The sequence below is a fragment of the Porphyrobacter sp. THAI-01a genome (assembly GCF_056868655.1).
Genome location: NZ_CP180579.1, coordinates 577501 through 633701, shown reverse-complemented (window position 1 = coordinate 633701; position 56201 = coordinate 577501). Strand labels below are relative to the sequence as shown.

General features: G+C 68.1%; 49 protein-coding genes, 2 tRNA genes and 2 rRNA genes (1 of these 53 running past the window's edge). 26 read left to right on the top strand and 27 right to left on the bottom strand.

Annotated features, from left to right (window positions below):
• On the top strand, positions 1-465 hold the final stretch of the coding sequence (locus tag ACMX37_RS03110; protein ID WP_483147492.1) for a M14 family zinc carboxypeptidase. Its footprint begins 2163 nt before the window's first position; only the last 465 of its 2628 coding nucleotides appear in the window; its start codon lies off the left edge, out of view; the stop codon is at positions 463-465.
• Between the two features lie 49 nt (positions 466-514).
• Entirely contained in the window at positions 515-1261 is a 747-nt protein-coding gene (locus tag ACMX37_RS03105; RefSeq protein WP_483147491.1) for a hypothetical protein, read from the top strand.
• On the opposite strand, the gene ACMX37_RS03100 is transcribed toward ACMX37_RS03105, so the two are convergent.
• The 4 genes from ACMX37_RS03100 to ACMX37_RS03085 all read right to left on the bottom strand — a co-directional run bounded on the left by ACMX37_RS03100 (position 1235) and on the right by ACMX37_RS03085 (position 6137).
• Positions 1235-1912, bottom strand: coding sequence for a Fe2+-dependent dioxygenase (locus ACMX37_RS03100; protein WP_483147490.1), 678 nt, complete (start codon positions 1910-1912; stop codon positions 1235-1237). The genes ACMX37_RS03105 and ACMX37_RS03100 overlap by 27 nt on opposite strands.
• 92 nt (positions 1913-2004) lie before the next feature.
• Entirely contained in the window at positions 2005-3009 is a 1005-nt protein-coding gene (locus ACMX37_RS03095) for a DUF6607 family protein (RefSeq protein ID WP_483147489.1), read from the bottom strand.
• Positions 3010-3029: 20 nt separating this feature from the next.
• Entirely contained in the window at positions 3030-5228 is a 2199-nt protein-coding gene (locus ACMX37_RS03090) for a TonB-dependent hemoglobin/transferrin/lactoferrin family receptor (RefSeq protein WP_483147488.1), read from the bottom strand.
• Between the two features lie 255 nt (positions 5229-5483).
• Positions 5484-6137 (bottom strand): TetR/AcrR family transcriptional regulator, encoded by a 654-nt coding sequence (locus tag ACMX37_RS03085; RefSeq protein WP_483147487.1) that lies wholly within the window; start codon positions 6135-6137, stop codon positions 5484-5486.
• Positions 6138-6261: 124 nt separating this feature from the next.
• On the opposite strand from ACMX37_RS03085, the gene ACMX37_RS03080 reads away from it, so the two are divergent.
• Entirely contained in the window at positions 6262-8589 is a 2328-nt protein-coding gene (locus ACMX37_RS03080) for a TonB-dependent receptor (protein WP_483147486.1), read from the top strand.
• Between the two features lie 63 nt (positions 8590-8652).
• On the opposite strand, the gene ACMX37_RS03075 is transcribed toward ACMX37_RS03080, so the two are convergent.
• Complete coding sequence (locus ACMX37_RS03075) at positions 8653-8892, bottom strand: hypothetical protein (protein WP_483147485.1); 240 nt, start codon at positions 8890-8892, stop codon at positions 8653-8655.
• 133 nt (positions 8893-9025) lie between these two features.
• Here ACMX37_RS03075 and serS point away from each other — a divergent pair, with 133 nt between their 5' ends.
• The 3 genes from serS (at position 9026) to ACMX37_RS03060 (ending at position 12265) form a co-directional block, all read left to right on the top strand.
• Positions 9026-10306 carry a serine--tRNA ligase gene (gene serS, locus ACMX37_RS03070; RefSeq protein ID WP_483147484.1) on the top strand — a complete coding sequence of 427 codons (1281 nt, stop codon included), beginning with the start codon at positions 9026-9028 and terminating at the stop codon, positions 10304-10306.
• A 115-nt stretch (positions 10307-10421) separates the two neighbouring features.
• Positions 10422-11186 (top strand): 5'/3'-nucleotidase SurE, encoded by a 765-nt coding sequence (gene surE / locus ACMX37_RS03065; RefSeq protein WP_483147483.1) that lies wholly within the window; start codon positions 10422-10424, stop codon positions 11184-11186.
• Positions 11186-12265: a potassium channel family protein gene (locus ACMX37_RS03060; protein ID WP_483147482.1), complete on the top strand. Its 1080-nt coding sequence runs from the start codon at positions 11186-11188 to the stop codon at positions 12263-12265. The genes surE and ACMX37_RS03060 overlap by 1 nt, the downstream gene beginning before the upstream one ends.
• A gap of 453 nt (positions 12266-12718) precedes the next feature.
• Here ACMX37_RS03060 and ACMX37_RS03055 read toward each other — a convergent pair whose 3' ends face one another.
• The 4 genes from ACMX37_RS03055 to ACMX37_RS03040 form a co-directional block, all read right to left on the bottom strand.
• Complete coding sequence (locus ACMX37_RS03055; RefSeq protein WP_483147481.1) at positions 12719-13030, bottom strand: GIY-YIG nuclease family protein; 312 nt, start codon at positions 13028-13030, stop codon at positions 12719-12721.
• A gap of 378 nt (positions 13031-13408) precedes the next feature.
• A complete protein-coding gene (locus tag ACMX37_RS03050; protein WP_088915199.1) occupies positions 13409-13810 on the bottom strand; it encodes a DUF1761 domain-containing protein in 402 nt (133 codons plus the stop codon).
• Positions 13807-14319 carry a hypothetical protein gene (locus ACMX37_RS03045; RefSeq protein ID WP_483147480.1) on the bottom strand — a complete coding sequence of 171 codons (513 nt, stop codon included), beginning with the start codon at positions 14317-14319 and terminating at the stop codon, positions 13807-13809. Before ACMX37_RS03045 ends, ACMX37_RS03050 begins: the two co-directional genes overlap by 4 nt.
• A gap of 56 nt (positions 14320-14375) precedes the next feature.
• Positions 14376-14627 carry a DUF6356 family protein gene (locus ACMX37_RS03040; RefSeq protein ID WP_483147479.1) on the bottom strand — a complete coding sequence of 84 codons (252 nt, stop codon included), beginning with the start codon at positions 14625-14627 and terminating at the stop codon, positions 14376-14378.
• 67 nt (positions 14628-14694) lie between these two features.
• Here ACMX37_RS03040 and rimO point away from each other — a divergent pair, with 67 nt between their 5' ends.
• Positions 14695-16068: a 30S ribosomal protein S12 methylthiotransferase RimO gene (gene rimO, locus ACMX37_RS03035; RefSeq protein WP_483147478.1), complete on the top strand. Its 1374-nt coding sequence runs from the start codon at positions 14695-14697 to the stop codon at positions 16066-16068.
• A gap of 10 nt (positions 16069-16078) precedes the next feature.
• Here the strand turns inward: rimO and ACMX37_RS03030 are convergent, their stop codons facing one another.
• Positions 16079-17629, bottom strand: coding sequence for a tetratricopeptide repeat protein (locus tag ACMX37_RS03030; RefSeq protein WP_483147477.1), 1551 nt, complete (start codon positions 17627-17629; stop codon positions 16079-16081).
• 181 nt (positions 17630-17810) lie between these two features.
• Here ACMX37_RS03030 and ACMX37_RS03025 point away from each other — a divergent pair, with 181 nt between their 5' ends.
• On the top strand, positions 17811-18623 hold the full coding sequence (locus ACMX37_RS03025; RefSeq protein WP_483147476.1) for a L,D-transpeptidase family protein: 813 nt from the start codon (positions 17811-17813) through the stop codon (positions 18621-18623).
• A gap of 21 nt (positions 18624-18644) precedes the next feature.
• On the opposite strand, the gene tilS is transcribed toward ACMX37_RS03025, so the two are convergent.
• From tilS to ACMX37_RS03000, 5 genes are all read right to left on the bottom strand, one after another.
• On the bottom strand, positions 18645-19637 hold the full coding sequence (tilS, locus tag ACMX37_RS03020) for a tRNA lysidine(34) synthetase TilS (protein ID WP_483147475.1): 993 nt from the start codon (positions 19635-19637) through the stop codon (positions 18645-18647).
• The gene (locus ACMX37_RS03015) at positions 19628-20650 is read right to left on the bottom strand and encodes a tetratricopeptide repeat protein (RefSeq protein ID WP_483147474.1); all 1023 of its coding nucleotides are present in this window, start codon (positions 20648-20650) and stop codon (positions 19628-19630) included. Before ACMX37_RS03015 ends, tilS begins: the two co-directional genes overlap by 10 nt.
• Before the next feature lie 133 nt (positions 20651-20783).
• Positions 20784-21755, bottom strand: a complete 972-nt coding sequence (locus tag ACMX37_RS03010; protein ID WP_483147473.1) for a helix-turn-helix domain-containing protein — start codon at positions 21753-21755, stop codon at positions 20784-20786.
• A gap of 153 nt (positions 21756-21908) precedes the next feature.
• On the bottom strand, positions 21909-24194 hold the full coding sequence (gene ptsP / locus ACMX37_RS03005; protein WP_483147472.1) for a phosphoenolpyruvate--protein phosphotransferase: 2286 nt from the start codon (positions 24192-24194) through the stop codon (positions 21909-21911).
• Positions 24195-24281: 87 nt separating this feature from the next.
• Positions 24282-24449 (bottom strand): YdcH family protein, encoded by a 168-nt coding sequence (locus tag ACMX37_RS03000; RefSeq protein WP_088915209.1) that lies wholly within the window; start codon positions 24447-24449, stop codon positions 24282-24284.
• Between the two features lie 280 nt (positions 24450-24729).
• On the opposite strand from ACMX37_RS03000, the gene ACMX37_RS02995 reads away from it, so the two are divergent.
• Both ACMX37_RS02995 and ACMX37_RS02990 read left to right on the top strand, forming a co-directional pair.
• Positions 24730-24939 (top strand): DUF465 domain-containing protein, encoded by a 210-nt coding sequence (locus ACMX37_RS02995; RefSeq protein WP_017666379.1) that lies wholly within the window; start codon positions 24730-24732, stop codon positions 24937-24939.
• 157 nt (positions 24940-25096) lie between these two features.
• Positions 25097-25558, top strand: coding sequence for a DUF1465 family protein (locus ACMX37_RS02990; protein ID WP_483147471.1), 462 nt, complete (start codon positions 25097-25099; stop codon positions 25556-25558).
• 4 nt (positions 25559-25562) lie between these two features.
• Here the strand turns inward: ACMX37_RS02990 and glpK are convergent, their stop codons facing one another.
• Positions 25563-27035, bottom strand: coding sequence for a glycerol kinase GlpK (glpK, locus tag ACMX37_RS02985; RefSeq protein ID WP_483147470.1), 1473 nt, complete (start codon positions 27033-27035; stop codon positions 25563-25565).
• Between the two features lie 129 nt (positions 27036-27164).
• Between glpK and ACMX37_RS02980 the strand changes: the two genes are divergently transcribed.
• From ACMX37_RS02980 to nadA, 3 genes are all read left to right on the top strand, one after another.
• Entirely contained in the window at positions 27165-28043 is an 879-nt protein-coding gene (locus tag ACMX37_RS02980) for an MBL fold metallo-hydrolase (protein ID WP_483147469.1), read from the top strand.
• Between the two features lie 73 nt (positions 28044-28116).
• On the top strand, positions 28117-28890 hold the full coding sequence (locus ACMX37_RS02975) for a hypothetical protein (RefSeq protein ID WP_483147468.1): 774 nt from the start codon (positions 28117-28119) through the stop codon (positions 28888-28890).
• An 81-nt stretch (positions 28891-28971) separates the two neighbouring features.
• Positions 28972-29973 (top strand): quinolinate synthase NadA, encoded by a 1002-nt coding sequence (nadA, locus tag ACMX37_RS02970; RefSeq protein WP_483147467.1) that lies wholly within the window; start codon positions 28972-28974, stop codon positions 29971-29973.
• On the opposite strand, the gene ACMX37_RS02965 is transcribed toward nadA, so the two are convergent.
• Complete coding sequence (locus tag ACMX37_RS02965) at positions 29970-30884, bottom strand: DMT family transporter (protein WP_483147466.1); 915 nt, start codon at positions 30882-30884, stop codon at positions 29970-29972. The genes nadA and ACMX37_RS02965 overlap by 4 nt on opposite strands.
• A 69-nt stretch (positions 30885-30953) precedes the next feature.
• Here ACMX37_RS02965 and ACMX37_RS02960 point away from each other — a divergent pair, with 69 nt between their 5' ends.
• Positions 30954-32066: an alkene reductase gene (locus tag ACMX37_RS02960; RefSeq protein ID WP_483147465.1), complete on the top strand. Its 1113-nt coding sequence runs from the start codon at positions 30954-30956 to the stop codon at positions 32064-32066.
• A gap of 10 nt (positions 32067-32076) precedes the next feature.
• On the opposite strand, the gene ACMX37_RS02955 is transcribed toward ACMX37_RS02960, so the two are convergent.
• On the bottom strand, positions 32077-32382 hold the full coding sequence (locus ACMX37_RS02955; protein WP_483147464.1) for a hypothetical protein: 306 nt from the start codon (positions 32380-32382) through the stop codon (positions 32077-32079).
• Positions 32379-33068 carry a lipoyl(octanoyl) transferase LipB gene (gene lipB / locus ACMX37_RS02950; protein WP_483147463.1) on the bottom strand — a complete coding sequence of 230 codons (690 nt, stop codon included), beginning with the start codon at positions 33066-33068 and terminating at the stop codon, positions 32379-32381. The genes ACMX37_RS02955 and lipB overlap by 4 nt, the downstream gene beginning before the upstream one ends.
• Positions 33069-33165: 97 nt before the next feature.
• On the opposite strand from lipB, the gene ACMX37_RS02945 reads away from it, so the two are divergent.
• Both ACMX37_RS02945 and ACMX37_RS02940 read left to right on the top strand, forming a co-directional pair.
• Entirely contained in the window at positions 33166-33987 is an 822-nt protein-coding gene (locus ACMX37_RS02945) for a glycerophosphoryl diester phosphodiesterase membrane domain-containing protein (RefSeq protein WP_483147462.1), read from the top strand.
• A 16-nt stretch (positions 33988-34003) separates the two neighbouring features.
• On the top strand, positions 34004-35371 hold the full coding sequence (locus ACMX37_RS02940; protein WP_483147461.1) for an MFS transporter: 1368 nt from the start codon (positions 34004-34006) through the stop codon (positions 35369-35371).
• A 76-nt stretch (positions 35372-35447) separates the two neighbouring features.
• Here ACMX37_RS02940 and ACMX37_RS02935 read toward each other — a convergent pair whose 3' ends face one another.
• Positions 35448-35792, bottom strand: coding sequence for an arsenate reductase family protein (locus ACMX37_RS02935; protein ID WP_483147460.1), 345 nt, complete (start codon positions 35790-35792; stop codon positions 35448-35450).
• A 153-nt stretch (positions 35793-35945) separates the two neighbouring features.
• On the opposite strand from ACMX37_RS02935, the gene ACMX37_RS02930 reads away from it, so the two are divergent.
• Positions 35946-38231: a TonB-dependent receptor family protein gene (locus ACMX37_RS02930; RefSeq protein ID WP_483147459.1), complete on the top strand. Its 2286-nt coding sequence runs from the start codon at positions 35946-35948 to the stop codon at positions 38229-38231.
• A 39-nt stretch (positions 38232-38270) separates the two neighbouring features.
• On the opposite strand, the gene ACMX37_RS02925 is transcribed toward ACMX37_RS02930, so the two are convergent.
• Both ACMX37_RS02925 and ACMX37_RS02920 read right to left on the bottom strand, forming a co-directional pair.
• Positions 38271-38819, bottom strand: a complete 549-nt coding sequence (locus ACMX37_RS02925) for a (2Fe-2S)-binding protein (protein ID WP_483147458.1) — start codon at positions 38817-38819, stop codon at positions 38271-38273.
• Between the two features lie 19 nt (positions 38820-38838).
• Complete coding sequence (locus ACMX37_RS02920) at positions 38839-39603, bottom strand: class II aldolase/adducin family protein (protein WP_088915223.1); 765 nt, start codon at positions 39601-39603, stop codon at positions 38839-38841.
• A gap of 94 nt (positions 39604-39697) precedes the next feature.
• Between ACMX37_RS02920 and ACMX37_RS02915 the strand changes: the two genes are divergently transcribed.
• The 9 genes from ACMX37_RS02915 to ACMX37_RS02875 all read left to right on the top strand — a co-directional run bounded on the left by ACMX37_RS02915 (position 39698) and on the right by ACMX37_RS02875 (position 51922).
• Entirely contained in the window at positions 39698-41071 is a 1374-nt protein-coding gene (locus ACMX37_RS02915) for an MATE family efflux transporter (RefSeq protein WP_483147457.1), read from the top strand.
• Positions 41072-41133: 62 nt separating this feature from the next.
• On the top strand, positions 41134-43575 hold the full coding sequence (locus ACMX37_RS02910; protein WP_483147456.1) for a chemotaxis protein CheA: 2442 nt from the start codon (positions 41134-41136) through the stop codon (positions 43573-43575).
• On the top strand, positions 43572-44030 hold the full coding sequence (locus tag ACMX37_RS02905; RefSeq protein ID WP_088915226.1) for a chemotaxis protein CheW: 459 nt from the start codon (positions 43572-43574) through the stop codon (positions 44028-44030). Before ACMX37_RS02910 ends, ACMX37_RS02905 begins: the two co-directional genes overlap by 4 nt.
• 55 nt (positions 44031-44085) lie before the next feature.
• A complete protein-coding gene (locus ACMX37_RS02900; RefSeq protein WP_088915227.1) occupies positions 44086-44451 on the top strand; it encodes a response regulator in 366 nt (121 codons plus the stop codon).
• Positions 44448-45632: a chemotaxis-specific protein-glutamate methyltransferase CheB gene (gene cheB / locus ACMX37_RS02895; protein WP_483147455.1), complete on the top strand. Its 1185-nt coding sequence runs from the start codon at positions 44448-44450 to the stop codon at positions 45630-45632. The genes ACMX37_RS02900 and cheB overlap by 4 nt, the downstream gene beginning before the upstream one ends.
• A 14-nt stretch (positions 45633-45646) precedes the next feature.
• Positions 45647-46513: a CheR family methyltransferase gene (locus ACMX37_RS02890; RefSeq protein ID WP_483147454.1), complete on the top strand. Its 867-nt coding sequence runs from the start codon at positions 45647-45649 to the stop codon at positions 46511-46513.
• 117 nt (positions 46514-46630) lie between these two features.
• On the top strand, positions 46631-48172 hold the full coding sequence (locus ACMX37_RS02885) for a putative bifunctional diguanylate cyclase/phosphodiesterase (protein WP_483147453.1): 1542 nt from the start codon (positions 46631-46633) through the stop codon (positions 48170-48172).
• Positions 48169-49974 carry a methyl-accepting chemotaxis protein gene (locus ACMX37_RS02880; protein ID WP_483147452.1) on the top strand — a complete coding sequence of 602 codons (1806 nt, stop codon included), beginning with the start codon at positions 48169-48171 and terminating at the stop codon, positions 49972-49974. The genes ACMX37_RS02885 and ACMX37_RS02880 overlap by 4 nt, the downstream gene beginning before the upstream one ends.
• 91 nt (positions 49975-50065) lie before the next feature.
• On the top strand, positions 50066-51922 hold the full coding sequence (locus tag ACMX37_RS02875; RefSeq protein WP_483147451.1) for a methyl-accepting chemotaxis protein: 1857 nt from the start codon (positions 50066-50068) through the stop codon (positions 51920-51922).
• A gap of 10 nt (positions 51923-51932) precedes the next feature.
• Here ACMX37_RS02875 and ACMX37_RS02870 read toward each other — a convergent pair whose 3' ends face one another.
• The 5 genes from ACMX37_RS02870 to ACMX37_RS02850 all read right to left on the bottom strand — a co-directional run bounded on the left by ACMX37_RS02870 (position 51933) and on the right by ACMX37_RS02850 (position 56197).
• A complete protein-coding gene (locus ACMX37_RS02870; protein WP_483147450.1) occupies positions 51933-52529 on the bottom strand; it encodes an HD domain-containing protein in 597 nt (198 codons plus the stop codon).
• Between the two features lie 94 nt (positions 52530-52623).
• Positions 52624-52700, bottom strand: a tRNA-Met gene (locus ACMX37_RS02865).
• Between the two features lie 112 nt (positions 52701-52812).
• Positions 52813-52927: ribosomal RNA gene (rrf, locus tag ACMX37_RS02860) — 5S ribosomal RNA — on the bottom strand.
• A 133-nt stretch (positions 52928-53060) separates the two neighbouring features.
• Positions 53061-55848: ribosomal RNA gene (locus ACMX37_RS02855) — 23S ribosomal RNA — on the bottom strand.
• Between the two features lie 273 nt (positions 55849-56121).
• A tRNA-Ala gene (locus tag ACMX37_RS02850) sits at positions 56122-56197 on the bottom strand.
• Positions 56198-56201: the final 4 nt, after the last annotated feature.

The window sequence follows — 56201 nt, the reverse complement described above, 5'->3', positions numbered from 1 at the left end:
GATCCCGCAGAAGCCGGGGACAAAGAAAAGGGCGCGCTCGCCGAGGCGGTCGAGATCGCCAGCGACGCCGAATACCGTGACGCGATCAAGGACCAGGCCGCTCTTCCCGACACCCTGCCGGGCGCGCTGCTCAACGTGGTGGGCGAACCCGACCACTTCCTGTCGGCAGGTTATGACGACGGTGCGGTGGTGCTGGCGACGGGGACACAGATCTTCACCCCGCTGGGCCGCGACAAGGGCGTCAACGTGCTGCGCTTCGCCGCCCCGGCGGGCCTCATCGCCAGCGGCTATGTGTGGGACGAGAACCGGCGGCAGCTCGCCTACAAGCCCTACCTGATGGCGCAGCCGCAGGGCCGCGGGCTGGTGATCGGCTTCGCCCACGACCCCTCGACCCGCGCCTATCTCGAAGGGCTCGACCTGATGATCGCCAACGCCGTGCTGGTCGCACCCTCGCGGGTGCGCTGACCGGAAACGGCGCGCGATAGTGATCTAGGAAGTTGACACAGGTTGTGTCATGCTCGCGGGCATGGCGCTGTTCGAGGCCCTTGTCGTCGCCCACGTCGCCACCGGTGCGGTGGGGCTGACGGCGTTCTGGGGGCCGATCGCCACGAAGAAGGGCGCCGCCAACCACCGCAAGTGGGGCCGCGCCGCGTGCTACGGCTTTCTCGGGGCGGGCACGCTGGCCATCTGCATGGCGCTGCTCTCGCTCTACGGGCCGGAAGCCCGCCATCCCGAGATCGAGGACCGCACCCTGTTCGAAGGGCTGTTCGGGTGGATGATGCTCTATCTCGGCATCCTCACCATCGGCTTCGTGGACTATGGCCTCGCCGTGGTGAAGCACAGCCGCGACCGGCGCGCCCTGCGGTCCCCGCGCTATCAGGCGGTGATCGCCGCGGTGGTGATCTCGGGCGCGTGGTGCGGCTATTTCGGCTGGCAGGTGGGCCATCCGCTGATGATGCTGGTGGCCTTCATCGGCATCCTGTCGATGGGCATCCAGCAGCTCTACATCTGGCGCACGGTCGATCCACCCCGTCAGACCTATGTGGGCGAGCATTTCCGGGCGCTGATCGGCATGGGCATCTCGGCCTATACCGCGTTCCTCTCGGTGGGCCTGATCCGCTATGTGCCCGAACACGTCTTCAACCCCGCCGTCTGGGCGGGCCCGAGCGTGATCGGGGTGAGCCTGATCATCTGGTTCACCCTCAAGGGCAAGAAGGCCGCAGGCCCGCGCGCGTCAGGGGTGCGCCCACATCCGCAATAGGTTGGCGATGGTCTTGTCGAGCGTGAGCAGCTCGGCCGACTGCGCCGGGAGCTGCCCGCGCAGCGCAGCGCGCAGGTTCTCGAGGTCGAACAGCAGCTCGCGCCGCGCCGCATCGGCGATCATGCTCTCGATCCACCCGACGCAAACGATCCGCGTGCCCCGCGTCACGGGCCGCACCTCGTGGAGCGCGCCCGAGGGATAGAGCACCATGCTCCCCGCCTCGCCCTTGACGGCCTGCGTCATCCCCGCGGCATGGATCACCAGTTCCCCGCCCTCGTAATCGCCGGGCGGGGTGAGGAACAGGGTGAAGGAAAGGTCGGTGCGCAGGCGGGATGCGCCCTTGCCCATCAGCGCATTGTCGACATGGGGCCCATAGTGGCCGCCCTCGCTGGTGCGGCTGATCAGCAGCGGCGAGAGGCGGCGCGGCTGGGCGGCGGCCCTGACGACCGGATGATCGCCGACGATCCGCCCCAGCTCCTCCTTCAGCGCCCGGCCTGCCGGACCGTCGAGCACTGCCTGTTCGTTGCGCTTCACCGCGCGCGCGACCGCGCCCGCCGTCTCGCGCCCGTCGCGCCATTCGAGCAGCGCGATGCGCTCGGCAATGGCGGCGAGGTCGCCTGCGTCGGGGATGGCGTCGATGACTAGGATCATGGGTGCCCAGCTCTAGCGGCGCGGCGGCGGCTATGCAAAGGGGCCGGCGGGAGAGAGGACACATCCCCCGCCGGCAGGAGCAAGGGGGCCGCTTACCCCCCCTTGCGGGAAGTGCCTTCCTCGATCAGCGCCAGCGCCTTCTCGCTGGCAACGGCGGGGTCTTCCTTGCCGTCCTTGATCTTGTCGGCGAGGATCATCAGCTCGTTGGCGATGGAGGTGCCGGCGCTCGCCTCCTGCGCGATGCGGATGCCGCCATTGGCTTCGGCGACCTCGTCCCACTTGCCGCGCACCGCATCCCAGTAGCCTTTGGTCTTCTCCCAATAGGTCTCGGCCGCGGCGACATTGTAGCCGTTGAAGCGCTCGTATGTGTTGAGCACGTATTCCTGCACCACGGGCTTCGCTTCGCCCGCGCCCTGTGCCGGGGACTGCATCTTGGTGTTGTCCTGCCAGTGGATCCACCCGGTCGGGGTCAGCTGGTGACGGTTGATGCCCATGTAGTGATCGTAGACGGGACCCCGGATCGCATCGCGCCGGGCAAGCGGGCGCGCGGTCCAGTTCGAGCGCCAGCGGCGGATGCCCTGCGAGGTCTCCCACTCGCCCCACCCGGCATAGCGCGGGCTGTCGTCGACCTGCCACACGGTCTGCGACCAGCGCCCGGCGCGCATCTTCTCGGGCACTGCCTGCCATTCCCACGTGTCCCCGCCCTTGTAGGCGAGGATCTTCTCCGGCTGGTATTCCCAGTCCTGCCGCCAGTGCTTGACAACATAGGGGTTGGCCTCGTCCCCGGTGACGAGCAGGTGCTGGAGCACGATGCGCGTGCCGGTGTCCTCGATCACCCGCACGCTTTCGTAGCCGCCCGAAATCTTGCGCTCGAGCGGGGTGTAGCCCTCCATCCAGGGGGTCGATTCCTGCATGTCGAAGGTCACCTTGAAGTCGCCCGCCATGGCGAGGATGGTCTTGCGGTCCTCCTCGAAGGCAGCCTTGGCCGCCTCGGCGGACTCGACGATCGGGCCGTCGGCGAGCGCCGGGGCGGGCGCGGCGGCGAATGCGAGGGCGGCGAGGCCGGTCGAAAGGAACAGCTTGGTCAGTCGGGTCATGGGTCGTCCTCCATGGTTGGTCAGAAGCGGTAGCTGGCCGAGACGCTGAGATTGCGGCCCGGGCGAGTGAAGGCGTCGAGAATCCCCGCGTCCGCCACGCGCAGCCCTCGCACGTCGGACCACAGGGCGTAGGTCTCGTTCGTCAGGTTGAAGATGCCGGCGCGCAGCTTGAGCGCGTCGGTGACGGCCACGAACAGCGTGAGATCGAGGATCGTCGAGGCTCCGGGCCGCACGAACAGATCGGTGCCGTCGCCTGCGCGTTCGAGTTCGCCAGCTTCCTTGCGGGCGTTGTGGGTGAGGATCAGCTCGCCCCCGAAGCGGCCTTGCGGGTTGCGATAGCCGATGCTGCCCACGAGGTTGAAGGGATCGATCGTGTCGAGCGGCAGGCGCGTGCCTGCCGCATCGAAGGTGTCGCCATCGGCATAGGCCATCGCGAAGCGCCCGGTGATGCCGCTCGCGAGCCTCATCTCGGCCCGCGCCTCGATCCCCTCGATCCGCGCGCCCGCGAAGTTGACGAACTGGAAGATCGCCGGGTCCTGCGGTGTGAAGGCGCCGCGGATCACCTGCTGGCTGATGAAGTTGTCGTAATCGCCGCGGAAGGCCGTCACCTGCAGCGAGAAGATGTCCCCGACATAGCGCGCCCCGGCCTCGAAGCTCTCGCTGGTCTCGGGGCGCAGGTCGGGGTTGGGGATCGAGGTGTATCCCCCGGCGATGAATTCGAAAAAGTTGTTCACCTGGCTTGGCGTCGGGGCGAGGAAGCCTTGCGCGTAATTGCCGAAAAGGAACACCTCGGGCGCGAGTTTCAGCGTTGCGCCGAACTTGGGGCTGAGGCGGCTGTCGCTCTGGCCTTGCGGCACGAAGGCCGTGAGCAGCGGATGGTCGGTGGGGTTCAGGTCGTAGAAATCGAAGCGCAGCGCCGGAAACAAGGTCAGCGTGCCATCGAAGAGCGTGATCTCGTCCGAGACGAACAGCCCGCCGAGGGTGAAATCGGTGACCGGGAAGGCGCGGGTCGGGAAGCTCTCGCCGCGGCCCGGGAAGGTCCCGTCGCGCAGGCCCTGCTGGCGGGTCCAGCTGATGTCGCCGCCAAGGGCGATGCGGTGCTTGGTGCCGCCGAGTTCGAAGCCCGAGCGCAGCTCGCCCACTGCGCCGTAGACGCGGTTTTCAAAGGTGTTCAGCCGCTCGCGGTCGGGCGCGGGGGTGGCGGTGAGGCTGGTGCGCTCCTCGAAGGCGAACTGGCGGTCATCGGCGTCCTGCCAGTAGGCGGAGAGGAAGGCGTATTCAATCGCGTCCCCGGGGTTGCCGTCATAGGTCCAGTCGAGCGAAGCGCGGGCGCGCGCGGTGGTGTCGCGGGCGTTAAGCGCATCGACATTCCACACCGGACGCGGGCCGAAGGTGAAGGCGGGGCCGAGACCGGTCAGCACCTCGGTCTGGACCGCGCTTTCGAGCCACTCGCCGGTGAGGCGGATGCGGTGCGCGCCCCTCTCCCAGACCAGCTTGCCGAGCACCGCGTTGCTCTCCCCGTCCTGCGGGTTGGGCGCGGTGCGCGAGGGGCCGGTGCCGCTGTTGGTGCCGCGATTTTCCAGTTCGGCGAAGTCGCGCCGGGTGTAGGCGATCATCGCGGAAAGGTCGCCGGTGCGGCCGGCGAGGGTCGCGGTCTGGGCGAATTCGTTGTCGTCCGAGGAGAATTGCGAGGTCACGAAGCCGCCGACGCTCTCGCCCCCGATGAGGTCGACCGGATCGGCGGTGACGAAGCTGACGGCACCGGCCAACCCGTCCGAGCCGTAGAGCGCGCTGGCAGGCCCGCGGAGGATCTCGACCTGCTTGACGAGGCTGACATCGGCGAACCCGCCGCGCCCGGCGTCCTGCGGGCCGAAGCTGAAGCCCTGCGGCGAGCGGATGCCGTCGACCTGGATCAGCACGCGGTTGCCGCCGATCCCGCGGATCGCGATGTCCTCGTTGCGCCCGCGCCCGGTGGAGCCGATCGCCGCGCCGAAGCGCGCAGGCGCACGGCGGACGGTGACGCCCGGCTCGAAGCGCACCAGATCCTTGATGTCGGTGGCGAGCTGGTCGGCGATCTCCTCGTCGGTGATGATGGTGACGGTGGCGGGCGCCTCTTCCTGGAGCACCGGGGTGCGGGTGGAGGTGACGGTGATGCGCCCGGTCTGCTGTTGGGCCTCGGCCTCGGCTTCGGCGGAGGACAGGGCGGCATTTTCGGCCACCGCCGGGGCAGCGGCGAGGACGGCGAGAGGGGAAACACAAAGGCGAAGACGGTTCATCGAATACACGCGGAGGGCATCCTGCTGGAGAGGGAGGAACGCCGCGTGTCTGACCTTATTGCGAATGAGAGTCAATAAGGATTGCGAATAGGAATCGTTCGCAATTTGACAATACGCCCGCGCGGCACCCCGCACGGATGACAGGCAGGTCTCCGCAAGTCTCGGTAATTTCGTAGAAGTCCCGGCGCGCCGGCGCCCTCAGCGCCGCAGCAGCCCCTCGGCCAGCAGGCGGTTGACCCCTGCCGCCACCGCATCCGGGGCGATCTCGCCGCCGCCCCACACGACATAGCGCAGGCCGACGAAGACGTTCATCCCCATCATCGCCCAGGCCTCGAGCTCGCCCAGCCCCTCGCGGAACTCGCCCGCCGCCGCGCCCTTGCGCAGGCGGTCGGCGATGCGCGTGGCGATCGTCTCGTAATGCTGGCGGTAGCTTGCCGGATCGACGAATTCGGCCTCGTCGATGATCCGGTAGATTTCCTTGTGCTCGGCCGCGAAGCGCAGGAAGGCCGCCAGCGCCGCGCGCTCGATTTCGAGCGCGCCCATGTCCTCGGTGAGCGCCGAGCGCGCGCTGGTGCGCACCTTCTCGCTCATGTCGGCGACCAGCGCCCGGAATAGCGCGTCCTTGCTGTCGAAATAGGTGTAGAAGCTGCCGAGCGCCACGCCCGCACGCCGCGTGATCGAGCTGACCGAGGCCTCGTGGAAGCCCTTCTCGCCGAATTCCTCGGCCGCCGCGTCGAGCAACTTGCGCAAGGTCCGCCGCCCGCGCTCGGTGCGCGGCGTCTTGGCGTCGCCGCAAGCGGCGTCTTCGACTCCAGATGCGATCGGCGTCGCGGCGCCCGGACTGTTGCCCATCAGCTACTCCCTCAACGCTTTCGGTAGGCCGCACAAGGGTCAGGCACAAGTCTAAACTTGAAAGGTGGTTCAACTTTCAATACGGTCACCGCCACAACGAGGGCCAGGAGAGGAAACCTTTTCGATGAGAACTACGCTTTGTGCTCGCGCGCTGCTGCTTGCCGGCTGCGCCGGTGTCGCCACCTTCGCCGCACCCACTGTCGCGCAGGACACCTCTGCCGAGGTCGCCAACGAGGCGCAGACCGCAGAGGACGACGGCACGATCTACGTCACCGCGCGCCGCCGCGAGGAACGCCTGATCGACGTGCCGCTGTCCGTCACCGCACTGTCGGGCGATGACCTGATCAAGCAGGGCGTGCAGGACATCGTCGCGGTCGCCCAGCAGGTGCCCAACGTCACGCTCGAAGTGAGCCGCGGCACCAACACCACCCTCACCGCCTTCATCCGCGGCATCGGCCAGCAGGACCCGGTCGGCGGCTTCGAGGCCGGCGTCGGCCTCTATGTCGACGACGTCTATCTCAACCGCCCGCAGGCCGCTGTGCTCGACATCTACGAGGTCGAGCGCATCGAGGTGCTGCGCGGGCCGCAGGGCACGCTCTACGGGCGCAACACCATCGGCGGGGCGATCAAGTATGTCACCGCCAGGCTGCCCGACGAGACCAGCGTCAAGATTCGCGGCACCTACGGCTCCTATGACCAGGCCGACCTGATCGTCAGCGCCGCCACCCCGATCTCCGACAGCTTCAAGATCGGCGTCGCCGGTGCACGCCTGTCGCGCGGCGGCTTCGGCGACAACCTGACGCTCGGCACGGAGAACTACAACCGCGACGCCTGGGCCGCGCGCGGCACGATCGAGTTCGACAGCGGGCCGGTCTTCGTGCGTCTCTCGGGCGACTACATCAAGGACAATTCGGAAGCCCGCCAGGGCCACCGCCTGATCCCCGGACGCCTGACCGGCGCGCCGGTGCTGGACGACGTGTTCGACACCCGCGCCGGGCTCAACATCGTCGACCAGGAGGTCGAGGCCTATGGCGGCGCGCTCAACGTCGCGATCGAGCTGTCGGACACGATCACCCTCAAGTCGATCACCGGCTACCGCGAGGACAGGTCGACCACCCCGATCGACTTCGACAGCCTGCCGTCCGCCGACCTCGACGTGCCGGCGATCTACGAGAACGACCAGTTCAGCCAGGAATTCCAGCTGCTCTACGAGAGCGACAACCTCTCGGGCGTGCTCGGCTTCTACTATCTCGACGCCAACGCCTTCACCGCCTTCGACGTGGCGCTGTTCACCACCGTCGCGGGCCTGACCGCGCAGACCTTGGGCGACGTCAACACCAAGACCTGGTCGGTGTTCGGCGACTTCACCTACGACCTGTCGGACACGATCAGCGTCTCGGTCGGCGGGCGCTACACCCATGACGAGCGCACCAGCCGGGTGCTGCGCACGACCTTTCTGGGCGGGTTCTCGAACCTGTTCGGCGGCTCGGGCGTCGCGGCGGCGGTGACCAGCAACTTCAACGGCAGCGCGACCTTCAAGGACTTCAACCCGCGCGCCTCGATCAGCTGGCAGCCGAACGCGGACCACAACGTCTACTTCACCTATTCGCAGGGCTTCAAGGGCGGCGGCTTCGATCCGCGCGGCCAGACCACCGCGTGCCGCAACCCGCGCGGCGGCGCGTGCACCCCGCAGGAGGTGTTCGACTTCATGGCCTTCGACCCCGAAACGGTCGACAGCTTCGAACTCGGCTGGAAGGCCTCGCTGCTCGACAACCGCCTGAACATCAGCATCGCCGGCTTCCTCGCGCAGTACACCGACGTGCAGATCCCCGGGTCGGTCGGCTTCGACGCCAACGGCGACGGGGTGAACGAGAGCTTCATCGGCATCACCTCGAACGCAGCCGATGCCGACGTCAACGGGATCGAGTTTGAGGGCACTGCGCTCGTCGGCAAGGACTTCGCGGGCGACGGCAGCCGCTTCAGCGTCAACTGGTCGCTGGGCGTGCTCGATGCCAAGTTCAACACCTTCATCGACGCCTTCGGCCGCGACGTGGCCGACCAGCGGGTGTTCCAGAACACGCCCGAGATCACCGCGCACATGGGCTTCAACATGGGCCTGCCGGTGGGCGGGGGCATGATAGACTTCATCGGCCTCGCCTCGCTCCGTTCGGACGCGAGCCAGTTCGAAACGCCCAACCCCTTCCTCGACCAGGACGGCTTCGTGCTGGTGGATGCGAGCATCGTCTACACCGCCGACAGCGGCCTGTGGTCGCTCGGCCTCCACGGCAAGAACCTGTTCGACAAGGAATACATCGTCGCCGGCTATAACTTCGTCGCGGGCGGCACCCCGCCGGGCACGCCTTTCGTCCCGACCCTGGGCCGCGAGGGCACGCTGACCGGCTTCTACGGCGATCCGCGCCGGATCTTCCTGACGGCGCAGATCAACTTCTGACGCGAAACTCCCCGGGGGGCGGCGGCCTCTGGCAAACCACCGCCGCTCCCTTTTCCTTTTCGCTTACGGCTGGACGGGAGCCGACGGCGGGGGCAGCGCAGGCGTCGCCTGCGGCCCCCGTCGTTCCATGTAGCGCTTGGCGGCATAGCCACCCACGCCCAGCGCCACCATCGCCGGCAGGCTGATGCGGGTGAGCACGAAGGGCACCGCGCTCGCCAGCACCGCGCCGGTCACGCCGCCTGCCGCCGGGTGCCGCTTGGCAACGCTCGCGCCGATCGCGGCGCCGATGATCTTCTTCAGCATGGGTCTTTCTCCTTTACCCATCAACCGGCGGGAGGGGCCCGCTGTTCCGCCGCAGGTCGCACCTGCCGCGCGCTCCGGCGCGTTGGCCAAGCCCCCTTCCCTTGCCCCGCCCGAGCGGGCATAGGCGCGAGCCATGCACGATATCCGTCTGATCCGAGAGAACCCGGAAGGTTTCGACGCCGGCCTCGCCCGCCGCGGCCTGCCCGCTCAGGCCGCCGCCCTGATCGCGCTCGACGAGGAGCGCCGCGCCGCGACCACCGCGGTGCAGGTCGCCCAGAGCCGCCGCAACGAAGCCTCGAAGCTGATCGGCGCGGCCATGGCCAAGGGCGACCGTGAAGGCGCCGAGGCGATCAAGGCCGAGGTCGCCGCGCTCAAGGAGCAGATGCCCGCGCTCGAAGCCCGCGCCGAGGAGCTGGCGGGGCAGCTGAAGGCGGCGCTGGAGATCATCCCCAACTTGCCCGCCGACGACGTGCCCGACGGCGCGGACGAGGCCGACAACCGGGTCGAGAAGGAATGGGGCGAGAAGCGCACCTTCGACTTCGAGCCGAGGGAACACGCGGTCATCGCCCCTGCGCTGGGCATGGATTTCGAGACCGGCGCAAGGCTCTCGGGCGCGCGCTTCACCTTCCTGCGGGGCGGCATGGCAAGGCTCCACCGCGCGCTCGGCCAGTTCATGCTCGACGTGCAGACCGGCGAACACGGCTATGCCGAATGCAACCCGCCGGTGCTGGTGGGCGACGATGCCATGTACGGCACCGACAAGCTGCCCAAGTTCGCCGAGGACAGCTTCTGCACCACCAACGGCCGCTGGCTCATCCCCACCTCGGAAGTCTCCCTCACCGCCAGCGTCATGGGCGAGCTGCTCGACGAGAGCGCCCTCCCCATGCGCCTCACCGCGCTCACCTTGTGTTTCCGCTCGGAAGCCGGCGCTGCGGGACGCGACACGCGCGGGTTCATCCGCCAGCACCAGTTCGAGAAGTGCGAGCTGGTCTCCATCGTCCGCCCCGAGGACTCCGAGGCAGAGCACCAGCGCATGACCCGCGCCGCCGAGACCATCCTCGAGCGCCTCGCCCTCCGCTATCGCAAGCTGCTGCTGTGCACCGGCGACATGGGCTTCGGCGCGCGCAAGACCTATGATCTCGAAGTCTGGCTCCCCGGACAGGGCGCCTATCGCGAGATCAGTTCCTGCTCGAACACCGGCGACTTCCAGGCCCGCCGCATGAACACCCGCTACCGCGTGGCGGGCGAGCAGAAGAAGACCGAGTTCGTCCACACCCTCAACGGCTCCGGCCTTGCCGTAGGCCGCACGCTGGTGGCGGTGATCGAGAATTACCAGAACGCCGACGGCAGCGTCACCGTGCCCGAGGCGCTCAGGGCCTACATGGGCGGGCTGGAAGTCATCACGCCCAACTAACCCACCCGTTCGCCCTGAGCTTGTCGAAGGGCCGCACTTTCTTCATCCTGACCAGAGACAAAGGAAATACGGTGCTTCGACAGGCTCAGCACGAACGGACCGGGGGCATGGCCTGATGCGCATCCTCCTTACCAATGACGACGGCATCCACGCCCCGGGCCTCAAGGTGCTGGAAGCAATCGCGCGCCAGTTCTCCGACGACATCTGGATCTGCGCCCCTTCCGAGGAGCAGTCGGGCGCGGGCCACTCGCTCACCCTGACCCGGCCCGTGCGGCTCCAGAAGCACGGCGAGCGGCGCTTTGCCGTTACCGGCACGCCGACCGATTCCGTGATGATGGCGCTGCGCGAGGTCATGCCCGATGCGCCCGACATCATCCTCTCCGGCGTGAACCGCGGCGCCAACCTCGCGGACGACATCACCTATTCGGGCACGGTCTCGGCTGCGATCGAGGGTGCGCTGGCGGGGGTCCGGTCGGTCGCCTTCAGCCAGGTCTACGCCCGCGAGGGGATGGGCGACGAGGTGCCCTTCGGTGCGGCGCGCGAATGGGGGGCGAAGGTGCTGGAGAAGCTGATCGACGTGCCGCTCGCCGACCGCACGCTCGTCAACGTCAACTTCCCCGCCCTGCCCGCCGAAGAGGTCAAGGGCATCCGCGTCGTGCGCCAGGGCTTCCACGACTATTCGCGCGGCACCATCGTCGAGGGCCGCGACCCGCGCGGCTACCGCTATTTCTGGTTCGGGCTCGACCCGATCGAGCACACGCTGGATCACGGCACCGACCTCGAAGCGATCGAGGACGGCTTCATCGCCGTCACCCCGCTCCAGCTCGACCTCACCCACTATTCGACCATCGGCATCCTCGCCGAGAGGTTTGCCGACTGATGGCGCGCGGGACGGGTCAGCCGGCAAGCCGCAACCCGTTCAAGCGCAAGGCGCTGCTGGCCGAATTCCGGCCGCTGCGGCGGCAGGTCAGGATCCCGGTCTGGGGCGATCTCGGCCTTCGCGCAGGGCTGGCGCTGTTCCTGCTCGGCATGGTCATCATGATCCACTGGTGGGACCGCGAGGGGCTGGTCGACAATGTCGATGGGCAGATCAGCTTCCTCGACGTGGTCTATTTCACCATGATCAGCGTCACCACCACCGGCTTCGGCGACATCGCCCCGGTGTCCGACCGCGCGCGGCTGATCGAAGCGGTGATCGTCACGCCCGTGCGCATCGCGGTCCTGTTCATCTTCGTGGGCGCGGCCTACGATTTCGTCATCAAGCGCAGCTGGGAGAAATGGCGCATGGCCCGCATTCAGGAACAGCTGACCGATCACGTCGTGGTGCTGGGCTACGGCGTGTCGGGCTCGCAGAGCGTCGGCGAGCTGATCGAGCGCGGGGTCGATCCGCGCTGCATCGTGGTCATCGACCCCGGCGAGGACCGGCTGGCCGAGGCCGAGAAGCTCGGCGTCAACGTCATGGCGGGCGATGCGACGCGCGACGAGACGCTCAAGGCGGTGCGGATCGCCGAGGCATCGAGCGTGCTGGTCAGCGCCGGGCGCGACGACACCTCGATCCTGATCGTGCTCACCGTGCGCCACCTCGCGCCCAAGGTGCCGATCAGCGTGGTGGTGCGCGCCGAGGACAACGAGCTGCTGGCGCATCAGGCCGGCGCCAACAACGTCATCAACCCGGTGCGCTTCACCGGCCTGCTGCTGGCGGGCAGCGTCAAGGGCGCGCACATCGCCGATTACCTCGCCGACCTCGCCAGCGTGGAAGGCCGGGTGCAACTGGTCGAGCGGGTGGTCAGCCCTGAGGAATGCGGGCGCTCGATCACCGACCTCACCAGCGGCGGGCAGGGCCTGCGCGTCTATCGAGGCGGCCGCCCGATCGGCTTCTGGGAACCCGAGTGCCAGACCCTCCAGCCCGGCGACGTGGTGGTCGAGATCGTGCCCACGGCGGGGAGCGAGGCGGATTAGGCGGCCGGGCGGATGCCCGGGCACCGAAGCGGACAAAGCGGACACCCTGTCCGCTTGCCGATGCCAAGACATCTACAATAATTACAGCAATTTGCACCCCCTTCCGTGCGGCGGACGGACAGGGGAGCGGGGCCTTGTTTCACGCCCCGAATGGCGAAACGGCCTCGCAGGCCGGACAGGACAATGGGAAAGAGCCGGGCGGATCGTAACGGCTGGCGGGCGTGTAGGAAAACGGCGCGCTCCGTTCCCTGCTCGTCGCCCCGTGCTCGACACGGGGCCTGGCTACTTTCCTGCGGACCGAGAAGAAGACAAGCCTGACCCCGTGTCAGGCACGGGGCGACGGTTATTTGGACGGCAGCTTGAGCCATCTCGCCGCCGAAAGCGGACGTTCGGCAATCGACCCCGTTGCAGTCATTCCCTTCATCGTCGCCCCGTGCTTGACACGGGGCTTGGCTACTTCTGCTCCGGCTGGGGTGCGAACCACCGCTCCCACAAATCGTCCCAATCGGGATTGTCCGCCTCGATCAGCGCGAACTTCCATTCGCGCCGCCATTTCTTGACCAGCTTCTCGCGGGCGATGGCGCCTTCGATGGTGTCGTGGCGTTCGACATGGACCAGCCGCGTCTTCGCGAAATCAGCGACATGGCGCGAACCCGTGCCCTCGCGGTGCCGATGGACGCGGGCGAGCGCATCCGCGCTCACGCCGACATACATTCCGCCGCGATAGCGGTTCGCCATGATGTAGACCCAGCCACCCTTTTCCATCGTCAGAGTATCGCAGCCACAGCTGACGAAGAACAGCCAAGCCCCGTGTCAAGCACGGGGCGACGGTGTGGGGTAATGGCAGCTTCCCACCCACTTTCCGCCATTCGTGCCAACTTTCCGCACTCCCGAAATCGGACGCGTGGCGCGCTTTCCTACCGGGGGGCTTGCCGCTAGCCTCGGGCGGTTCTTTCGCATCGTTGATGCCGCGCGAGGTCGCCGCGCAGGGCTGTCCGGCTCCCCATTCAGGCGGAGAAAACACAAGACACAGTGTCAACTTCGGTTTTGCCGAGCAACAACATGAAATATCGTGGAAATTCCCGCAGGAAATCGAAGTTTACAGTGTCAACTTTGTAAACTTCGCGTGTCCGTCGAACCGCCTCAGCCCCGGAACCAGACGAACACCCCGCCCATCGCCGCCATGCCGACGAGGAAGTGCCCGGCGTCGATCAGGAACAGCGTGAAAGGCTTCCTGAGATAGAGGTAGTTGATCCCGATCGCGGGGATCATCACGCCGCCGGCGAAGCCCAGCGCCATCATCATCACCACGTGGGGCGGCGGGTCGGTGCGGGCGAGGAGGTGCCACAGCACCATCGCGATCAGCATCTCGAAGGCGAAGGTCAGCGCGAAGATCAGCCCCATCTTGCCGACCTGGAGCTGGGTGTTGGTCAACCCCGCCACGCGCTGCCACGGCTTGGCGAAGATCAGCCCGTACCACAGCGCCCCCACGAGGAAGAAGGCCAGCGTTCCTGCCAGAACCGGCAGGAGGGCGAAATCGTTCATGCCTGCTCTCCTGCAAGTTCCGGCCATTCGAGGGCGATCGCCTCGCCCACCGGCAGCGCACGCCACTGCTCGAGGAAGGGGTCCAGTCCGGCGCGGATCGCCGCCAGCCTGCCGGGCAGCCCGGCCGGGGGAGGCACATGGGAGGCGGCCCAGGCGGGTTCGGCCATCGCCATGATCGCGGCATCGTCCGCCCCGCCGCTCCAGCTTGCCGCCTCGAAGCACTCGACCAGCCGCTCGGCCTGGAGAAGCTCGACTATGCCCGCATCGGGCACACCCGCCCGCTTGGCGCTGGCATGGCCGCCCGCGAGCGCGAGCGCCTGCACCTCGCCCGGCGCCATCCCGCCTGCGACCAGCCCCCAGAAGCCCGCCCTCATCCCGAGCTCGCGCTCGACGAAGAAGTGGTAGGCATCATGGGGATAGGGGCCCTTCTTCGGGAAGGCGAAAGCCGCGCGCGAGCCGTCGGCGCGCTCCAGCGCGATGTGATCCTGCTGCGTGTCCCTGGTGATCACGATCCGCATCCTAGGGAGCTTAGCCCCTTTTGCGGCGCACGGGTAGGGGCCGGAGCCTAGATGACGTAGGCGAATTCCTCCGCCCCCGGCGCCGGCTTGCGCCCGCGCATCTCGGCATCGAGCTGCACCACGGTGCGGCTCGCGGTCTTGACGAACAGGCCCGGGACGATGGCGTGGACCATGCAGGCGAGCCCGCCCACCACCATGCGCCAGCCGAAGCTCAGCGCGGTGCGGGCGTGCTGCGAGTAGGTCTCGCCGATGGACTGCGGGTGGTCGGTGAAGAGCTTGGCGATCATGGTTCCCGTCATGCCCGCCGGGGCCGATGATCGTCAAGCCTAGCGCGAGAGGGCTACACAGTGTAGGGGGCGCGCCGCCATGACCTCCGCCCCCCTCACCCTGCCCGACCAGAAGAAGATCGGGATGGTCAGCCTCGGCTGCCCCAAGGCGCTCGTCGATTCCGAGCGCATCCTCACCCGCCTGCGCGCCGACGGCTATGCCTTCGCCGAGGACTACGCGGGCGCTGACGTGGTGCTGGTCAACACCTGCGGCTTCCTCGACAGCGCCAAGGAGGAAAGCCTCGCCGCGATCGGCGAGGCGATCGCCGAGAACGGCCGCGTGATCGTGACGGGCTGCATGGGCGAAGAGGCGGACGCGATCCGCGCCGTCCACCCGCAGGTGCTCGCGGTGACGGGGGCGCACCAGTACGAGCAGGTGGTCGAGGCGGTGCACACCCACGCGCCGCCCTCGCAGGGGCCATTCGTCGACCTGATCCCGCAGCCCGACATCAAGCTGACCCCGCGCCACTACAGCTACCTGAAGATTTCCGAGGGCTGCAACCACTCCTGCGCCTTCTGCATCATTCCCGCCCTGCGCGGGAAGCTCGCCAGCCGCCGCATCGATGCGGTGCTGCGCGAGGCGGAAAAGCTGGTTGCGGCGGGCACCAAGGAGCTGCTCGTCATCAGTCAGGACACCAGCGCCTACGGGGTCGATATCCGCCACGAGCCGCGCCAGTGGAAGGACCGCGAGGTGCGCGCCCACATGACCGACATGGCGCGCGAACTGGGCCAGCTGCGCACGCCGGACGGGCAGACGCCCTGGGTGCGGCTCCACTACGTCTACCCCTACCCGCACGTCGATCAGGTCATCCCGCTGATGGCCGAGGGGTTGCTCACGCCCTATCTCGATATCCCCTTCCAGCACGCGAGCCCCAAGGTGCTCAAGCTGATGCGCCGCCCCGTCAACGAGGCCAAGGTGCTCGAGCGCCTCAAGAGCTGGCGCGCGATCTGCCCTGACATCGCGATCCGCTCCAGCTTCGTGGTCGGCTTCCCCGGCGAGACCGAGGAGGACTTCCAGTATCTCCTCGACTGGCTCGAGGAAGCGCAGCTCGACCGCGTCGGCGCCTTCCGTTTCGAGCCTGTCGAGGGCGCGGCGGCCAATGCCCTGCCCGATCAGGTGCCCGAGGCCGTGAAGGAAGAACGCTACGCCCGGATCATGGAAGTGACCGAGCGCATCAGCGCCGCCAAGCTCGCCGCCAAGGTCGGTCGCACGCTCCCCGTCATCATCGACGAGGTGGGCGAACCCGACGAGGACGGCGACATCGGCGCCACCGGCCGCTCGCAGGCCGACGCGCCCGAGATCGACGGGGCCGTGTATCTCAGGAACGTCCCCGCCACCCTCGCCCCCGGCGACATCGTCGAGGCGACCATCGAGGATGCCGACGCCCACGACCTGTTCGGGGTGATCGCCTGAGGCTGCGCGCCTAGCGGGCCGCCCCTTCCTTGCGCGCCACCCGCTTCAGCGCGGCTTGCGGTATAAAGGCCTCGGGCATGGGGCGCACATGCTTCGCCAGTTCGGCGGCGAGATCGGCATGGGCGGCCGTGAGGTCGCTCGGCTGGCGCAGGATCGTGGCGGTGTAGAACAGGTCGAGCTCGTCGGTCTCGAATGCCGCCAGCGTTCGCGGGCGCGTCGTCTCGTCGCGCAGCCCGTCGAGCAGAAGGCCCACGGCCTCGGCCTCTTGCCGGTGGCATAGCAGGCCGCGCACGGCAAGACCCACACCCTCCTTCCAGTTCTCGCGCAGATAGGCGAGCTCCGGCGCCGCATCCCCGGCCCTGCCCAGCCGCTCCAGGGCGCAGGCGCGATCGCTGGCAATGATCAGCTTCGCATAGGTGCTGCCCTGCTTTTCCGCGACCTTGCGCGCGAGTTCGGTCGCCTTGAGGCCCTCCTTCCAGCGTCCCTGCCCGACCAGCCGGGTGGCACGGTTTATGACGAAGTTCACCACCCAGTTGTGCTCGTCGGGATCGAGCTTCGCCAGCTCCTCGAACACCGCATCGGCCTTCTTGGTCTCTCCCAGCGAATCATGGGCATAGGCTTCGATGTTGAGCGCCCACGCATCGCCCTCCTCTATCGCCTTGCCGCGTGCCGCCCTCTCGCGCCACCGCTGCGCGAGCGCGATCGCGTCTGCGAACTGGCCGTTGTAGTGGAGCGCATGGGCCGCCTCGGAGAAGCGGTCGCGATCCTCCGGTGCATTGACAAGCCGGGCTCGGGTGACGCGCACGTGCTCCTCCCCGATGAGCGCCAGATGGTTGCCGGCGCGGGCCTCGATCTGCGGCCAGAAGGGCGCGTAGATCAGGCGCGTGAGCATGGTGATGTAGCTGACCGGACTCGTGATCGACACCAGCAGTCCCTCCGCCAGATCGCCGCGCCCCGCCACGGCCGCCGCGCGCAGGCCTGCCATCGCGACGCCTTCGTGGAGAGCGGTATCAAGGAAGGCGAGTTTGCCGCCATCGGCCCATGCCAGCGCGAGCGCATCGAATTCGGCCGACCGCCCGACCCGCTGCGCGAGACGCATGGCGGTCCAGTAATCGTCGGGATCAAGCTTCCCGAGCCCGGCATCGTCGAGCCCGCGCAGATGGGCTATCGCGGTGTCCGCATCGTCGAGACGGTGGGCGAAGTAAAGCAGGAGACCCGTCAGGGGATCGGCCGGATGGAGCGCAGCCAAAGCGGCCGCGATCCGGGCGCCATCGGCATAGCGCTTTTCGCGATCGGCGCACAGCGCCTCGGCAAACAGGCGCAGGGGCTTGATCTTGGAGGGATCGTTGGCCTTGCCCTCGAGCGCGGTGGTTACCGGCACGCCGAAGGTGCACGGCTCGCGCATCCAGCGGTTCTCGTCCTGTGCGAAAAGCTGCGCAATCCCGCGGGCATCCATCGCCGCCAGATCGGGCAGCGGCTCGGCAGCGGGCTCTCCAGCCGCGAGCGGCGGCGCGAGCAGTGCGCCGGTCAGCGCGAGTAGCGGGCGAAAGGTTGATGCCATGCGTATGATCCCCTTGTTCACACGGCCTTTTCCCGCGATCCGCCTGCAAAGGGAAGAGCGAAGCGACAGCCCCTTCGGCAATGATCCTCCACGTTAACCCCTGCCTCCGGCGCGTCCCCGCAAGGGACGCCGCACGGTTAACCGCTGGCAACCAACCGGCTGACGCGGCATAATCCGCCGCATGGTCCGGATACTCGCCTTCCTCGCCGCCGTCGCGCTGCTGCAATATGCCGCCTTCGCGCAAGTCCCCGCAGGTCAGGCCGCCGACGCGGCCGAGGCCGTCGCGGCGCGCGCTGCGGGCAACTTCGAGGCGATCGACCCCGACGCCGAGATGCCCGAGCGGGCGGATGCCGCCGCTGTCTATGCCGGCCTGCCCCCGCTGGACGGCGCGTCTGCGCAAGACTCTGAATCAGCCGAGGAAGCCTACGCCTACGAGGAAGCCCCGCGCGGGCCGGCCGTGCGCATGATCGCCGCCGAGGTGGTGCAGCCCCTTCCCGTCGCCGCGCCCGCGCCGGCCCCGGCGAGCCGCGATCCCTTCGTCATCAAGTCGATCCTGCCGATCGAAGGCTCGATCCGCTACGGCGACTGGTTCTGGGACGAAAGCGCCGCGCCCGCGACCGGCAAGCTCGTCATCACCGTCGACCTCGAGGCGCGCGTCATCAGCGCCTTCCGCGACGGGCACGAGATCGGCACCGCCGTCGCCCTGCTCGGCACGCGCGCGCACCCGACACCGCTCGGCACCTTCCCGATCCTCACCAAGGAGAAGGACAACGTCTCCGAGAAATACGGCAACGCCCCCATGCCGCACACCCTGCGCCTGACATGGGACGGGATCGCGATCCACGGGTCGCCGGTGCTGAACGGCTATGCCTCGCACGGCTGCATCGGCGTGCCCGACGAATTCGCCGCCCTGCTGTTCGCCGCCGCCAAGCGCGGGGACAAGGTGATCATCACCCGCGGCAAGATGATCGGGGTCGGCGACAAGGTGATGTGATCGCGGCCCGCCGACGGATGTTCAGTTTACCGAACCCCTCGTCGGCTCCGGCCTGAAGCGCCAGACGCGCATCGTCACGCCGACCTTCTCGACCCGCTCCGCCCCGGGCACCGCCAGCACCCCGCCAAGCGAGGCGTTCTCCCCCGCCCACAGGCGCTCCCACGCCCGCGCGGCCTCGCCGCGGGTGGTGTGGCCGCCGAGCGCGGCGATGATCCTCAGGATCGTCTCGATCGCGATCACCCGCGGGACATTGGCGCAATAGGTGTAGCCCGGCGGGCCCTCGGGCGTGTCCTCGCGCATCACCATCTCGTGCCAGTCGAGTTCGGCATACCATTCGAGCGCCTGCCAGCTTTCCGCCAGATGCGCCGCGCTGGCGGCGATCTGCACGGGGTCGAGCCAGTCCGCTTCGGCCAGCCGGGCGCGCAGGCGCGCGCGGTCGAAGGCGGGGTCGGTGTTGGAAGGGTCGGCTGCGGGGGTGATCCCGGCCTCGGCCACGACCTGCGCCAGTTCGGCCTTGCGCCAGCCTAGCAGGGGGCGCAGCAGCGGGATCTCGGTGCCCTCGAGCCGCGCGCGCGGGCGCACGCCGGCAAGGCCCGCCAGCCCGCTCCCCCGGTTGAGGCGCATGAGCAAGGTCTCGGCCTGGTCGTCGGCATGGTGCGCGGTCGCCACCGCACCCAGCCCTGCTGCCCTCGCCCACTCCGCCAGCGCCGCATAACGTGCCGCGCGGGCCTGCGCCTGGAGGTTGCCGGGAGCCAGTTTGACCGCGAGCGGGGTGAAGGGAATGCCTCGCGCGGCAGCGACCCGCTCGACCAGCGCGACCTCGCCCGCGGCTTCGGGCCTCAGGCCGTGATCGACACTGGCGACCGCGATCCGGCCCGGCAGGGCCGCATGAGCGAGCAGCAGCAGCGCAAGGCTGTCCGGCCCGCCCGAGACGGCGAGGCCCAGCGGGCCCGCGCGCTCATCCCCGGGCCAGAGCGCCGCCAGATCGGCGGCAAACCGGGCTGCTAGCTGCACTTCACCTTCGCGCGGTTCGCCTGGTAGTCGCTCGCCAGCCGCCCGGAGGCGATCAGCGGATAGGTTTCGGCAAATTCGGCGAGCGCGATGCAGGCGCGCTTGGTGTCCTTCATCGCGATCATCGAGGCGCCGAGATAGAGCAGGCTGTCGGGTGCGCGGTCACCGGCCTTGTTGGCCTGGTAGTTCTTGAGGAACCACTGCGCCGCCTCCTTGGGCATGTTGTCGTCGAGGAAGGCGCGGCCCAGCAGGTTGCGGCCGAAGCTGATGCGCGGGTGATTGGGATACTGCTCGACGAACTTCGTCAGCTGCTGGCGCGCCTCGGGGAAGAACCCGGCGTTCCAGAGGCGGAAGCCGTAGGAATATTCGTCATCGCCCGGGTCAGCCGTCTGGGGCTTGGCGATCGCCTGCACGGCCGCGAGCCGCGTGGCGCTCGGCGCGGCGACGGTTGGGGCCGGCGGGGGCGTGGTCGTGGTGGCGGAGGCGGGCGGCGGCGTTGCCGGAGCGCGCGCCGCAGGCGTGGCCGGGGCGGGCGCAGGCGTCGCGGCAGCCAGCGTTGCGGCGGGCCGGATGGCCGGTGCAGCGCCGGCGACCGGCACATTGCCTGCGGTCTCGAGCGCGGCCACCCGCTGTTCGAGTAGGCCCACGGCGTTGGCCTGTTCCTCCGAGCGCGCGGTCAGCGTGCGCAGCTGCGCCTCGAGCGCGTCGAGCCGCACGAGAATGTCCGTCACTGCGGTTGTAGACGGCGCGCCGGTGCTGGCGGGTGCGGGCGTGGTCGCGGGGCCTTGCGTGCCCGGCGCGATCTGCGGTTCGAAGAAGCGCCCGTCGCCGCCGGGGAAAACCTTGCGCTGGAGCGCGCGCACCTCGGCCTCGATCTTGCGCAGGCGGGCCTCCTCGGCTCCGTCCTGCGCGAGCGCGGGGACCGCGGCGGCGGCGAGAGTTGCGGCGGACAGGACGGCACCGGCGAGACGCAGGGGGATGATCCTCGGGGCGCGGGGTCGCGGGGTGGGGGTCATGGCTGGTCAGGCTCCCTTGGCAATGATCGCGCCGCTCTGGCGCGGGCCGGATGAACGAGGCCGGAACCCTGCCGAACGCCGCTGGTCAAGTCGAGAGCGGCAGGACCCCTAATCAACGGGAAAAGGGTTAACGCTAGGCCGGGGGTGCCGGATCGCCCGCCGGGGGCGGCGCGGCCTCGGCCGGAGCAGCGGCTTCGGCGGGGGCGGGCGCACGGTCGCTCGCCGAAGCAGGCGCGGACAGCTGGCGACGCGAGGTTCGCGCGGCGGGCACCGTCTCGCCGGCGACGGGCGTCGCCGCAGCTGTAGCAGAGGCAGCGCCGCGTGCGGCCAGCGCCGCAGCCGAGACGGGCACGCCCGAGATCGTCGTCGGGCGGTCGGACAGCGGGGCGACCGGCTGGCCCCCGATCGTTACCGCCAGCGCGTCGGGTCGCCCGGTGTTGATCCGCGGATCGACCGCCGCGGGCGGCACCTCGAGCGTCTCGCCCTTCTTCAGATAGCGCTCGGTCAGGCGCTCGCCGCCTTCCTCGTAGATGCGCACCCAGATGTTGTCCTCGAGCGCGGTGAGCACCACCGCGCCGCCCGGCACCGCCGCGGCGGTCGGCGCGGGGCTCGCGGCAGGGGCCGGCGCGCTCTCGGCCGGTTCGGGCGTCAGCAGCGTGCCCGGCTCGCTCCCCGCCCCGAAATAGCTGTTGTAGAAGGCGAAGCTCCCCACCGCGAGGATCAGCACCGCCCCCGCCATCGCCCAGGCGAGACCCGCCGAAGGCAGGCGCGCCGGATCGCCCGGCTCCATCGTCGCCGAGGGCACGGTGCGCCGCATCGAGCCGTCCGCCAGTTCGGCGCGCACGGCATCGGTGATCACCGCCGGATCGAGTCCGACCGCCTTGGCAAAGGTGCGCGAGAAGCCGATCGCGTAGGCGCGGCTCGGCAGGCTCTCGAAATCGCCGGCCTCGATCGCCTCGAGATGGCGCAGCGGAATGCGCGTCTCGGCGGCGACATGCGCCAGCTCGAGGCGTTGCGCCTCGCGCGCTGCGCGCAGGGATGCGCCGGGACCGGATGCCTCCGGTGCTGGCGCCGTATCCGCGCCGTTCATTTCTTCGCTGTCCATGTGACCCGGGTCCCGCGCCTTCTTGTCGAGGCTTCGTGTATGAGAGTTGTGGTGAATTCGGCTTGAACGCGGACTCACCCGCCGGGGTGCGTCCTGTCAAGCGCCGCAATAGCACGCCGCCGCATCCCGCGCACGCCTCTCCGCATGGTGACCTCAATCATATTCGATATCGCGCGCATCGGCCCATTCGGACAGCGCGGTGCGCAGCGACCCTTGCGGGCTCGCGAGCCAGCCGTTCATCGCCGCCGTCAGCTCGGCGAGGTCGACCTTGCGCACCAGCTCCTTGATCGGGCCGACCGCCGCGGGCGTGATCGAGAGGCGGCGGTAGCCGATCCCCATCAGCGCCAGCGCCTCGAGCCGGCGCCCGCCCATCTCGCCGCACACCCCGATATCGACGCCACTGCCGATGCTGGTCTGCATCACGCGGCGCAGGAAGCGCAGGATGGAAGGCGAGAGCCAGTCGTAGCGTTCGGCCAGCTTGGGGTTCGCGCGGTCGGCGGCGAACAGGAACTGGGTCAGGTCGTTCGTCCCGATCGACAGGAAGGAGAGGCGCGGCAACAGCAGGTCGAGCACTTCGGCGAGCGCGGGCACTTCGAGCATCGCGCCGAAGTGGATGCGCTCGGGCAGCAGCTTCTTTTGCGCGCGCAGGAAGGCGAGCTGCTCGTCGAACACGGCCTTGGCGGCATCGAATTCCCACGGCTCGGACACCATCGGGAACATCACGTAAAGCGAGCGCCCCGCCGCCGCCTCCAGCAGCGAGCGCGCCTGGATCTTCATCAATCCCTCGCGCTCCAGCGCCAGCCGCAGCGCGCGCCAGCCCATCGCCGGGTTCTCGTCCTGCGCGGCGATCTCGGACGCGAGATAGGGCACCGACTTGTCCCCGCCGATATCGACCGTGCGGAAGATCACCGGCTTGTCGCCCGCCGCATCGAGCACGTCGCGGTAGAGCCGCGTCTGCCGCTCGCGCTGGGGCAGGGTGGCGGAGACGAGAAACTGGAACTCCGTGCGGAACAGCCCCACCCCGTCCGCACCGGTCAGGCCGAGCGCGCTCATGTCGTCGCGCAGGCCGGCATTCATCATCACCTGGATGCGCGTGCCGCATCGGGTAAAGGGCTCGACATCGCGCAAGCTGGCATAGGCCGCCTGCTTCTCGCGGCTCTTGGCGAAGCGCGCATGGAAAGCATCGGCGACCTGCGGCAGCGGGCGGACGATGGCGTTGCCCGCGGTCGCATCGAGCAGGATCTCGTCGCCCTCGCGGATCGTGCCGCGCACGCCCGCACCCTTGCCGTTGGCGATGCGCCCGATCACCGGCACGTTCATCGCCCGCGCCACGATCACCACGTGGGCGGTGAGCGAGCCTTCCTCTAGGATCACGCCCTTCAGCCGCCGCTTGTCGTATTCGAGCAGTTCGGCCGGGCCGAGGTTGCGGGCGATCAGGATCGTGTCCTTGCGCAGGCCCTGGGAGGCCGCCGTGCCGACCTGGCCTGCGACGATGCGGATCAGGCGGTTCGCCAGATCCTCCAGATCGTGCATCCGGTCGGCAAGCAGCGGATCGTCGATCTCGCGCATCCGCATCCGGGTGTGCTGCTGCACGCGCTCGATCGCGGCCTCGGCAGTGAGGCCGGAGTCGATCGCCTCGTTGATGCGCCGCGACCAGCCCTCGTCATAGGCGAACATCTTGTAGGTCTCGAGCACCTCCTCGTGCTCGCCGCCGACGCCGAATTCGGCCTGGCTGGCGAGCCCGTCGATCTGCTCGCGCATCTTGTCGAAGGCGCGGTAGACGCGCTGGCGCTCGGCCTCGATGTCCTCGGCCATGACCTGCGTGATCTCGACGCGGGGCTGGTGATAGACCGCGACCCCTGCCCCCAGCCCCTTGACCAGCGTCAGGCCGGTGAGGGTCTGCGGGCCGGTCTGTTCGGCGGTCAGGCCCAGCGCCTGTTCCTCGTCGACCAGTTCGGCATTGGCGATGAGTTCGGAGAGCACCATTGCGGTGGTCTGGAGCGCCTCGATCTCGACTTCCTCGTAGCGGCGCGGCTCGACGTGCTGGACGCACAGCACCCCCACCGCCCGCTCGCGGTAGACGATCGGCACCCCGGCGAAGGAGTGGAACTTCTCCTCTCCCGTCTCGGGGCGATACTGGAAATCGGGGTGGGCCTTGGCCTCGGCGAGGTTGAGCGTCTCGACCTTCTGGGCGATCGCGCCGGTCAGGCCCTCGCCGATCGCCATGCGGGTGACGTGCACCGCACTCTGGTTGAGGCCGCGCGTCGCGAACAGCTCGAGCATCCCCTCGCGCAGGAGATAGATCGAGCACACCTCGCTCGAAAGGCATTCGCCGATGATCTCGACCACCTGGTCCAACTTGGCCTGCGCGTGGAGGCGCGAGGCCATGACCTCGGTCAGGCGGGTCAGGATCTGGCGGGCGGCAGCGGCTGCGGTCATCACCTGCGCAGGTCTATGCGACCGGCGCGGCAAATGCAAAAGCCCTGATCGCAGGCCGCCGCCCGTTCAGGCGACAATCCGTCTGCGTCAGACGCCGGCGATCTCTTCCTTCAATCGCAGCTTCTGCTTCTTCAGGGACTGGATCGTCGCGGTGTCGGGCACGGGCCGGGCCATCTCTTCGCGCAGACGGGCTTCGAGGCCGGCGTGCTTGGTCTGGAGGGCGTTGAGGTGCGAGGACACTGCGGTCGATGCCATGTGGCGTTCTCCTGTCAAAGCGGGGGGATGCCCCCGGGCAGGCGACTCGGCCGACGGTGCGGCCGGGCCGCAGGTTCGAAAGAACCACAGACAGGCTAGCTTGCAAAGCCCTGATCATTCCTTAAGCGGCGCATCCGCACGCGGCTGCGACGGGCCGTTTTCGCGAGGACGGGGGGCAGCGCGCAAAGCCATCTTCCAACACGGCGCGGGAACGCGTAGCGGGGGCATGCATTTGCGGGCGTGACGCAGCGTGCCGCCGGACGAGAAGGACAAGGGGCGAATGACCGAGCAGGAGCTCAGGAAAAAGCTCGAATTGCTCAAGACCGAGCATCGCGACCTCGACGCCGCGATCGCCGCCCTGACCGAGGCGGCGCGCGGTTCGGCTTCGGCCGACATGCTCCAGATCGCCCGCCTGAAGAAGCGCAAGCTGCGGTTGAAGGACCAGATCGCGATCATCGAGGACACGCTGCTGCCCGATATCATCGCCTGATCCGCGCTCGCGCTGGAGCGCGATGCAGACCGCCTGCCGCCGCGCGTGGTTAGCGGACGGTGAATTCTGTTTCCGGAAGGGACGGGCGCGAAAATTGCTTGGAAAGTAACCATGACGATATAGCGGGCGCGGGTCCGGGAGGGTAATCTCCCGCCCCATGGCTCGCACCACCAATCTCTCGCGCCCGATCATCGAGGCGCTCTACACCGAGGCGCTCGTTCTGGCTGACGAGGTGCGCGCGGTGTTCGCCGCCGGCGTGCGCGAGCCGATGGCAGGGGAGGACGCCTTCGTGCGCCTCGCGCTCTCGACCGAGGGGCTGAAGACGACCACCCGCATGATGCATGTGCTCGCCTGGCTGCTCAACCAGCGCGCCCTGTTCTCGGGAGAATTGAGCGAGAGCCAGGTGCGCCTTCACGGCGCCCTGCCGCCTGATCGCGGTTCGGACGCGGCGCAGCTCGCGCTGCTCGAACCCGAGACCCGCGAGCTGATCGCCGATACCGAAAGGCTCCACCAGCGCATCGCCCGCCTCGACGAGGCATGGCGCCAGCATTTCGAGTTGACCTCCCCCGCCCGCGCCTTCCAGGATCGCATCGGGCGGGAACTCGGAAGGCTGGGTTAAGCGGTCACGCGGCAGCGAGCGCTTTCTTCCACGCCGCCAGCCGCGCGTCCCGCACCTCTGCCGCCATCGCCGGTTCGAAGCGGCTCAGCCGTCCGCGCATCGCCTGCGCCGCGCTGGCTAGATCGGGGTAAAGCCCCGCCCCGCTCGCCGCCAGCATCGCCGCGCCCAGCGCCGTGGTCTCGATGAAGCCCGGCCGCTCCACCGGCACCCCGAGCACGTCGGCGAGATCCTGCGCCATCCAGTCGTTGGCCGCCATGCCGCCGTCGATCCGCAGGGTGTGCCACGGCGCCCCGTCGGCGGCATAGGCGGCGGCAAGATCGTGGGTCTGGTGCGCCATCGCCTCCAGCGCGGCGCGGGCAAGCTCGGCCTTGCCGCTGGCGAAGGAGAGCCCGGCGATCACCCCGCGCGCCTCGGCATGCCAGTGCGGCGCGCCGAGGCCAGAGAGCGCGGGCACGATCACCACCCCGCCTGAGTCGGGGATCGAGCGCGCAAGCTCCTCGGTCTGGCTCGCCACATCGACGATGCCGAGCGAATCCCTGAGCCACTGGACGAGGCTCCCGGCGACGAACACCGATCCCTCGATGGCATAGGTGCGCTGCCCCTCGATCTGGGTCAGCACCGTGCCGAGCAGGCGGTTCTTCGAGCGCGGGATGCGGGCGCCCTGGCAGGTCAGCACGAAGGCCCCGGTGCCGTAGGTCGCTTTGGTCTGGCCGGGCGCGAGGCAGGCCTGACCGACGGTCGCGGCCTGCTGGTCGCCGGCAAGGCCGGTGATCGGGATGGCGCGGCCGAACAGGTCGGGATCGGTCACCGCCAGCGGTCCTGCCATGTCGACGACCCCGGGAAGCGCCGCCAACGGCACGCCGAAGAGGTCGCAAAGACCTTCGTCGAACTGCGCGTCCTCCAGCCCCATCAGCAGCGTGCGGCAGGCGTTGGAGGCATCGGTGATGTGGGCCGCGCCGCCGGTCAGCTTGTAGACCAGCCAGCTCTCGACCGTCCCGAAGGCAAGCGTGCCCTTGTCCGCCGCCGCCTTCACCTCGGGCACGTTGTCGAGCATCCAGCGCATCTTGGTGCCCGAGAAATAGGGGTCGAGCAGCAGCCCGGTGCGCTCCTGCACCCCCGCCTCGTGCCCGGCCTCGCGCAATTCGGCGCAGAAGGGCTCGGTTCGGCGGTCCTGCCAGACGATCGCGTTGGCCAGCGGCTCGCCGGTCTGACGGTCCCACGCCACCACGGTCTCGCGCTGGTTGGTGATGCCGATGCAGGCGATCATCGCCGCCCCGCCCGCCTTGGGCACCATCGCCTGCGCGCAGGCGAGCGTCTTGTCCCAGATCTCGCGCGGATCGTGCTCCACCCAACCGCCTTGCGGATAATGCTGGGTGAGCGGCTCCTGCGCCGAGGCGACCAGCACCCCGTCGCTGGCGAACAGCATCGCGCGGGTGGAGGTGGTGCCTTCGTCGAGGACGAGGATGTAATCGGACATGGACAGGCTCTCCCGTTTTGCGGCTTCCTAGCCGGACGGCGCGCGGGAAGTCGAGACGCTCTTCCCTGCGACCCACCTGACCGGGGGCGGGGCTTGCCCAAAGATGATCGCAGGGCCATGTGTGCCCCCATGGTCACAATCCCCGAGAAACCCTGGCCCACCGGCCTTGCCGAAGATGTCGAGCCACTCGTCAGGCGCGTGCTCGCGCCCAACCCTTCGCCCTACACCTTCACCGGCACCCAGACCTATGTCGTAGGCGAGGCGAAGGGGCCCGACTGCGCGGTGATCGATCCCGGCCCGGACGAACCCGCGCACATCGAGGCGATCATCGCCGCCGTGGCGGGCCGCAGGGTGCTCGCGATCATGTGCACCCACACCCACCGCGACCACTCCCCCGCCGCTGCCCCGCTCGCGGCGAAGACCGGCGCGCCGATCGTCGGCTGCGCGCCGCTGGTGCTGGCGGTGGACGGCCCGCGCTCCGACGAGGCCTTCGACCCGACCTACGATCCCGACCGCGTGCTGCTCGATGGCGAGGCGATGCGCGGCACCGGCTGGACGCTCACCGCCGTCGCCACGCCGGGGCACACCTCGAACCACCTGTGCTTCGCGCTGGAGGAATCGGGGGCGCTGTTCACCGGCGATCATGTCATGGGCTGGTCGACCAGCGTCGTCATCCCGCCCGACGGCGACATGGGCGATTACATGGCGAGCCTCGAAAAGCTGATGGCGCGCGAGGATGTGCGCTATCACTCGGCCCACGGCGCGGCGATCGAGAAGCCGCGCCAGCTGGTGCGCGGCATGATCGGCCACCGCCGCCAGCGCGAGGCGCAGATCCTGCGCCTGCTGGGCGAGGCTGCGCGGCCCGTCAGCGGCTTCATCCCCGAGATGTACAAGGGCCTCGACAAACGCCTGATCGGCGCTGCCGAGATGAGCGTCACCGCCCACCTCCTCGACCTGGAAAAGCGCGGCGCCGTGCGGCGCGACGGCGCGGTCTGGCTGCCTGCCTAGACCTTCCCGCTTGCGTCCGGGGGCGTTCCATGGTCCACTAACAGGCAGGGGACGCTTTCAGGGGGAGGTGGCAATGGCGACAGCAGCAGCTCCGCGCCGCGCGACCGTGGAAGGCACGCGCTTCTTCGTGATCATGGCCTTCGTGATGAGCCTGCTGATCGTGGCGGGCTTCACCACGCACGTGATCGTCGGCCGCTCGAGCTTTGCCGAGCCCTGGCCTTATCATGTCCACGGCGTGATCTTCATGGGCTGGATCGGGCTCTACCTCGTCCAGCACGTCAGTATCGCCGGCGGGAACCGGGCGCTGCACATCGCGCTGGGGCGGATCGCCTATGCCTATATCCCGGTGATGGTCTGCGCGGGACTGCTGGTGATGGTCACCGCGGCACAGCGCACCGGCGGACCGTTCTTCTTCGCGCAAAACGAGTTCCTGATCAGCAATTCGGCGCTGCTGCTGTGCTTTGCGGGGCTCGCCTACTGGTCGCTCCGGCAGCGCCGCTACACCGGCTGGCACCGCCGGCTGATGCTGTGCGCGATGGCGGTGATGATGGGACCGGGGTTGGGGCGGCTGCTGCCGCTACCTTTCGCGATCCCCTATGCCTGGTTCATCGGCAACGCGGTGACCTGGATCTTCCCGCTGATCGGGATGATCGTCGACTGGCGCACCACGGGGCGGGTCCATCCGGCCTACCTGTGGGGGCTGGCCATTCTGGTGGGGGTGTTGGCCGCGTCGATGGCGCTCGCCTATTCGCCGGCGGGCTATGCGATCACGGAGTGGGTGATCGCCGGCACCCCGGGGGCCGAGCGGCCGATGGGGCCGTTCCTGCCGCCGGGCTTCCCCGGCTAGGCCGAGGCGGCGCTTTTCGCTCGAAAATCCCGCGGGCACGCCTATATCGGCGGCTCCTGAGTGACCCATAGGGATCAACCGATGAGCCTGCTGACCCGCAATCCCACCGGCGCCGACCTGCTCGCCGAGATCGACCGCCTGCGCCGGGAGCGCAACGCGGTGATCCTCGCGCATTACTACCAGACGCCCGACATCCAGGACATTGCCGACTTCGTGGGGGATTCGCTGGAGCTTTCGCGCAAGGCGGCGGCGACCGATGCCGACGTGATCGCCTTCTGCGGGGTCAAGTTCATGGCCGACACGGCAAAGATCCTCTCGCCGCAGAAGACCGTGATCCTGCCCGACATGGACGCCGGGTGCAGCCTTGAAGACAGCTGCCCGCCCGAGAAGTTCCGCGCCTTCCGCGAGGCGCACCCCGATCACATCGCGCTGACCTACATCAATTGCTCGACCGAGGTGAAGGCGCTCTCGGACATCATCGTGACGAGTTCGAGCGCCGAGACGATCCTCGCCCAAATTCCCCCTGAGCAGAAGATCATCTTTGGCCCCGACCGCCACCTCGGCGGCTACCTCGCGCGCAAGTTCAACCGCGAGATGCTGCTGTGGCCCGGCGTGTGCATCGTCCACGAGGCCTTCTCCGAGACCGAGCTGCTGAAGCTCAAGGAGCAATATCCGGGCGCGCCCATCGCCGCGCACCCGGAATGCCCGCCGACGATCATCGACCACGCCGATTACGTCGGCTCTACCAGCGGAATCCTGAGCTTCGCCAAGACCTTCCCCGGCGACACCCTGATCGTCGCCACCGAGCCGCACATCATCCACCAGATGCAGAAGGCCCTACCCGAGAAGAACTTCATCGGCGCGCCCGGCGCGGACGGCAACTGCTCGTGCAACATCTGCCCCTACATGGCGCTGAACACGATGGAGAAGCTGTATGTCGCCCTGCGCGACCTCCAGCCGCAGATCGAGATCGAGGAAGGCATCCGCCTGAAGGCCAAGCGCAGCCTCGACCGGATGCTGGAGATGGCGAGCGGGACCGTGGGGATGGGGGACCTGGGGAAGGTGCGGTTCAGCGGGGACTAGGTGGCCCTAGCCCGCGACACCGCCAGCGCCGCGCCGACCAGCACCATCCCGACCATGTCCATCCCCGACAGCACCTCGCCGAAAGCCAGCCAGCCGTAGATCGAGGCCACCGCCGGCTGGGTGAGCAGCGCGAGGCCGACCACCAGCGGCGGGAAATAGCGCAGGGCGAAGACCATCAGCCCCTGCCCGACCAGCTGGCTGAGGATGAACAGGCCGATGATCGGCCCCCAGGCCTGCGGCCACACCGGCTCGCCGAGCGCCAGCGCGATCCCCAGCAGCACCGGGCAGCCGAAGATGCTCACCCAGACGAGCAGGCTCCACGACCCGAAAGCGCCGCGCGCGCGCTGCAAGGTCAGCAGGTAGACCGCATAAAGCAGCCCCGCCGCGACCGAGAACAGGTCGCCCATCAGAGTCTCGCCCGAAATCTCGAGGCTCCGCCCCATCAGGATCGCCGCCCCCGAAAGCGCGAAGATGATCGCCAGCCACTCCAGCCGCCCCGGCAGCGTGCGCGCGACGAGGAAGCCCCAGAACAACAGCACGATCGAACCGGCATTGCCGAACAGCGTCGCATTGCCGAGCCGCGTCATCTCGATCCCGATGTGCCAGCTCGCCAGATCGAGTGCGAAGGTCACCGCCCCCAGCGCCACCAGCCCGAGCGTCCTCGCGCCCATCCCGGTCAGCCGCTGGTGGTTCGTCTTCGCCAGCAGGATCAGGAACGGCAGGGCAAGAAACAGCCGCCAGAAGCCTGCCGCGACGGGCCCGGTGTCGGCGATCCGCACGAACCACGGCCCGATCGCGAGCGCCACGTTGCCGCCGAACAGCGCCAGCAGCAGCAGCCACTGTGCCGGGCGTGCAGGTTCCTTGGCAGGTTCGCCGACAAGTTCTGCTTGGGAGGTCCCCTCATTTTCCATGCTTGCGCCCTAGCCGCGCGCGTCCCAAGTGCCTAACCCAAAGACAGACCAACAGGAGGTTTCCCACATATGCATGACGCCCTGTTCCAGCCGCTCCAGATGGGCGCGCTCCACGCCAAGAACCGCATCCACATGGCCCCGCTCACCCGTGGCCGCGCGGCCGAGCCGATGTTCGTGCCCAACGAGCTGATGGCGACCTATTACCGCCAGCGCGCGGGCGCGGGGATGATCCTGACCGAAGCGACCGGGATCAGCACCGAGGGCCTCGGCTGGCCGAGCGCGCCGGGCATCTGGTCGGACGAGCAGACCGAGGCGTGGAAGGCGACCACCAAGGCGGTGCACGAGGAAGGCGGCCTCATCGTCATGCAGCTGTGGCACATGGGGCGCATCGTCCACCCCTATTTCCTCGGCGGGGAGCCGCCCTTCTCCGCTTCGGCGACCACCGCGCCGGGCGAGGCGCACACGCCGACCGGCAAGCAGCCCTATGCGCAGGCGCGCGAAATGACGCTGGAGGACATCAAGCGCACCGTCGGCGATTACCGCCGCGCCGCCGAGAACGCGAAGAAGGCGGGCTTTGACGGGGTGCAGCTCCACGGCGCGAATGGCTATCTCGTCGACCAGTTCCTGCGCGACAAGACCAACCTGCGCACCGACGCCTACGGCGGCTCGCCGGAAAACCGCACACGCTTCATGCGGGAGGTGCTGGAGGCGATCATCGACGTGTGGGGCGCCGACCGTGTCGGCATCCGCCTGTCGCCCAACGGGGATTCGCAGGGGACCGATGACAGCAATCCGCCCGCGACCTTCGGCGCGGCGGCGAAGGTCTGCGAGGAACTCGGCCTCGCCTTCGTGGAACTGCGCGAGCCCGGGCCGGAAGGCACCTTCGGCCAGACCGACGTGCCCAAGCAGAGCCCGCTGATCCGCCAGATCTACACCGGCAAGCTGATCCTCAATTCGGACTACACCGCGGAAGCAGCCGAAGCCGATGTGACCAGCGGCAGGTGCGACGCGGTGAGCTTCGGGCGGCCCTATATCTCCAACCCCGATCTCGAGAAGCGCATCGCCGTGGGCGCCCACTGGAACCCCAACAAGGACGTGCCCAAGAGCTGGTACTTCCCGATCCCGCAGGGCTACACCGACTACCCGACCCTCGAGGAAGAACAGGCCCAGGCGGCCGAGTAAGCGGCGCGGTCTATTCGAAAGATTGGGAGGCCGGGGCGGCAGGGGCTGCTCCGGCCCCTTCGCTTTCCGGCCCGCCCTCGATCCCCGGAGCGGGCGTGACCTCGGGCTGTTCGGCGTCGATGCTGCCGACCGGCACCGCCTGGCGCGGCGCGAGCGGGGCTTGCGAGTCGAGCTGTTCGAGCGGGATCATCGCGTCGCTGACCGATCCGGGCAGCACTTCGCCCGAGGCCGCGCCCCCCTGCTCGGCAGGGGCGGAGGTCTGATCACCGCAGGCCGCGAGAAGCAGCGCAAGTCCGGCAAGAGCGGTGCGTTTCATCGGCATGCCCTCTTCGCGGCCGCATCGAGTGCGTCAAGGAAATCGTCGCTGGTCGCCACCAATGCGGCGTCCCACTCCTCGGCCGAGACCTGCAATCCCAGCCGCGCGAGGCTGGTGACGCCGTATTCGGCGATGCCGCAGGGCACGATCCCGCCGAAATGCGCAAGGTCGGGGTCGAGGTTGACCGAAAAGCCGTGCATCGTCACCCAGCGCCGCACCCGCACGCCGATCGCGCCGATCTTGGCCTCGCTCCCGTCGATGTCGCGGGTCCAGATGCCGACGCGGCCCTCGGCGCGCCAGCTTTCGACCCCGAACCGCGCGAGCGTGGCGATCACCCAGCCCTCGATCGCGTGGACGAAGCAGCGGACGTCCTTCCCGCGCTTTGCCAGATCGAGCACCAGATAGCCGACCCGCTGGCCGGGGCCGTGATAGGTGTAGCGCCCGCCGCGCCCGGCCTCGACCACCTCGAAGCGCGGATCAACCAGTTCGGCCGGGTCTGCGCTGGTCCCGGCGGTGTAGACGGGCGGATGCTCGAGCAGCCAGACGAGCTCGCCCGCGCGCCCTTCGTGGACGGCGGCGTTCCTCGCCTCCATGGCCTCCAGCGCCCGGGCATAGGGCACCGGCGCGCTCTCGCGCACCCATTCGATCGGGAATGCGGCCTCGCGGGCCGGAGCAGTGCTTGCCATGGCGCACCGGTGGGGGCATTGAGCGGCGAGATCAAGAGGCGATTGCGCGAGACCCCGCGCCTTCCTCTCCGGTCGACGGGATCGAAAAGGGCACCAGATGGCACACCGCAAGCTCGACATGGGCAAGGCCTGGACACAGGCGACCGGGATGATCGGCGCCAATCGCGATCTGGTGAGCGTGCTGGCGGGGATCTTCCTGTTCCTGCCGCTGTTCGTGGTGATCTACGTCCTGCTGACCAGCGGCATGGATTTCGGCGCCGGCGGGAGCGAGCCCGATCCCGAGCGCGTCGCGGCGCAGATCAACGCATTCATTCTCACGAACTGGTGGGCGCTGCTGCTGGCGCTGATAGGGCAATTGTGCGGCGGGATCGCGATCCTCGCCCTGCTGGGCGACCCGGCCCGCCCGACGGTGCGCGAGGCGTTGGGCGCGGTGCCGCGGCTGGTCCTGCCGGTGCTGGGCGGGCAGCTGCTGGTCGGCCTCCTCACCCAGCTCCCCTCCTTCCTCGCCAGCCTGCTGCCCGAAATGGCCGAAGCGGCGGCGAGCCTGATCGTCCTGCCGGTGACGCTCTATCTGTCGGTCAAGTTCGCGCTGGTAAGCGCGGTGATCGTGATCGGCGGCAGGCGCAATCCGGTGACCGCGATGCGCGAATCGTGGCAGCTCACCAAGGGCAATTCCTTCCGCCTGTTCCTGTTCTTCGTCTCGCTGGTGCTGCTGGGGACGGTGATCGCGCTGATCCTGCTGCTGGTGGTGGGCCTCGTCTTCTCGGCGCTCGGCGAAAGGGTCGCGCTGATCGGCAACACCGCTTTCTTTGCGCTGCTGCTGACGGTGTTCTACACCATCTCCTATGCGCTCACCGCGGCGCTCCATCGCCAGCTTTCGCAGGTCATCCCGGACGAGGAACCGGACCTCTTCGAGTAAGGGCACCCCTGCCGCGATGGCCGAGACCGATCCCGACCTGACCCGCGAGGCCCCGCCCTCCGGCGCGGCCCGCAAGACCGGCGCGATTCCGCCGGCGCGCATGGCGCTGCTGTTCATGGTGATGCTGGTCACCGCGGCGGGCAACACGGCGATGCAATCGGTGATGCCCTCGATCGGCACGGCGCTGGCGGTCGAGGACGTGTGGATCAGCCTCGCCTATTCGTGGTCGGCGCTTTTGTGGGTGGTGTGCGCGCCGTTCTGGGCGCGGCGTTCGGACAAGCGCGGGCGAAAGGCGATGATGGCGCTGGGGCTGGCGGGCTTCATTACCAGCTTCGTGCTGTGCGGCGCGGCGCTGTGGGCGGGGCTGGCGGGCTGGATGTCGGCGGTGTGGACCCTCGTCGCCTTCGCCGCCGCGCGCAGCCTCTACGGCGGCTTCGGCAGCGCCGCGCCGCCGGCGGTGCAGGCCTATGTCGCCTCGCGCACGCCCCGGGCGGAACGCACGCAGGCGCTCTCGCTGATCGCCTCGAGCTTCGGGCTGGGCACGGTGATCGGCCCCGCGCTGGCACCGCTGATGGTGCTGCCCTTCCTCGGCATCGGCCTGACCGGCCCGTTCCTGTGCTTTGCGGCCATCGGGGTGGTCGCCCTGGTGCTGCTGCGCTGGCGCCTGCCCGACGACGAGCCGCAATATGCCGCGCGCGGCGCCGCGGTCGCCTATTCCTCGAGCGGCTCGGGCGCGCCGGTCGATCCCGGCGACACACCGGACGCGGACGAGACGGGCGAGCCCCCACGCCTGACCTGGCGCGATCCGCGCCTGCGGCCCTGGGTCTTTGCCGGGCTGATCGGGGGCCATGCGCAGGCGATGGTGCTCGGGATCGCGGGCTTCCTCGTGCTCGACCGGCTGGGCCTGCGCGACACGCCCGCCGAGGGTGCGGGGCCGGTGGGCCTCGTGCTCATGAGCGGCGCGATCGCCACCCTGCTCGCGCAGTGGGGCCTGATCCCGCGCTTCGACCTCGGCCCGCGCGCGGCGACGCTGTGGGGCATTGCGGCGGCGGCATTCGGCACGGTGCTGCTGGCGGTGGCGGGCGACCTGCACCTCATCGCGCTGGGCTATGCCATTGCCTCGCTCGGCTTCGGCCTGTTCCGTCCCGGCACGACGGCGGGCACCTCGCTCGCCGTCACCCGCGCCGAGCAGGGGCAGGCATCGGGGATCGTCGCGTCGCTGGCAGGGGCAAGCTACATCTACGCGCCCGCGCTCGGCGTGTGGCTCTACGGCCATTCCGACTGGCTGGGCTTCGGCCTGATCGTGGCACTGTGCCTGACCGTGCTGGTGCACGGGTGGTTCAAGTTGCAGGCCGACCGGGATCTGACGAAGGAGCGGAGCTAGCCCTTTTCCGTTCGCCTCGAGTGAAGTCGAGAGGCCTGTGCGCTGGTGTCTCGACTGCGCTCGACCCGAACGGAAGTCAGAGAATTTCCAGCACCACGTCCTGCGGTCGGCACAGGCGAACGCCCTTGTCCGTTTCCACCAGCGGGCGCTCGATCAGGATCGGATCGGCCACCATCGCCGCAAGCACCGTGGCGTCGTCGGCATCGGGAAGGCCGCGCTCGGCCGCATCGGTGCCGCGCAGGCGCAGGCCTGCCTGCGGGGTGATCCCGGCATCACGGTAGAGCTGGGCGAGCTTCTCGGCGCTCGGCGGGGTCTTGAGGTATTCGACCACGGTCACCTCGACACGGCTGAGGCTCTCGAGGATCGCCAGTGTCTTGCGCGAGGTGCCGCAGGCCGGGTTGTGCCAGATCGTCGCCTTCATTCGATACTCCCTTATCCTGTCCCGTCGATAGAATCCTCGTGGCGGGATTGCCACAGATTGATGATTATCAATTTCAAGCTCTCACAGCGCTTGCAGATGCGAATGGTTTTCAATAGCTGACGTCCGCAAGACACACCGAGAGGCCTTCAACCCATGATTCTCCCCATTGCCCGCACCGCCCTTCTGGCGGGCTGCGCCAGCATCGCCTTCCCCGCTTTCGCAGAGAACGGCGACTTGCAGCAGGGCAGCAGCAGCGGAGCGATCACCACCACCGCCGCACAGCCCGCGACCGAGATCATCGTCGTCGGCAGCATGGAAGACGCCGACACCATCCCCGGCTCCTCCGCCGTCGTCACCGAGACCGACCTCGAACGCACCCGCCCGCTCAACGTCAACGATGCCCTGCGCCTCGTTCCGGGCGTGTTCGTGCGCGAGGAGGAAGGCGCGGGGATGCGCCCCAATATCGGCATCCGCGGATTGAACCCGGTGCGCTCGACCAAGGTGCTGCTGCTCGAGGACGGGATCCCGCTCGGCTATGCCCCCTATGGAGACAACGCCAGCTACTACCACCCGCCGATCCAGCGCTTCACCCGGCTCGAGGTGCTGAAGGGCGCCGGTCAGATCCGCTTCGGCCCGCAGACCATCGGCGGCGTGGTCAACTACATCACTCCCGAAGTGCCCGACGAATTCATCGCCAACGGCACCGTCGCGGCCGGCAACCGCGACATGCTGATGCTCGACGGCATGGTCGGCGGCAGGCTCGCCGGCGGCGGGGTGCTGGTCCATGTCAACCACAACCAGACCGACGGCTTCCGCGACAACCAGGCGCTGCGATTCACCGACATCTTCGTGAAGGCGGGGTGGGAATTCGGCCCCGACCACGGCCTCACCGTCAAGCTCTCGCGCTTCCGCGAGGACAGCCGGGTCGGCTATTCGGGCCTGCGCCGCGACGAATTCGCCGCCGACCCGCGCGGCAATCCCTTCGTCAATGACGACTTCCAGACCGAGCGCCTGAACGCCACCATCGCCCACCGCTGGAACCTGTCCGACGATCTGACCCTGCGCACCTCGGCCTATTACCACTACTTCACCCGCGACTGGTGGCGGCAGTCCTCGAATTCGGGCCAGCGGCCCAACGATTCGAGCGATCCGGCCTGCGGCGGCATGGCCAATCTCCTGACCACCTGCGGCAACGAGGGGCGCCTGCGCGATTACGACACCTACGGGATCGAATCCCGCCTCGCGATCGATCACGCGCTGTTCGGCTTCGGCGGCGAGACCGAGATCGGTGTGCGCTATCACGAGGAACGCCAGCGCCGCCGCCAGTGGAACGGCGACACCCCGACCGCGCGCCGCCCCGGCACGGGCGTGAACGCGGGCGTGCGCGAGAACAACGAGCGCGATGCGACCGCCTTTGCGGCCTTCATCCAGTCGCGCCTCGAATTCGGCGCCTTCGCGCTCACCCCCGGCGTGCGCGCCGAGTTCATCGATTTCGAGCGCCGCAACCTGCCCGTCGACGTCCTCGTCGGCGGCCGCCCCTCGGGTGCGGTGACCGCCGCCACCAGCGGCACCAGCAGCCTCGACAAGGTGCTCCCCGGCATCGGAGCGACCTGGGCGATCGGGGGCAGCCTCACGCTCTACGGCGGCGTGCACCGTGGCTTCGCCCCGCCGCGGGTGGAGGACATCATCACTGCGGCCGGGGGCTCGGTCGATCTCGATGCCGAACTGAGCTGGAACTACGAGATCGGGCTGCGCGGCGACATCGTGCCGGGCATCGGCTTCGATGCCACCGCCTTCGTCATGGATTTCCAGAACCAGATCGTCGCCCAGTCGGTCGCCGGTGGGGTCGGCGCGACGCTGACCTCGGCAGGCGAAACGCTGCACCGCGGCGCGGAATTCGCGCTCAACGCCTCCTCGCGCGCGGCGGGCTGGACCGGGGGCGATACCGACGTCTTCGCGCGCCTCGCGCTGACCTGGGTCGCGGATGCCGAATACAACAGCACCCGCATCGCCACCGCCCCCTGCTTCGACGGGGCGACCACCGGCACACCGGTGGCAACCGGCGCCGGCGCGGTGCCCTGCGGGGTAGCCCGAAATGTCGAGGGCAACCGCTTGCCCTATTCGCCCGAATGGCTGGTCTCGGGCGCGCTCGGGGTCGAGCACAAGGGCTTCACCGGGCAGGTCGAGGTCGTCAGCCAGTCCTCGATCTTCGCCGACGACGTGAACCTCATCCCCGTCACCCCCGATGGCCAGCGCGGGCTGATCGAGGGCTGGACGCAGGTGAACCTCGCCGCGTCATACGGCCCGCCGGGCGGCAAGTGGGAGGTGTTCACCACCGCCCGCAACCTCTTCGACCGGCTTTACGTGACCGACCGCGCGCGCGGCATCCTGCCGGGGCAGCCCTTCACCATCCAGGTCGGCCTGACGCTGCGTTATTGAGTTCAGACCACCCGTGCCGCCGAAGGTGGCCCGAACAGACTACTCCGGCTCTGCCACGCGCAGGGCCGGCACCGCCTTGGCGGCGTCCTCGGGAGTGATGCCCGGCGCGGGGGCGGCGCTGATGCGCTCCTGCCGCTGGGCCACGCGCCCGGCCTGCTCGACCGCCTTGACCAGCCGCGGATAGACCCCGCAGCGGCAGATATTCGGGATCGCCGCAGCGATATCCTCGCGGGTCGGCGCCGGGTTGCGCTGGAGCAGCGCGGCGGCGGACATGACGATCCCGGGGGTGCAATAGCCGCACTGGATCGCCCCTTGCGCCACCAACGCCTGCTGCACGGGATGCGAACGATCGCGCGACATCCCCTCGATGGTCGTGATCAGACGCCCTTCCGCCTCCGCCAGCGTGATCGCGCAGGACCGGAGCGCCACGCCGTCGACCAGCACCATGCACGCGCCCGAGCATTCCGCCCCGCCCCCGCAGGCCTTGGTGCCGGTGAGGTTCATCGCCTCGCGCAGGGCGTAGAGCAGCGGCATGCGCGGATCGAGGTCGAACTCGACCGGCCGCTCGTTGACGGTCATGCGCGACATGGCGGGTTCCCGAGGGCGCCTACTGGCGCCAGCTGTCGTCGATCCGGTCGATCTTGCGCTTCCACGCCTCGAAGTCGAACAGCCCCGCGCCGCCCTGCCCGCTCATCACGGAAAGGTCGCGCTGGTGAACGTCGACCACCGCCTGGGGCACGAGGTTGGGGTTGCCCATCGACAGCGTCGCCACCTGGATCTCGCAGGCGCGCTGCAGCGCCCACATCTTGACGAACATGCCCTGGATCGTGCGGTCCATGACGACGGGACCGTGGTTGCGCAGCATCAGGATCGTGTGGTTGCCGAGATTCTGCACCAGCCTCTCGCCTTCCTCGGGGCGGACGGTGACGCCCTCGAAGTCGTGATAGCCGATCTGGCCCTGGAAATTGCAGGCGTAGAAATTGGTAGGCAGCAGCCCGTCCTTGTGGCTGCACACCGCCATCGTTGCGGTGGTGTGGACATGGCAGATCGCGTCGGCGCGACCGCCCAGATGCTTGTGGAAATAGGCGTGCTGGGTGAAGCCGGCCTTGTTCACCATGTAGGGCGAACCGCCGACGTTATTGCCCTCGACATCGATCTTGACGAGGTTCGACGCGGTCACCTCGGAATAGAGCAGCCCGAAGGGGTTGATGAGGAAGGTGTCCTTCTCCCCCGGCACCTTCAGCGAGATGTGGTTGTAGATCGATTCCGACCAGCCGAGATGGTCGAAGATGCGATAGCAGGCTGCCAGATCCAGCCGCGCCTGCCATTCCTCGGGGCTGCATTCGATGGTGGGTTTGAGCTGGGTCGCCATGGTGCGTGTCCTCTCCGTCTGTCCTTGAGCCCGCTATCGCACGGGCAGGGAATGCTTTGCAAGGCGCGGGACAGCCCGCTACGCCTTTGCGCGAATGTCCGCCTCCCCCCCTTCCTCCACGGCCCGTCTCGTCAGCGGCTCGATCCCCGGACACCTCGTCAGCCAGACCCTGCCCGCGGTGATCGGGGTGGCGGCGATCATGTCGATCGGGATCGTCGATGCCTATTTCATCGGCCAGCTCGGCAGCGCGCCGCTGGCGGCGATCAGCTTCATCTTCCCCGTCGCCGTCGCCAGCACCTCGCTCGGGGTCGGGGTGATGGTGGGGATCAATTCGGTGGTCGCGCGGGCGCTGGGCGAAGGGGACATGGACCGGGCCGCCAGGCGCGCCAATTTCGGGATCGTCTTCGCGCTCGCCTGCGGGCTGGTGATGGGCCTTGCGCTGTGGCTGCTGATCGACCCGATCTTCTCGGCGATGAACGCGCCCGCACACCTCATGCCGCTGATCCGCGCCTACATGACGCCCTATGCCATGGGCTTTCCGCTCAGCCTTGCGATCATGGGCTTCAACGGCGTTCTGCGCGGGCAGGGCGAGGCGAAGCGCACCAGCACCGTCAGCATCACCTATGCCGCGGCCAACTGGGTGCTCAACCCGATCCTGATCACCGGCGCCTTCGGCTTTCCGGGCTTCGGCATCGCCGGCTCGGCCTATGCCACGGTGATCGGCTGGGGGGTGGGCGTCTGTGCGGCCATGTGGCTCCTGCGCGGCACGCCGCTGCCGCTCAATCTCGCGCTGCTGCGCGACTGCGACCTTGCCGAGCAGGCCCGCGCCATCATCCGCGTCGGCCTGCCGGCCTCCTTCTCCAATGCGATCAACCCGCTCGGCCTCTCGGTCCTGACCGCGCTGGTCGCGCTTGAAGGCGAGGCGGCGGTCGCGGGGTTTGGCGCGGCGGGACGCTTGCAGAGCTTCGTCATCGTCCCGCTGCTCGGCCTGTCGGGCGCGATCGGGGCGATCGTGGGGCAGAACTGGGGTGCGCGCCGCTTCGACCGGGCGCGCGAGGCGACGCTCTACGCGGCGGGCTTCTGCGTCGTGTGGGGGCTGCTGGTCGCCATCCTGATGATGGCGGCAGGGGCGAGCCTCGCACGGGTCTTCACCGATGATCCCGCCGTGGTCGCCGAGTTCGATCTCTACCTCAAGATCGCCGCCTGGGGCTACGCGGGGTTCGGGCTGCTGATCGTCGGCAACGGGATCATGAACGCGGTCGACAAGGCGGCGTTCGCCCTCGTCCAGTCGGTCGCACGGGTGTTCCTGGTGATGCTGCCGGTGGCGCTGATGCTCCAGCCCGGGATGGGCTCGGCGGCGATCTTCACCGCCGAACTCGCCGCCAACCTGTTCGGCGGGGTTTCGGCAATCCTGCTGGTGCGCCACATCTTCCTGCGACAGGATCCCGCCTGGTCGCCCGCGCGCTAGGCCATTGTTAACCAACCCTGCCGCATAGCCCTCGCAGACGCGACAAGAGGGCGCCTTCACGCATGGACGATCTGCTGGCGGATTTCATCGCCGAGACCCGCGAAATGTTGGAAGCCTCCAGCGGCGAACTCGTCGCCTGGGAGGCCGATCCGAGCGATCGCGCGCGCCTCGACGCGATCTTCCGCTTCGTCCACACGGTCAAGGGCAATTGCGGCTTCTTCGATTTCCCGCGCCTTGCCGGACTCAGCCATGCCGCCGAGGATGCGCTCGCCGATTGCCGCGCCGGGCGCCGCGAGCCGGACCGTGCGCTCGTGTCCGCCGTGCTCGCGATCATCGATCGGATCGTGCAGATGATCGACGCCATCGAGGCGGGCGAGACCTTTCCCGAAGGCGGTGACGAGGCCCTGATCGCGGGCCTCGATGCGTCCCCCGACACCTGCGAAACCGGAGGACCGGAGGGCGCCGACGCGGACTCCGGCCCCGCCCTGCACGCACCCGCCGCGAGCCTGCTGGCCTCCGGCGAGGAGCAGGCCGGCCCCGCCCGCCGCAGCGACACCGCCGCTGCCCAGCGCACCATCCGCCTGCCGGTCGAACTGCTCGACCGGGTGATGAGCGGCGTTTCCGACATGGTGCTGGCCCGCAACGATCTCGCCCACCGGCTGCGGCAGGCCGGCACCCAGCCGACCATCGACGGGCCGTTCGAGCGCCTCACCACCATCCTCTCCGACGTGCGCGACGCGATCACGCGGATGCGGATGCAGCGGATCGAGACCCTGTTCTCCGCCCTCCCCCGCCTCGTGCGCGACCTTTCCGCCGAACTCGGCAAGCAGGTGATGGTCGATCTCGACGGCGGGGACGTGGAACTCGACCGCGAGATGATCGAGACCATCCGCGATCCGCTCACCCACATCATCCGCAACGCGATCGACCACGGCATCGAGGCGCCGTCCGCCCGCCTCGCCGGGGGCAAGCGCGAGATCGGGCTGCTCGCCATCGCCGCGCGGCAATCGGGCAACACCATCTCCATCGTTATCGCCGACGACGGGCGCGGGCTGGACGAGGAACGCATCGCGGCCAAGGCGACCGCCACGGGCCTCCTCACCGCCGCCGAGCGCGCCGCCATGCCGCGCGACAAGATCCTGAACCTGATCTTCGAACCCGGCTTCTCGACCGCCGAGACCGTCAGCAACGTCTCGGGTCGGGGGGTCGGGCTCGACGTGGTGCGCCAGAACCTCGAGAAGGTCGGGGGCAGCATCAAGGTCGCCTCCGCTCCCGGGCAGGGCACCACCTTCACGCTCCAGATCCCGCTCACCCTCAGCATAATCGCCGGGCTCACGGTCGAGGCGGGCGGGCAGCGTTTCGCGATCCCGCAGTCCTATGTCGAGGAGATCGTCCAGGCCTCCTCGAAGGTGCTCGATTTCACCCGCATGGGCGAGACCGCGCTCGTCACCTTCCGCGGCAACCGCGTGCCCTGCCTGATGCTGGGCGAAGTGCTGGGCCTGCCGGCCTGCGAGGTCGCGGCGAAGGACCCGACCCTCGTGATGCTGCGCCTCGCCAGCGGCGATCTCTTTGCGCTGGCGGTCGAGGGCATCCACAATCACGGCGATCTGGTGGTCAAGCCCCTCGCGCCTGCGGTGATGCGCTCCGGGCTCTATGCCGGATCGACCCTGCTCGACGACGGCACGCCGGTGCTGCTGCTCGACGTCGCCAACATCGCCGCGCAGCATCACCTCGTCTCCGACACCCGCACCCGCGTGCTCGACCTTCACGACGGCGATGCCGCCGCCGGGGCCGAGACGCACAGCCGCGCGATGCTGTTCACCGATTTCGCCGGACGCCGTTCGGCGGTGCGGCTCGAACTGGTGCAGCGCATCGAGACCGCCCCGGCGAGTGCCATCGACCGCTCCGCCGCCCGGGCGCGGGTGGTGATCGACGGGATGATCCTGCCGCTGATCGGCCTTCCCGACGAACCCCTCGCCCAGCCGCGCGTGCGCCTGCTGCGCCTGTCCGACGGGGCCTGCGAACTGCTCCATGCGGTGCGCGAGGTTGAGGATGCGGTGGAACTGACCGAGGCGCTTACCCCGGTGCCCGAGGACCCGATGATCGAGGCCATGACCCTGATCGGCGGCACGCCCGTCACCCTGATCGACGCCCACGCCCTGTTCGCCCGGTACGGCGAGCCGCCGGTCGCCGCCGTGCGCCCGGCCTGCGTCCTGCCCGAGGGCGAATGGGCGCGCACCATCCTCGCCCCGCTGGTGACCGCCGCGGGCTATGACATCGTCGCCGCCGAGGACGCCGGTGCTGCCGCGGTGGGGATCGTCTTCGAGGACGTCTACGAGGTCGCCGAGGCGCTGGGCCGGACCCTGCCCGCCCGCGTCATCCGCCTGCGCGACCAGCCCGATGCGCCCGCCGGCGCGGCGACGATCTACCGCTACGACCGCGAAGCCCTGCTCGCCGCCCTCGCCGCCGCCGCCGCGCGCCCGGCCACCGGAGAAGCCGCATGACCGGAGACCTGCTCGTCATCGCCTGCATCGCCGGACGCCGCTGCGCGCTCTCGGCGCTCGACGTGAAATCGGTGATCGAGGTGTCCGCCGTCACCCCGATCCCGCGCGCGCCGGTGTGGATCGCCGGGATCACCGCGCTGCGCAGCCAGGCGCTGACCGTGATCGACTGCCGCCGCGCGATCGGCGTGGCGGGTGCGGGCGACTGGCCGACCGACCACCGCGCCATCGTCGTCGCCGACGGGGGCCACTCCTACGCCCTGCTGGTCGACGGGATCGAGGACATCACCACCGCCGCAGGCGAGGCCGGGCAGGTCCCGGGCGGATTCGGCCCCGAATGGTCGCGCATCGCCACCGGCATGATCGAGACCATGGCCGGGCCCGCGCTGCTCGTCGATCTTCCCGCGCTGCTCGCCGGGCCCGAGACCGCAAGGCACGAAATCGAGAGCGCGGCTTAATCCAATCCTTACCAAATGGCCCCTAATCTTGCGGCACCAATCGCAGGACAGCCCCATGAAAACTTGCCTCATCGTCGATGATTCCCGGGTCATCCGGAAGGTTTCGCGGCACATCCTCGAAACGCTCGGCTTTGCCGTGGAGGAGGCCGAGAACGGCAAGCTCGCGCTCGATGCCTGCGATGCGGCGATGCCCGACGTGGTGCTGCTCGACTGGAACATGCCGGTGATGACGGGAATCGAATTCCTCGTCCACCTGCGCCAGCGCCCGGGCGGCGACAAGCCCAAGGTCGTGTTCTGCACCACCGAGAACGATGTCGCGCATATCCGCCAGGCGATCCAGGCCGGGGCGGACGAATATGTGATGAAGCCCTTCGATCACGAGACGCTGCAGATCAAGTTGCAGCTTGTCGGGTTTGCGTGAACCGCCCCGCCTCCCTGCCGCGCAGCCCCCGCGTCGATAGCGCCGGGCGCCCCTTCGCCCATGCCGGATCGGCCGCTGCGATCCGGGTGATGATCGTCGATGATTCGCTGACCGTGCGCACGATCTTCAAGCGCATGGTCGAAAGCGATCCCGCATTGGTGATCGTCGGCACCGCATCGAGCGCCGAACGGGCCATCGCCCAGCTCTCCGAGACGCCCGCCGACGTGGTGCTGCTCGATCTCGAGATGCCGGGGATCGGCGGGCTCGATGCCCTGCCCGCGATCCTCGCGACGCCCGGCGGCCCGCAGGTGCTGGTCGTCTCGTCGCTGACGATGGACGGGGCCGAGCACACGCTCGCGGCGCTCCAGATGGGCGCCGCCGACACGCTGCTGAAGCCGCGTCCGGGCGGCTTCACCGAGGATTACCGCGCGGCCCTGCTCGGCAAGATCCGCGCGCTGGGATCGCGCACCATGGAAGGCGCCGCCGAGGCCGAGACCGTCCCGGCGCGCGCCGCAACACCGAGCTTCGCGCGCCCCGGCTTCGCCCGCCGCACCTGGCGGCCCGAGGCGATCGCGATCGGCGCCTCGACCGGGGGGATCCACGCGCTGGGCCTGATGCTGCGCCAACTGGGTGCGGATTTCGATCTGCCGCTGCTGATCACCCAGCACCTGCCGGCGAGCTTCATGCCGGTCTTCGCCCGCCAGATCGAGGCGGCCTGCGGGCGTCCGGCCGACATCGCCACCGACGGTCTCGCGCTCACCCCGGGCCGCATCGTGATCGCGCCCGGACACGGCCATATCGTGGTGCGCCGCAAGGGCCCCGCGGCGGGATCGGGCCTTGTCACCCGCATCAGCACCGAACCGGCGGCGAGCGGCTGCGTGCCGTCGGTCGATCCGATGCTGGAGAGCCTCGGTGCGGCCTGCGAGGGCCGCGCCGTGGGCGTCATCCTGTCGGGCATGGGCCGCGACGGGGTGCTCGGCGCACAGGCGCTGGTCGATGCGGGCGGCATGATCTACGCGCAGGACGCCGATACCAGCGCGGTGTGGGGGATGCCCGGCGCGGTCGCGCGCGCGGGGCTCGCCAGCCTGATCGGCCCGCCCGACCGGCTCGGCGATGCGGTGATGGCGCAGGCCTTCACCCCCGCCACCGCCCCCGCCCCCGCCCCTGCGGCCCTGCGGTAAGGCGGCGCGACCCGATGGAAGCGAGCGAAGCCTCCCACCAGATCATCGCCGACCTGCTCGAAGCGCGCACCGGTCAGCACCTGACCGAAAGCCGCCGCTGGCGCGTCAACTCGGCGCTCGCGGGGATCTTCCGCGCCCACGGCATTTCCAATGTCGACCAGCTCGTGTGCCTGCTTGCCGCCCCGCCCGCCGGTCCCGAGGGCACCGACCTCGCGCAGGAGGTGGTCGAGGCGCTGCTCAACAACGAGACCTATTTCTTCCGCGACAAGCCGACCTTCGACCAGCTGCCGGGCGAAATCCTGCCCGAGCTCGCCAAACGCCGCCAGGGCGCGCGCCGCCTGTCGATCTGGTCGGCGGGCTGCTCGACCGGGCAGGAGGTCTATTCGCTCGCCATGCTCTTTGCCGAACAGGCCGAACGCTGGCAGGGCTGGACGATCGACATCCTCGGCACCGATGTCTCGCACCGCGCGATCGCCGCGGCGCGCAGCGGGGTCTACAGCCAGTTCGAGGTGCAGCGCGGGCTCGGCGTGACACAGATGCTGCGCCACTTCGAGGAAACCCCGCGCGGCTGGCAGGTGCGCGACGAGGTGCGGCGCATGGTCCGCTTCGCGCAGGCCAATCTGCTTGCCCCCCACCACCCGGGGCGCATCCCCTTCGATCTCGTGCTGTGCCGCAACGTGTTGCTCTATTTCGATCGCCCGACCCGCAGCGAGGCCTTCGCGAGGCTCGCGGGCGCGGTCATGCCCGACGGTTTCCTGATGCTCGGCGCGGGCGAGACCGTGGTCGGCCAGACCGAACGCTTCGTCCCCGCCTCGCGCCGGGCGAGCTTTTTCGAGCCGGTCACCACGCCCGCCGCCGCCGCACTCCAGAAAATCGCCTGATTTCCGCCGCCGCGCGACGCTTTCCGGCGGAATGCTTTACCCTTCCTTAGCCGCTTCTCTTTAGGACGATCAGGCAAAGGCGCGAGAATGCGGGCGCCGCAACGGGAAACCTGCTCTGTGTTCACGGCGAAGCAACCCCTGCACCTGACCTCGGTCGGACTGGTGGTCATCCCGATCGCGGTGGCGAGCGTGATGACCGGCTGCCTCGCGCTGGCGGTGGGCCTGTCGGACAGCTGGTCGGTGGGATCGCAGGGTGCGCTGCTGATCTCGGCGATCCTCGTCTACGCCGCCACCCTGTTCTTTCTCGGCCGCAGCGGCATCGCAACGATCCGCGGGCTGGAGGAACGCGCCCACGGCGATCCGCTCACCCGCCTGCCCAACCGCCACGTGCTGCACGAGGACATCCAGCACTTCTCCCGCGGGGACGAGGAAGTGGCGCTGGCGATGATCGATCTCGACAGCTTCAAGCAGGTCAACGACCATTACGGCCATGCCGTCGGCGACCAGCTGATCGAACGCTGCGCCGATCTCCTGCGAGAGGTGTGCGGCACCGAGGCGCGCTGCTACCGGCTCGGCGGCGACGAGTTCGCGGCGGTGATGAGCGGCAAGGTCGCGGGCACCATTCTCGAGGGGATCTGCCGCGCGCTGCTGGAACGGCTCGGCACGCCGATCACGCTCGGCCATCGCCACATCGCGGTGGGGGCGAGCATCGGCCTCACCCGCTCGACCGCCGACCTGCGCGTGCCCTCCTCCGAGATGCTGCGCCGGGCGGACGTCGCGATGGACATGTCCAAGCGCGGCGGCAAGATGCGCTGCACATGGTTCAACGAAAGCTTCGACCGCCGCCGCGAACGCGTGCGCGAGATCGAGGACGAAATCCGCACCGGGATCACCGCGGGCGAGTTCCACCTCGCCTACCAGCCGCTCGTCAGCGCCGAGACCAAGCGTATTGTCGCGGTCGAGGCGCTGCTGCGCTGGGACCGCACCGGTCGCGATCCGCTCGGGCCGAACATCTTCATCCCCGTGGCCGAGGATTCGGGCCTCATCAACCCGCTCGGGGTGTGGGTGCTGCGCCAGGCGGTGTGCGACGCGCTGCGGTGGGGCGACATCACCCTGTCGGTCAACATCTCCGCCGCGCAGCTGCGCAATGCCGAATTCCCGATCAAGCTCGGCGAGGTGCTGGAGGAGACCGGCTTCCCGCCGCACCGGCTCGAACTGGAGGTGACCGAGACCTGCCTCGTGCTCGATCCCGTGGTGGCCGAACGCACGCTCGACGTGATCCGCAGCTTCGGGGTGCGCATCGCATTGGACGATTTCGGCACCGGCTATGCCTCGATCGGCTTCCTGCGGCGCTTCCGCTTCGAGAAACTGAAGCTCGACCGCAGCCTGGTCGAGCTCGCCGGTGTCGATGACGGCAGCCGGGCGATGATGCTTTCCTCGATCGCGCTCGCCCGCGCGCTCGACATGGGCGTGACCGCGGAAGGGGTCGAGACCGAGGAACAGGCCGAACTGGTGCGCCTTGCCGGGTGCGACCAGATCCAGGGCTGGCTCTATTACCGCGCGCTGCCGGCCGAGGAGATCGACCGGCTGATCGCCGAGCAGAACCGCAACGACGCCCAGGTCGCAGGGCCGCAGAACAAGGACGACCGGGCGGCATGAGCGCGCTTCAGGACATCGCCATCGATTGCGAGGCCGAAACCGCCGGCAGCGCGGCGCCCGCGCCGACGACGCCTCTGGCCCGCGCGCGCCGCTGGTTCGACGGGCTGTCGGTCGGCGGCAAGATCACGCTGTTCTTCAGCTGCAACCTCGCCTTCGCGCTGCTCGCGGGGCTGTTCGTGGTGGCGGGCTATGTCGAGCTCGGCCAGCGCGCCGAGCGCATCCGCACCACCCACAATGCCGCGCTCACGGCCGAACGCCTGCTGGTGCAGCTGGGCAAAGGCCAGCGCCATGCCGAGATGCTGGTCGCCGACGGCGACGCCGCGAGCGCCCGCGCCGCCCGCGAGGCGCTCGACCGTGCCGCTGCGAGCGCGGCCGCCCTTGCCGACCGCACCGGCGCCACCGGGATCGCCGCGCAGGACCGCCTTTCGGTGATCCGCGACGGGATCGACGATCTCGCCCGCCAGGTCGCCGCCTACGACCCGGACACCGCCGACGACAGCCGCCGCCGGCGCCAGGCCTCCGAGATCGAGGCCACCGGCAGCGCCGTGCTCGAGGCGGCCGGGGCCATGACCACGGCACTCGGACAGGAAGCCGACCGGATGGCCGACGACGGCGCATCGCTGATCTCGCGCCTGCTGGTGATGTGGATCGCGCTGGCGACGATCCTGACGCTCATCACGCTGTTCGCGCAGCGCTATTTCAACCGCACCGTGGGCGCGACCCTAGGCGCGATGGCGCGCCAGATGACCGCCATCGCCGCCGGCACGCGCGATGTCGCGATCAGCGGCAAGGACCGCCGCGACGAGATCGGCGAGATGGCGCGGGCGACCGAGGTGTTCCACCGCGCCGGCCTCAGGCTCGAGAAGCTGAGCCGCGAACGCGCCGAACGCGCCCGGGCCGAGCTTGACGAACAGGCCCGCCTGCAGGTGCAGCGCGAGGAAGCGCGGCTGGAACGCGACCGCGCGATCCACGCCATCGCCGACCAGTTCGAGCGCACCGTGGGCGAAGTCGTCACCGGGGTGGTCGCCGCCTCCAGCCAGCTGCAATCGACCGCCAGCCTGATGGCGACCACCGCCGAGGACGCGAGCCAGCGCACCGGCGAGGCGGCGGCGGCGATGCAGGAAGCCAATCTCGGGGCCACCGCGGCCGCCGCGGCGAGCGACGAGTTCGCCATGTCGATCGGCGAGATCAGCCGCCAGGCCGCCTCCTCCGCCGCGCTGGCGCGCGAGGCCAGCCTCTCGGCGCGGCAGGCCGACAGCACGATCGGCGCCCTGTCCCACTCCGCGCAGGAGGTCGGCCAGATCGTCGAGCTGATCCAGACCATCGCCCAGCGCACCAACCTGCTCGCCCTGAACGCCTCGATCGAGGCGGCCCGCGGGGGCGAGGCCGGGCGCGGCTTCGCGGTGGTGGCGAGCGAGGTCAAGGAACTCGCCAACCAGACCAGCCGCGCGACCGAGCAGGTGGCCGAACAGATCCGCGCGATGCAATCGACCACCGGCGCCAGCGTCAGCGCCCTGCGGGCCATAGCCAGCCAGATCGAACAACTCGAGACCACCGCCGTCTCGATCGCCAGCGCGGTCGACCAGCAATCGGTCGCCGGGCACGATCTGGCCCGCAGCATCGATCTTGCCGCGCGCGGGACCGAAAAGGTCGCCGGCCATGTCGACACCGTGCGCGCGCTTTCGCTGTCGACCGGATCGGCCGCTTCGCAGGTGCTTGCGAGCGCGACCAGCCTCGAAACCCAGGCCGCCACCCTGCGCACGCAGGTGCAGGATTTCCTCGCGCGGGTGCGCACCGGCTGACCCGCTCAATCTGGGGCAACTCAAGCTTTTGGAAAGGATTTTCCTTCACAATTGCTTGAAACAAGCCTTCGGGGGATTGCGGAAAATGAACATGATGAGCTTGCAGGAGCGCCGCGAGGAACAGGCCGTTCCCGACTTCGTGCGCGACCTCAGGAGCGACTTCGCGCTGGAGGATGCAGACGCCGGTGCGGAAATGCCGCAGGCGGCCCCGCGCACCACCCTGCTCGAACGCCTCACCTGGTTCCGCAACCTCTCGCTCGCCGGCAAGATCAACACCGTGTTCGGAACTTTCCTCGGGGTCGGCGTGCTCATGACCCTGGTGCTGGGGCTCGGCCTCACCCACCTGTGGGACCGCTACAACGATTCGGCCCGCATGCAGGAAACGCTGGTCGCGGCCGGCCAGCTGCAGATGGCCGCAAGCGAGCTGCGCCACCACACCGTGCGTGTCGTCTACGACCGCAGCACCGCCCAGCGCGAGGCCCAGCGCGCCAGCGAAACCGCGCTGCTGACCCAGCTCACCACGCTCGAGGCGAGTATCGCCAAGGAAGCCCCGCAGCTCGCCCCGGGCGTCGACGCCGTGCGCGCGGAACTCGCCCGGTTCGAGACCACCTTCGACCGCGCCGCCGAGGGCGTGCGCGGCGGCGGGGATGCGAATGCGGCGGCGAGCGATGTCGCCGGGCAAGGCACCGCCGTGATGGCCGCCACCGCCCGGCTCGCCTCCGATCTCGCCGAAGCGGGCGAAAAGCAGGAAGCGCGCGGCATCGGCTACTTCTTCAACATGATCCTCATCCTCGCCGCGCTTGCGGCGGTGGGCGCGGCGGTGCTGCTGCTGGGCCTCGCCTATCTGTCGCGCGATTTCTCGAACAAGATCGTCGAGATCGCCAACGGCATGAACCAGCTTGCCTCGGGCGACCGCCACTTCACCATCGAGGGTGCCGACCGCCAGGACGAGATCGGCCAGATGGTCCGCGCGCTCGACCTGTTCAAGCGCGCCAACAAGTGGATGGAAGACCGCGCCCGCGAAAAGGCCGAGCGCGCCGAACAGGAATTGCAGCTCCAGCAGGAGCGCGAACGCGAACGGCTCGAGGCTGAGGCCAGGAAGGCCGCGCTGCTCGATGAGGTCGCACGCCAGTTCGAGCGCACCGTCGGCGACGTGGTGAGCGGCGTGGCGGCGGCATCGAGCCAGCTCCACACCACCGCGAGCCGCATGGCGACGAGCGCCGAGGAAGCGAGCCGCCGGACCGGCGAGGTCGCCGCCTCGATGGAAGAGGCCAATGCCGGCGCCACCGCGGCTGCGGCCGCCAGCGACGAATTCGCGCTCTCGATCAGCGAGATCAGCCGCCAGGCGGCCTCCTCCAGCGAACTCGCGCGCCTCGCGACGGTCGCCACCGGCGAGGCCGACGAGACGATCTCGGCGCTGGCCGCCTCGGCCGACGAGGTTGGGCAGATCGTCGAACTGATCCAGACCATCGCCCAGCGCACCAACCTGCTGGCCTTGAACGCCTCGATCGAAGCCGCCCGCGGCGGCGAGGCCGGGCGCGGCTTCGCGGTCGTCGCCAGCGAGGTCAAGGAACTCGCGATGCAGACCAGCCGCGCGACCGAGAAGGTCGCCGAGCAGATCCGCGCGATGCAGTCCACCACTGGCGCCAGCGTCAAGGCGCTGCGGGCGATCGCGGGTCAGGTGAAGGATCTCGAAGCCACCGCCGTGTCGATCGCCACAGCAGTCGACCAGCAATCGGTCGCAGGCCGCGATCTTGCCCAGAGCATCGACCTCGCCGCGCGCGGCACCGAGAAGGTCAGTGCGCATATCGAGGACGTGCGGCAGCTTTCGCTTTCCACCGGGGCGGCGGCGACGCAGGTGCTCTCGAGCGCCAACGAGCTCGAGGCCCAGGCGGCCCACCTCGGCGAACAGGTGCGCGGATTCCTTCGCACCGTGCGGATGGGATAGGCGCGCCTGATCAGGGGCGCGCCGCCAGCTCCTCCATTTCCGCGACCTCGCGGGCGAAGCGCTCGGCAGCGATGCCGGGCGCATTTGCGCGGAAGAAGGCTTCGGCGAGCGCGCGGTAGTACCACAGCGTGCCCTCCCTGCCGCCGGTGAAGCGGCTCCACACGGCTTCGCCAACCGCGCGCAGATCGGCGTTGATCGCCGAGGCATTGTGGGTCTTGTCGGCAAGGCTCACCGCGAGGCTGCGCGGCGGCTTGTGCGCGAGGCTGGCGATGTAGGCCTCCTTGCGCGGGCGCCATTCAGGCTTGGGCTCCTCGTGCGCATCGGTGCAGTCGGCGACGATCGCCGCCACGCCTTCGCCGAACCGGGCGCGGATCGCCTTCAGCTGCGCAAGGCCGCCCTGGTCCTCGACCGCATCATGGAGCAGCGCGGCGATCGCCTGATCCTCGTCTGCCCCGTTCTCGAGCCCGATCGCGGCGACCGCGAGGAGGTGCGACACATAGGGGATCTCGCTCCCCTTACGCCGCTGCGCGCGGTGGAGGTGGCTGGCATAGGCGAGCGCGTCGTCGAAACGGTCGGTGAGGAAGGGGGTGGCAGATCCATCGGTCATCGTATGTCCTCCTGTAGCCCGATCAAACGCCGATTGCGCCCGGCAGCGAGGCTGCGGGCGTGAATGACGCTGATTTGTGGTGGGTTTTTGACGGTGGTTGCGGGAGTTGGATTTGAACCAACGACCTTCAGGTTATGAGCCTGACGAGCTACCGGGCTGCTCCATCCCGCGATACCGATACGTCTGGGAAGCCGGAAGGCTTCAGAGACGCCAAAAGGGCCGCCCTTGCGGGTCAGCCCTGTTGACTTGTGAATGGGTTATTCCCGCTCCCACTGGTCGCAATGCCTGGCGGCGACCTACTCTTCCAACGCTTGAGCGTTAGTACCATCGGCGCTGTCTGGTTTCACGGCCGAGTTCGAGATGGGATCGGGTGGGTCACAGACGCTATGGCCACCAAGCAATGGGACCAGTGGATGCGGGTTTCAAATCGATGCACACTCATGGGTATGAGTGGTTAAGGGCGTATCTGGCTGGAGTATTCTCCACCAACGCGCTCTGCACGAGGCAGGGCTGACGTTGATAGTGCAGACTCTCAAGCGCGATATGAACTATTAGGACCGGTTAGCTCCATACATTACTGCACTTCCACACCCGGCCTATCAACGTGATGGTCTATCACGGTTCAAAGATACCTAATCTCAAGGGAGGCTTCCCGCTTAGATGCTTTCAGCGGTTATCCCGTCCGTGCATAGCTACCCTGCGGCACCCTTGGCAGGATGACAGGTACACCAGAGGCACGTTCACCCCGGTCCTCTCGTACTAGGGGCAACTCCTTTCAAGTATCGACGCCCACGGCAGATAGGGACCAAACTGTCTCGCGACGTTCTGAACCCAGCTCACGTACCACTTTAATTGGCGAACAGCCAAACCCTTGGGACCTGCTCCAGCCCCAGGATGTGATGAGCCGACATCGAGGTGCCAAACGATTCCGTCGATATGAGCTCTTGGGAATCATCAGCCTGTTATCCCCGGCGTACCTTTTATCCGTTGAGCGATGGCCCTTCCACGAGGGACCACCGGATCACTATGACCGACTTTCGTCTCTGCTCGACTCGTCAGTCTCGCAGTCAGGCAGGCTTATGCCATTGCACTCTAACAGACGGTTTCCAACCGTCCTGAGCCTACCATCGCGCGCCTCCGTTACTCTTTAGGAGGCGACCGCCCCAGTCAAACTACCCGCCACAGAGGGTCCCAACACCGGATAACGGTGCGTGGTTAGACATCAGAAAACAGCAGGGTGGTATTTCACCTATGGCTCCACGACAGCTGGCGCCGTCGCTTCAAAGCCTCCCACCTATGCTACACAACTCTTTCCTAATGCCACTCTGAAGCTGCAGTAAAGGTGCACGGGGTCTTTCCGTCTAACCGCGGGTACTCCGCATCTTCACGGAGAATTCAATTTCGCTGAGCATATCCTGGAGACAGTGGGGAAGTCGTTACGCCATTCGTGCAGGTCGGAACTTACCCGACAAGGAATTTCGCTACCTTAGGACCGTTATAGTTACGGCCGCCGTTTACTGGGGCTTCAATTCGGAGCTTGCACTCCTCCTCTTAACCTTCCAGCACCGGGCAGGCGTCAGACCCTATACGTCGTCTTGAAGCCGACTTAGCAGAGTCCTGTGTTTTTGATAAACAGTCGCTACCCCCTGGCCTGTGCCCCCCACCAGTGCTTGCGCATAGATGGGGCCTCCTTCTTCCGAAGGTACGGAGGCAATTTGCCGAGTTCCTTCAGGATACTTCTCTCAAGCGCCTTGGTATACTCTACCTGACCACCTGTGTCGGTTTCGGGTACGGTCTATACGGTGGGGCTATTTCCTGGAACCTCTTCACTGCCCAACCAATCCAATAAGGAAGGACAATTTACGAGATCCGTCACACACCACCAGGCCCACGAATATTAACGTGGTTCCCATCGACTACCCCCTTCGGGCTCGTCTTAGGGGCCGGCTCACCCTACGCTGATTAGCATTGCGTAGGAACCCTTGGTCTTTCGGCGACAGGGTATCTCACCCTGTTTGTCGCTACTCATGTCAGCATTCGCACTTCCGATACGTCCAGAGTCGGTTACCCTTCTCCTTCGCTCGCTTACGGAACGCTCCGCTACCGCTGCAGTAAACTGCAACCCTAAGCTTCGGTGCGTATCTTTAGCCCCGTTACATCTTCGCCGCAGGAACCCTTATTTAGACCAGTGAGCTGTTACGCTTTCTTTAAAGGATGGCTGCTTCTAAGCCAACCTCCTGGTTGTTTTGGGATTCCCACATGCTTTCCCACTTAGATACGACTTGGGGACCTTAGCTGTAGGTTAGGGCTGTTTCCCTTTTGACGACGGACCTTAGCACCCGCCGTCTGTCTGCCAGACAAGACTCGATGGTATTCGGAGTTTGGTTAGGTTTGGTACCGCTCGCGCAGCCCTAGCCCATCCAGTGCTCTACCCCCATCGGCATACATCTGACGCTCTACCTCAATAGATTTCGCGGAGAACCAGCTATTTCCCGGCTTGATTGGCCTTTCACCCCTAAACACAAGTCATCCGAGCATTTTTCAACATGCAACGGTTCGATCCTCCAGTGCGTGTTACCGCACCTTCAATCTGCTCATGCCTAGATCGCCGGGTTTCGGGTCTAATCCAACATACTCAGTCGCCCTATTCAGACTCGCTTTCGCTTCGCCTACACCTAACGGCTTAAGCTCGCATGCTAGATTAAGTCACTGACCCATTATGCAAGAGGTACGCTGTCACTCCCTATGGAGCTCCAACTGCTTGTAAGCATCCGGTTTCAGGTACTGTTTCACTCCCCTAATCGGGGTGCTTTTCACCTTTCCCTCACGGTACTGTGTTCGCTATCGGTCATGTACGAGTATTTAGGCTTAGAGGGTGGTCCCCCTATGTTCAGACAGGATTTCACGTGTCCCGCCCTACTCTAGTCCTTCATCATCACTTTCGCATACGGGACTGTCACCCGCTATGGTCACACTTTCCAGAGTGTTCTGCTAGTTGAAATGAAGGCACTGGCCTGGTCCCGGTTCGCTCGCCACTACTACGGGAATCTCTGTTGATGTCTTTTCCTCCGGGTACTGAGATGTTTCAGTTCCCCGGGTTCGCTTCACCAAGCCTATATATTCAGCTCGGTGATACCTTATCCACCTCGCCCGGCTGGCCCGAAAGCCAACTGGAAGAAATGGTGAAGGTGGGTTTCCCCATTCGGAAATCGCCGGATCAAAGTTTGCTCACAACTCCCCGACGCTTATCGCAGCGTGCCACGTCCTTCATCGCCTGTACATGCCAAGGCATCCACCAAATGCTCTTACCTCACGCTTGAGAATCCACACCATCAACGTCAGGCCTGCATAAAAGCCAGAACGCTTGAAGATGGTGGGAGAATTATCTCAGCCAGATAATCAATTTGATTGATTTGTGATGCACGATCGAACGCCCAGGCCGAAGCCTGTTCGATACAATCCATGCGCCACGGCATCGATTTAAAAACCCATTCACAATGTCAAAGATCGGCGACGCTGACTAATCAGCACGATCGCCTGACCTGCCGAAGCAGGATCCGGTTCGTTTCATCTATCGGAAGTTTGAAGTGCCTGGTGGAGCCTATCGGGATCGAACCGATGACCTGATGCTTGCAAAGCAACCGCTCTCCCAGCTGAGCTAAGGCCCCTTGA

Excerpts from the sequence above, each read along its gene's own strand:
- ACMX37_RS03105 (WP_483147491.1), top strand. The coding sequence starts at position 515 with ATGCTCGCGGGCATGGCGCTGTTCGAGGCCCTTGTCGTCGCCCACGTC.
- ACMX37_RS03100 (WP_483147490.1), bottom strand. The coding sequence starts at position 1,912 with ATGATCCTAGTCATCGACGCCATCCCCGACGCAGGCGACCTCGCCGCC.
- ACMX37_RS03095 (WP_483147489.1), bottom strand. The coding sequence starts at position 3,009 with ATGACCCGACTGACCAAGCTGTTCCTTTCGACCGGCCTCGCCGCCCTC.
- ACMX37_RS03085 (WP_483147487.1), bottom strand. The coding sequence starts at position 6,137 with ATGGGCAACAGTCCGGGCGCCGCGACGCCGATCGCATCTGGAGTCGAA.
- ACMX37_RS03080 (WP_483147486.1), top strand. The coding sequence starts at position 6,262 with ATGAGAACTACGCTTTGTGCTCGCGCGCTGCTGCTTGCCGGCTGCGCC.
- ACMX37_RS03075 (WP_483147485.1), bottom strand. The coding sequence starts at position 8,892 with ATGCTGAAGAAGATCATCGGCGCCGCGATCGGCGCGAGCGTTGCCAAG.
- serS (WP_483147484.1), top strand. The coding sequence starts at position 9,026 with ATGCACGATATCCGTCTGATCCGAGAGAACCCGGAAGGTTTCGACGCC.
- surE (WP_483147483.1), top strand. The coding sequence starts at position 10,422 with ATGCGCATCCTCCTTACCAATGACGACGGCATCCACGCCCCGGGCCTC.
- ACMX37_RS03060 (WP_483147482.1), top strand. The coding sequence starts at position 11,186 with ATGGCGCGCGGGACGGGTCAGCCGGCAAGCCGCAACCCGTTCAAGCGC.
- ACMX37_RS03055 (WP_483147481.1), bottom strand. The coding sequence starts at position 13,030 with ATGGAAAAGGGTGGCTGGGTCTACATCATGGCGAACCGCTATCGCGGC.
- ACMX37_RS03050 (WP_088915199.1), bottom strand. The coding sequence starts at position 13,810 with ATGAACGATTTCGCCCTCCTGCCGGTTCTGGCAGGAACGCTGGCCTTC.
- ACMX37_RS03040 (WP_483147479.1), bottom strand. The coding sequence starts at position 14,627 with ATGACGGGAACCATGATCGCCAAGCTCTTCACCGACCACCCGCAGTCC.
- rimO (WP_483147478.1), top strand. The coding sequence starts at position 14,695 with ATGACCTCCGCCCCCCTCACCCTGCCCGACCAGAAGAAGATCGGGATG.
- ACMX37_RS03030 (WP_483147477.1), bottom strand. The coding sequence starts at position 17,629 with ATGGCATCAACCTTTCGCCCGCTACTCGCGCTGACCGGCGCACTGCTC.
- ACMX37_RS03025 (WP_483147476.1), top strand. The coding sequence starts at position 17,811 with ATGGTCCGGATACTCGCCTTCCTCGCCGCCGTCGCGCTGCTGCAATAT.
- ACMX37_RS03015 (WP_483147474.1), bottom strand. The coding sequence starts at position 20,650 with ATGACCCCCACCCCGCGACCCCGCGCCCCGAGGATCATCCCCCTGCGT.
- ACMX37_RS03010 (WP_483147473.1), bottom strand. The coding sequence starts at position 21,755 with ATGGACAGCGAAGAAATGAACGGCGCGGATACGGCGCCAGCACCGGAG.
- ptsP (WP_483147472.1), bottom strand. The coding sequence starts at position 24,194 with ATGACCGCAGCCGCTGCCGCCCGCCAGATCCTGACCCGCCTGACCGAG.
- ACMX37_RS03000 (WP_088915209.1), bottom strand. The coding sequence starts at position 24,449 with ATGGCATCGACCGCAGTGTCCTCGCACCTCAACGCCCTCCAGACCAAG.
- ACMX37_RS02995 (WP_017666379.1), top strand. The coding sequence starts at position 24,730 with ATGACCGAGCAGGAGCTCAGGAAAAAGCTCGAATTGCTCAAGACCGAG.
- ACMX37_RS02990 (WP_483147471.1), top strand. The coding sequence starts at position 25,097 with ATGGCTCGCACCACCAATCTCTCGCGCCCGATCATCGAGGCGCTCTAC.
- glpK (WP_483147470.1), bottom strand. The coding sequence starts at position 27,035 with ATGTCCGATTACATCCTCGTCCTCGACGAAGGCACCACCTCCACCCGC.
- ACMX37_RS02980 (WP_483147469.1), top strand. The coding sequence starts at position 27,165 with ATGGTCACAATCCCCGAGAAACCCTGGCCCACCGGCCTTGCCGAAGAT.
- ACMX37_RS02975 (WP_483147468.1), top strand. The coding sequence starts at position 28,117 with ATGGCGACAGCAGCAGCTCCGCGCCGCGCGACCGTGGAAGGCACGCGC.
- nadA (WP_483147467.1), top strand. The coding sequence starts at position 28,972 with ATGAGCCTGCTGACCCGCAATCCCACCGGCGCCGACCTGCTCGCCGAG.
- ACMX37_RS02965 (WP_483147466.1), bottom strand. The coding sequence starts at position 30,884 with ATGGAAAATGAGGGGACCTCCCAAGCAGAACTTGTCGGCGAACCTGCC.
- ACMX37_RS02960 (WP_483147465.1), top strand. The coding sequence starts at position 30,954 with ATGCATGACGCCCTGTTCCAGCCGCTCCAGATGGGCGCGCTCCACGCC.
- ACMX37_RS02955 (WP_483147464.1), bottom strand. The coding sequence starts at position 32,382 with ATGAAACGCACCGCTCTTGCCGGACTTGCGCTGCTTCTCGCGGCCTGC.
- lipB (WP_483147463.1), bottom strand. The coding sequence starts at position 33,068 with ATGGCAAGCACTGCTCCGGCCCGCGAGGCCGCATTCCCGATCGAATGG.
- ACMX37_RS02945 (WP_483147462.1), top strand. The coding sequence starts at position 33,166 with ATGGCACACCGCAAGCTCGACATGGGCAAGGCCTGGACACAGGCGACC.
- ACMX37_RS02940 (WP_483147461.1), top strand. The coding sequence starts at position 34,004 with ATGGCCGAGACCGATCCCGACCTGACCCGCGAGGCCCCGCCCTCCGGC.
- ACMX37_RS02935 (WP_483147460.1), bottom strand. The coding sequence starts at position 35,792 with ATGAAGGCGACGATCTGGCACAACCCGGCCTGCGGCACCTCGCGCAAG.
- ACMX37_RS02930 (WP_483147459.1), top strand. The coding sequence starts at position 35,946 with ATGATTCTCCCCATTGCCCGCACCGCCCTTCTGGCGGGCTGCGCCAGC.
- ACMX37_RS02925 (WP_483147458.1), bottom strand. The coding sequence starts at position 38,819 with ATGTCGCGCATGACCGTCAACGAGCGGCCGGTCGAGTTCGACCTCGAT.
- ACMX37_RS02920 (WP_088915223.1), bottom strand. The coding sequence starts at position 39,603 with ATGGCGACCCAGCTCAAACCCACCATCGAATGCAGCCCCGAGGAATGG.
- ACMX37_RS02915 (WP_483147457.1), top strand. The coding sequence starts at position 39,698 with ATGTCCGCCTCCCCCCCTTCCTCCACGGCCCGTCTCGTCAGCGGCTCG.
- ACMX37_RS02910 (WP_483147456.1), top strand. The coding sequence starts at position 41,134 with ATGGACGATCTGCTGGCGGATTTCATCGCCGAGACCCGCGAAATGTTG.
- ACMX37_RS02905 (WP_088915226.1), top strand. The coding sequence starts at position 43,572 with ATGACCGGAGACCTGCTCGTCATCGCCTGCATCGCCGGACGCCGCTGC.
- ACMX37_RS02900 (WP_088915227.1), top strand. The coding sequence starts at position 44,086 with ATGAAAACTTGCCTCATCGTCGATGATTCCCGGGTCATCCGGAAGGTT.
- ACMX37_RS02890 (WP_483147454.1), top strand. The coding sequence starts at position 45,647 with ATGGAAGCGAGCGAAGCCTCCCACCAGATCATCGCCGACCTGCTCGAA.
- ACMX37_RS02880 (WP_483147452.1), top strand. The coding sequence starts at position 48,169 with ATGAGCGCGCTTCAGGACATCGCCATCGATTGCGAGGCCGAAACCGCC.
- ACMX37_RS02875 (WP_483147451.1), top strand. The coding sequence starts at position 50,066 with ATGATGAGCTTGCAGGAGCGCCGCGAGGAACAGGCCGTTCCCGACTTC.
- ACMX37_RS02870 (WP_483147450.1), bottom strand. The coding sequence starts at position 52,529 with ATGACCGATGGATCTGCCACCCCCTTCCTCACCGACCGTTTCGACGAC.